Annotated in this window: 48 protein-coding genes (2 of these 48 running past the window's edge); 37 read left to right on the forward strand and 11 right to left on the reverse strand. The window is 45.0% G+C overall.

Annotated elements, in window-relative coordinates:
• Positions 1-1,602, forward strand: partial view of a methyl-accepting chemotaxis protein gene (locus tag ACE3K2_RS10340; protein ID WP_421889494.1) — the 3' portion only. 384 nt of this gene lie to the left of the window's left edge; the window shows 1,602 of its 1,986 coding nt (coding positions 385-1,986); its start codon lies beyond the left edge, outside the window; the stop codon is at positions 1,600-1,602.
• Between the two features lie 219 nt (positions 1,603-1,821).
• Positions 1,822-2,577 carry a gamma-glutamyl-gamma-aminobutyrate hydrolase family protein gene (locus ACE3K2_RS10345; RefSeq protein WP_421889496.1) on the forward strand — a complete coding sequence of 252 codons (756 nt, stop codon included), beginning with the start codon at positions 1,822-1,824 and terminating at the stop codon, positions 2,575-2,577.
• A 113-nt stretch (positions 2,578-2,690) separates the two neighbouring features.
• Here ACE3K2_RS10345 and ACE3K2_RS10350 read toward each other — a convergent pair whose 3' ends face one another.
• Entirely contained in the window at positions 2,691-5,015 is a 2,325-nt protein-coding gene (locus ACE3K2_RS10350; RefSeq protein WP_421889498.1) for an MMPL family transporter, read from the reverse strand.
• 20 nt (positions 5,016-5,035) lie between these two features.
• The gene (locus ACE3K2_RS10355) at positions 5,036-5,683 is read right to left on the reverse strand and encodes a TetR/AcrR family transcriptional regulator (protein ID WP_421889500.1); all 648 of its coding nucleotides are present in this window, start codon (positions 5,681-5,683) and stop codon (positions 5,036-5,038) included.
• A gap of 391 nt (positions 5,684-6,074) precedes the next feature.
• Here ACE3K2_RS10355 and ACE3K2_RS10360 point away from each other — a divergent pair, with 391 nt between their 5' ends.
• From ACE3K2_RS10360 to nspC, 3 genes are all read left to right on the forward strand, one after another.
• Positions 6,075-6,539 (forward strand): nucleoside deaminase, encoded by a 465-nt coding sequence (locus tag ACE3K2_RS10360; protein WP_421889502.1) that lies wholly within the window; start codon positions 6,075-6,077, stop codon positions 6,537-6,539.
• A 548-nt stretch (positions 6,540-7,087) separates the two neighbouring features.
• The gene (locus tag ACE3K2_RS10365; protein WP_421889504.1) at positions 7,088-8,326 is read left to right on the forward strand and encodes a saccharopine dehydrogenase family protein; all 1,239 of its coding nucleotides are present in this window, start codon (positions 7,088-7,090) and stop codon (positions 8,324-8,326) included.
• Between the two features lies 1 nt (position 8,327).
• The gene (nspC, locus tag ACE3K2_RS10370; RefSeq protein WP_133384741.1) at positions 8,328-9,455 is read left to right on the forward strand and encodes a carboxynorspermidine decarboxylase; all 1,128 of its coding nucleotides are present in this window, start codon (positions 8,328-8,330) and stop codon (positions 9,453-9,455) included.
• A 141-nt stretch (positions 9,456-9,596) separates the two neighbouring features.
• Here the strand turns inward: nspC and ACE3K2_RS10375 are convergent, their stop codons facing one another.
• Positions 9,597-10,370, reverse strand: a complete 774-nt coding sequence (locus ACE3K2_RS10375; RefSeq protein ID WP_421889506.1) for an SDR family NAD(P)-dependent oxidoreductase — start codon at positions 10,368-10,370, stop codon at positions 9,597-9,599.
• Positions 10,371-10,482: 112 nt separating this feature from the next.
• Here ACE3K2_RS10375 and ACE3K2_RS10380 point away from each other — a divergent pair, with 112 nt between their 5' ends.
• The 5 genes from ACE3K2_RS10380 to ACE3K2_RS10400 all read left to right on the forward strand — a co-directional run bounded on the left by ACE3K2_RS10380 (position 10,483) and on the right by ACE3K2_RS10400 (position 14,943).
• Entirely contained in the window at positions 10,483-10,839 is a 357-nt protein-coding gene (locus ACE3K2_RS10380) for a MerR family transcriptional regulator (RefSeq protein ID WP_421889508.1), read from the forward strand.
• Positions 10,840-10,929: 90 nt separating this feature from the next.
• The gene (locus tag ACE3K2_RS10385) at positions 10,930-11,802 is read left to right on the forward strand and encodes a YitT family protein (protein WP_253435530.1); all 873 of its coding nucleotides are present in this window, start codon (positions 10,930-10,932) and stop codon (positions 11,800-11,802) included.
• Between the two features lie 155 nt (positions 11,803-11,957).
• A complete protein-coding gene (locus ACE3K2_RS10390) occupies positions 11,958-12,152 on the forward strand; it encodes a hypothetical protein (protein WP_421889510.1) in 195 nt (64 codons plus the stop codon).
• 214 nt (positions 12,153-12,366) lie between these two features.
• Positions 12,367-13,500, forward strand: coding sequence for a serine hydrolase domain-containing protein (locus ACE3K2_RS10395; RefSeq protein WP_421889512.1), 1,134 nt, complete (start codon positions 12,367-12,369; stop codon positions 13,498-13,500).
• Positions 13,501-13,800: 300 nt separating this feature from the next.
• Positions 13,801-14,943 carry a DUF4309 domain-containing protein gene (locus ACE3K2_RS10400; RefSeq protein ID WP_421889514.1) on the forward strand — a complete coding sequence of 381 codons (1,143 nt, stop codon included), beginning with the start codon at positions 13,801-13,803 and terminating at the stop codon, positions 14,941-14,943.
• Positions 14,944-15,057: 114 nt separating this feature from the next.
• Here the strand turns inward: ACE3K2_RS10400 and ACE3K2_RS10405 are convergent, their stop codons facing one another.
• Positions 15,058-16,032: a DMT family transporter gene (locus ACE3K2_RS10405; RefSeq protein ID WP_421889516.1), complete on the reverse strand. Its 975-nt coding sequence runs from the start codon at positions 16,030-16,032 to the stop codon at positions 15,058-15,060.
• 295 nt (positions 16,033-16,327) lie between these two features.
• Between ACE3K2_RS10405 and ACE3K2_RS10410 the strand changes: the two genes are divergently transcribed.
• The 9 genes from ACE3K2_RS10410 (at position 16,328) to glyA (ending at position 25,576) form a co-directional block, all read left to right on the forward strand.
• Positions 16,328-17,317 carry a LacI family DNA-binding transcriptional regulator gene (locus tag ACE3K2_RS10410; RefSeq protein WP_421889518.1) on the forward strand — a complete coding sequence of 330 codons (990 nt, stop codon included), beginning with the start codon at positions 16,328-16,330 and terminating at the stop codon, positions 17,315-17,317.
• On the forward strand, positions 17,310-18,188 hold the full coding sequence (gene rbsK, locus ACE3K2_RS10415; protein ID WP_421889520.1) for a ribokinase: 879 nt from the start codon (positions 17,310-17,312) through the stop codon (positions 18,186-18,188). The genes ACE3K2_RS10410 and rbsK overlap by 8 nt, the downstream gene beginning before the upstream one ends.
• On the forward strand, positions 18,188-18,589 hold the full coding sequence (gene rbsD, locus ACE3K2_RS10420) for a D-ribose pyranase (RefSeq protein ID WP_421889522.1): 402 nt from the start codon (positions 18,188-18,190) through the stop codon (positions 18,587-18,589). The genes rbsK and rbsD overlap by 1 nt, the downstream gene beginning before the upstream one ends.
• 13 nt (positions 18,590-18,602) lie before the next feature.
• Positions 18,603-20,084: a sugar ABC transporter ATP-binding protein gene (locus tag ACE3K2_RS10425; protein ID WP_421889524.1), complete on the forward strand. Its 1,482-nt coding sequence runs from the start codon at positions 18,603-18,605 to the stop codon at positions 20,082-20,084.
• A gap of 10 nt (positions 20,085-20,094) precedes the next feature.
• Complete coding sequence (locus ACE3K2_RS10430) at positions 20,095-21,057, forward strand: ABC transporter permease subunit (protein WP_371129067.1); 963 nt, start codon at positions 20,095-20,097, stop codon at positions 21,055-21,057.
• A gap of 14 nt (positions 21,058-21,071) precedes the next feature.
• Positions 21,072-22,004 carry a ribose ABC transporter substrate-binding protein RbsB gene (gene rbsB / locus ACE3K2_RS10435; protein WP_421889526.1) on the forward strand — a complete coding sequence of 311 codons (933 nt, stop codon included), beginning with the start codon at positions 21,072-21,074 and terminating at the stop codon, positions 22,002-22,004.
• Between the two features lie 333 nt (positions 22,005-22,337).
• Positions 22,338-23,081 carry a YggS family pyridoxal phosphate-dependent enzyme gene (locus ACE3K2_RS10440; RefSeq protein WP_421889528.1) on the forward strand — a complete coding sequence of 248 codons (744 nt, stop codon included), beginning with the start codon at positions 22,338-22,340 and terminating at the stop codon, positions 23,079-23,081.
• A gap of 19 nt (positions 23,082-23,100) precedes the next feature.
• Complete coding sequence (locus ACE3K2_RS10445) at positions 23,101-24,306, forward strand: benzoate/H(+) symporter BenE family transporter (RefSeq protein WP_421889529.1); 1,206 nt, start codon at positions 23,101-23,103, stop codon at positions 24,304-24,306.
• A gap of 25 nt (positions 24,307-24,331) precedes the next feature.
• Positions 24,332-25,576 carry a serine hydroxymethyltransferase gene (gene glyA / locus ACE3K2_RS10450; protein WP_421889532.1) on the forward strand — a complete coding sequence of 415 codons (1,245 nt, stop codon included), beginning with the start codon at positions 24,332-24,334 and terminating at the stop codon, positions 25,574-25,576.
• Positions 25,577-25,713: 137 nt separating this feature from the next.
• Here glyA and ACE3K2_RS10455 read toward each other — a convergent pair whose 3' ends face one another.
• Positions 25,714-26,334, reverse strand: a complete 621-nt coding sequence (locus tag ACE3K2_RS10455; protein WP_421889534.1) for an NAD(P)-dependent oxidoreductase — start codon at positions 26,332-26,334, stop codon at positions 25,714-25,716.
• 45 nt (positions 26,335-26,379) lie between these two features.
• Positions 26,380-27,810 (reverse strand): PLP-dependent aminotransferase family protein, encoded by a 1,431-nt coding sequence (locus ACE3K2_RS10460; RefSeq protein ID WP_421889536.1) that lies wholly within the window; start codon positions 27,808-27,810, stop codon positions 26,380-26,382.
• A gap of 285 nt (positions 27,811-28,095) precedes the next feature.
• On the opposite strand from ACE3K2_RS10460, the gene ACE3K2_RS10465 reads away from it, so the two are divergent.
• The 4 genes from ACE3K2_RS10465 (at position 28,096) to ACE3K2_RS10480 (ending at position 33,207) form a co-directional block, all read left to right on the forward strand.
• Entirely contained in the window at positions 28,096-30,201 is a 2,106-nt protein-coding gene (locus ACE3K2_RS10465) for a serine hydrolase domain-containing protein (protein ID WP_421889538.1), read from the forward strand.
• A gap of 341 nt (positions 30,202-30,542) precedes the next feature.
• Entirely contained in the window at positions 30,543-31,991 is a 1,449-nt protein-coding gene (locus tag ACE3K2_RS10470) for an amino acid ABC transporter substrate-binding protein/permease (RefSeq protein ID WP_421889540.1), read from the forward strand.
• Positions 31,984-32,712, forward strand: a complete 729-nt coding sequence (locus tag ACE3K2_RS10475; protein WP_339302480.1) for an amino acid ABC transporter ATP-binding protein — start codon at positions 31,984-31,986, stop codon at positions 32,710-32,712. The genes ACE3K2_RS10470 and ACE3K2_RS10475 overlap by 8 nt, the downstream gene beginning before the upstream one ends.
• A 132-nt stretch (positions 32,713-32,844) precedes the next feature.
• Positions 32,845-33,207 (forward strand): hypothetical protein, encoded by a 363-nt coding sequence (locus ACE3K2_RS10480; RefSeq protein WP_421889542.1) that lies wholly within the window; start codon positions 32,845-32,847, stop codon positions 33,205-33,207.
• 97 nt (positions 33,208-33,304) lie between these two features.
• On the opposite strand, the gene ACE3K2_RS10485 is transcribed toward ACE3K2_RS10480, so the two are convergent.
• From ACE3K2_RS10485 to ACE3K2_RS10495, 3 genes are all read right to left on the reverse strand, one after another.
• Positions 33,305-34,585 carry a glycoside hydrolase family 27 protein gene (locus ACE3K2_RS10485; protein WP_421889544.1) on the reverse strand — a complete coding sequence of 427 codons (1,281 nt, stop codon included), beginning with the start codon at positions 34,583-34,585 and terminating at the stop codon, positions 33,305-33,307.
• A gap of 108 nt (positions 34,586-34,693) precedes the next feature.
• The gene (locus tag ACE3K2_RS10490) at positions 34,694-35,575 is read right to left on the reverse strand and encodes a helix-turn-helix domain-containing protein (protein ID WP_421889546.1); all 882 of its coding nucleotides are present in this window, start codon (positions 35,573-35,575) and stop codon (positions 34,694-34,696) included.
• A 125-nt stretch (positions 35,576-35,700) separates the two neighbouring features.
• Positions 35,701-35,916 carry a hypothetical protein gene (locus ACE3K2_RS10495; RefSeq protein ID WP_421889548.1) on the reverse strand — a complete coding sequence of 72 codons (216 nt, stop codon included), beginning with the start codon at positions 35,914-35,916 and terminating at the stop codon, positions 35,701-35,703.
• A 139-nt stretch (positions 35,917-36,055) separates the two neighbouring features.
• On the opposite strand from ACE3K2_RS10495, the gene ACE3K2_RS10500 reads away from it, so the two are divergent.
• The 4 genes from ACE3K2_RS10500 (at position 36,056) to ACE3K2_RS10515 (ending at position 39,676) form a co-directional block, all read left to right on the forward strand.
• Positions 36,056-36,817 carry an alpha/beta fold hydrolase gene (locus ACE3K2_RS10500; protein WP_421889550.1) on the forward strand — a complete coding sequence of 254 codons (762 nt, stop codon included), beginning with the start codon at positions 36,056-36,058 and terminating at the stop codon, positions 36,815-36,817.
• Positions 36,818-36,981: 164 nt separating this feature from the next.
• Complete coding sequence (locus tag ACE3K2_RS10505; RefSeq protein ID WP_421889552.1) at positions 36,982-37,416, forward strand: ribonuclease domain-containing protein; 435 nt, start codon at positions 36,982-36,984, stop codon at positions 37,414-37,416.
• 14 nt (positions 37,417-37,430) lie between these two features.
• A complete protein-coding gene (locus ACE3K2_RS10510; RefSeq protein WP_421889554.1) occupies positions 37,431-37,706 on the forward strand; it encodes a barstar family protein in 276 nt (91 codons plus the stop codon).
• Between the two features lie 275 nt (positions 37,707-37,981).
• Positions 37,982-39,676, forward strand: coding sequence for an ABC transporter substrate-binding protein (locus ACE3K2_RS10515; RefSeq protein WP_421889556.1), 1,695 nt, complete (start codon positions 37,982-37,984; stop codon positions 39,674-39,676).
• An 86-nt stretch (positions 39,677-39,762) separates the two neighbouring features.
• Here the strand turns inward: ACE3K2_RS10515 and ACE3K2_RS10520 are convergent, their stop codons facing one another.
• Positions 39,763-40,629 carry a helix-turn-helix domain-containing protein gene (locus tag ACE3K2_RS10520; protein WP_421889558.1) on the reverse strand — a complete coding sequence of 289 codons (867 nt, stop codon included), beginning with the start codon at positions 40,627-40,629 and terminating at the stop codon, positions 39,763-39,765.
• A 163-nt stretch (positions 40,630-40,792) separates the two neighbouring features.
• Here ACE3K2_RS10520 and ACE3K2_RS10525 point away from each other — a divergent pair, with 163 nt between their 5' ends.
• From ACE3K2_RS10525 to ACE3K2_RS10545, 5 genes are all read left to right on the forward strand, one after another.
• Entirely contained in the window at positions 40,793-42,310 is a 1,518-nt protein-coding gene (locus ACE3K2_RS10525; protein ID WP_421889560.1) for a glycoside hydrolase family 43 protein, read from the forward strand.
• Between the two features lie 7 nt (positions 42,311-42,317).
• Positions 42,318-43,868 carry a glycoside hydrolase 43 family protein gene (locus ACE3K2_RS10530; RefSeq protein ID WP_421889562.1) on the forward strand — a complete coding sequence of 517 codons (1,551 nt, stop codon included), beginning with the start codon at positions 42,318-42,320 and terminating at the stop codon, positions 43,866-43,868.
• A gap of 122 nt (positions 43,869-43,990) precedes the next feature.
• Entirely contained in the window at positions 43,991-45,670 is a 1,680-nt protein-coding gene (locus ACE3K2_RS10535) for an extracellular solute-binding protein (RefSeq protein ID WP_421889564.1), read from the forward strand.
• A gap of 57 nt (positions 45,671-45,727) precedes the next feature.
• The gene (locus ACE3K2_RS10540) at positions 45,728-47,485 is read left to right on the forward strand and encodes a sensor histidine kinase (RefSeq protein WP_421889566.1); all 1,758 of its coding nucleotides are present in this window, start codon (positions 45,728-45,730) and stop codon (positions 47,483-47,485) included.
• Complete coding sequence (locus tag ACE3K2_RS10545) at positions 47,470-49,095, forward strand: response regulator transcription factor (protein ID WP_421889568.1); 1,626 nt, start codon at positions 47,470-47,472, stop codon at positions 49,093-49,095. Before ACE3K2_RS10540 ends, ACE3K2_RS10545 begins: the two co-directional genes overlap by 16 nt.
• A gap of 113 nt (positions 49,096-49,208) precedes the next feature.
• On the opposite strand, the gene ACE3K2_RS10550 is transcribed toward ACE3K2_RS10545, so the two are convergent.
• Positions 49,209-49,976, reverse strand: a complete 768-nt coding sequence (locus ACE3K2_RS10550; RefSeq protein ID WP_421889570.1) for a helix-turn-helix domain-containing protein — start codon at positions 49,974-49,976, stop codon at positions 49,209-49,211.
• A gap of 274 nt (positions 49,977-50,250) precedes the next feature.
• Here ACE3K2_RS10550 and ACE3K2_RS10555 point away from each other — a divergent pair, with 274 nt between their 5' ends.
• From ACE3K2_RS10555 to ACE3K2_RS10575, 5 genes are all read left to right on the forward strand, one after another.
• Positions 50,251-51,606, forward strand: a complete 1,356-nt coding sequence (locus tag ACE3K2_RS10555; protein ID WP_421889572.1) for an extracellular solute-binding protein — start codon at positions 50,251-50,253, stop codon at positions 51,604-51,606.
• A gap of 105 nt (positions 51,607-51,711) precedes the next feature.
• Positions 51,712-54,609 carry an extracellular solute-binding protein gene (locus ACE3K2_RS10560; protein ID WP_421889574.1) on the forward strand — a complete coding sequence of 966 codons (2,898 nt, stop codon included), beginning with the start codon at positions 51,712-51,714 and terminating at the stop codon, positions 54,607-54,609.
• Positions 54,610-54,628: 19 nt separating this feature from the next.
• Positions 54,629-55,585 carry a carbohydrate ABC transporter permease gene (locus ACE3K2_RS10565; protein WP_421889576.1) on the forward strand — a complete coding sequence of 319 codons (957 nt, stop codon included), beginning with the start codon at positions 54,629-54,631 and terminating at the stop codon, positions 55,583-55,585.
• A gap of 2 nt (positions 55,586-55,587) precedes the next feature.
• Entirely contained in the window at positions 55,588-56,463 is an 876-nt protein-coding gene (locus ACE3K2_RS10570; protein WP_278295182.1) for a carbohydrate ABC transporter permease, read from the forward strand.
• Positions 56,464-56,478: 15 nt separating this feature from the next.
• Positions 56,479-57,671: the 5' portion of a hypothetical protein gene (locus ACE3K2_RS10575; RefSeq protein ID WP_421889578.1), read on the forward strand. The gene runs 271 nt beyond the window's last position; the window shows 1,193 of its 1,464 coding nt (coding positions 1-1,193); its start codon is at positions 56,479-56,481; its stop codon lies off the right edge, out of view.

Here is a 57,671-nt window from a genome sequence, read left to right on the forward strand (position 1 = left end):
GCTGAAAGTAAAAAAGGGTCACTCTATTTTTCGATTATTATGACAGATCCGGTATCCGGTAAGATTTATGTAGAAATTTCAAAGGCTCTTTCCAATCAACAAGGTGTAGCAAGGATTAAACTGGATCTGGAGCAATTAGCAAAAGAAATATCTGATGTGGATGTAGGAGGTAATGGGAGCCTGATTGTGGTTGACTCCAATCGAACCATCGCAGCTTGGTCCGGTGCCATTGTAAAAGGTGGGGGAGGAGAACTCGGCGGAGCGCTAATCGAGGGAATTCCGGTTCATCCAAATACGGCTTCAAGTTCCGATGAACCGATGGCATTTTCCCAATTTGTTAGAACGGATCTGGCGTATGATCTGGAGGTATATAACGGGGTTAATGCATTGACGGGGTGGAATGTTATTGCTTTGATGGGCCATGAAGACTTCATCGCCGCAGCGAAACCCATCATGGTATCAAGTCTGACCGTCATTGGTGTATCTGTATTCATTGCCGGAGTTATTATTTTCTTCATTCTGAGATCTTTTATTGTACCTATGCAAAAACTGCGAAAGGCCACTCGCAGCGTAAGCGAAGGGAATCTGTCCGAACGGGTTAATCTTAAAACCGAGAACGAATTTGGTATGTTGGCTAATGATTTTGACCAAATGACCATCTCCCTTCAATCGGTGGTTGCTGAACTTCATCAGACGTCATCGTTGTTAAGCCACTCTTCCCAAATGATTCAGGAAAGTACCGAACAAACCACCCAATCGGTTCAACATGTGGCGGAAACCATGCACCAGACAGCGGAATCAGCTATCGTTGGGGCGGAAAATTCGGAACAAACCGCGAATGCCGTAGAAGAGATGGCGAGAGGTATCAGTACAATTGCAGAATCTGCGAGTGCCATCGTTGATTCAGCTGAAGAGACGGAGCGCGCTGTTGCTAATGGTGGGAAAACCATAAACCAGGTTGGAGAACAAATGGAACATATTCTCGGAGCTGTTGAAGAAACCTCGGCATTGATTAATGAACTGTCCAGTCTGTCCGCCGAAGCCAATCGAATGAATGAAGCGATTGCGGATATCTCACGGCAAACCAACCTTCTGTCACTGAATGCCTCTATTGAAGCTTCAAGAGCAGGAGATCACGGTAAAGGGTTTGCTGTTGTTGCTGGTGAGGTGCGCACGTTATCCATGCAATCCAAACAGAGTGCGGACGACATAGGTGCTACCATTGGCAAAATGCTCGATCTGATTGCCAAATCCACCTCCCTTATGAATGATAAAGTTCGCAATCAAGTTGGTGAGGGAATGCGGATCAGTCAAGAAGCTTCTGCAACCATATCTAATATTGAACAATATACAGCTCATATCGTGGATCAAATTCAGGATATTTCCGCTGTCTCCGAACAGCTGTCAGCCAGTACGGAAGAAGTCTCGGCCACCGTTGCAGCCATGAGTCATATCTCTAAAGTGTCGGCTGATAGCGCTCAGACAACTTCAGCAGCAGCCCAAGAGCAAATGGCGGCAATGGAGGAGATATCTGCATCTTCTGCACAGCTATCCAAAACAGCTGAGAACATGCAAGAACTGGTTCGCCGGTTTAAGCTCTAGAGTGGAAAATTGATGTGTGAGGATTGATTTCGCCAGGGTCCAAAGTATTACAATTACCAAACAAAGTCGCTGTTCTAGCGGCTTTGTTTGGTTTTTTCGTTTTCCAGCATTTCAGATGAAACGGGTTCGTAGATCACAGAGGTAGGATAATGCAATAATTCAGTGAATTTGTATAGGAAGAGATCTGATAAAATGAATGAAAAGCTGGGAGGTAAAGCCATGAAAAAGCCGATGATTGGTGTACTGCCTTTAGTTGATACTGACAAAAAAAGTTACTGGATGCTTCCAGATTATATGAATGCCATAGAGGGAGCAGGCGGAATACCAATAATGCTGCCTTTGACAACAGATACCGAGAGCATAACAAGGTTGGCTAATGAGTTCGATGGGTTCCTGTTTACTGGGGGACATGATCTCAACCCTGAGCTATATGATGAACATGCTGAGGTTACCTGTGGAGAGTTATGTCTTGAACGCGATATGATGGAGTCAATATTATTACAGAAGGTAATTGAGCTTGATAAACCTGCCTTTGGCATATGCCGTGGACTACAATTATTTAACGTTATTTTGGGTGGTACGTTGTATCAAGACATTCCAACCAGCCTTCAACTTCCTGGGAACAAGATCGTTAATCATAAGCAAAGTCCGCCATATTCAAATCTTGTACATGATGTACATATTGAGAAAAATAATATTCTATACGATATTTTGCAAACCGATACAATAAAAGTGAACAGTTATCACCATCAGGGGATCAAGATGTTATCGGATAAGTTAACTGCCGTGGCAGCCGCTGAAGATGGACTCGTAGAGTCGGTTGTTATGCCGAACCAGACATTTGTTTTGGCGGTACAATGGCATCCAGAGTACAGTTACAAAGTAGATGACTATAGTCAAAAGTTATTTGACGCATTTGTTAATGCTTCTCAATCCGCACGATATAATATCCACATTGAAGACATCACCGTATAACATGTAGTGAAGAAAAAAGACCTCCTGTTTATAAAAACAGAGGAGGTCTTTGTATTGGTGAATGTAGTCGTGATAGTAACCGTGGTATTACCATTACCATTGTTGTGGCAGGATTATTTTAATCCAGACTTCGTGTTGGCGTGCTCTTCAGCATGGAGGGAAGCAATGAGCTTCTCGCCTTCAACGTCCAGGTTTGGCAGGATGCGATCCAGCCATTTTGGAAGTGCCCAAGCTTTGTCTCCGAAGATCGCCATGATGGCAGGGACCAAGCCCATACGGATGATGAAAGCATCGATCAGAATGCCTACCGCCAAGGTGAAACCAATCTGCTTGATCATGACATCATCAGTGAAGATAAATCCTGCAAATACAGAGACCATAATCACTGCTGCGGCAACGACTACGCGACTGACCTGGTTGTACCCATGAACGACGGATTCGGTCCCGCGATGACCGTGAACATAGGATTCCCGCATGGAGCTAACAAGGAAGACCTGATAGTCCATCGCGAGGCCATACAGGATACCTGTTACGATGATTGGCATAAAGCTAAGGAGCGGGCCGCCCGTATCGAAACCAAAGAGCGAATGCAGCCAGCCCCATTGGAATACCGCAGTCGTGATCCCGAATGTAGCCAGGATGCTAAGCAGGAAACCAATCGTTGCTTTGATGGGAACGATGATCGAACGGAATACGAGCAACAGGATGATCAGTGACAGCAGGATGATAATACCTACATAAATAGGGAACACCTGCGCCAATTTGGCAGACATATCAATGTTAACCGCCGTCAGACCAGTAACCCCAAGCTTCACATCATAAGTCTGTGCGATATTCGAATCAGCCGAGCGCAGATCACCGACCAGTGTTTTAGTAAGCGTATCGTTAGGACCCGTTTTTGGAATGAGACTAAAGATCGCCAAATCTTCTGTCATACCAAGCGGTGTAACCTGTGCAACGTTGTTTTGACCTTGAAGCTCCATCATCAGACCACCCAAAAGTTCAGGCGTGACTTTGGCAGAAGATTGATTAGGCTCTGCGACCAGAATAAGCGGTCCGTTGAATCCTTCTCCGAAGCCTTCCGAGATGGCATCATAGCTCTGTCTTGCGTCTGTGTCGAGATTGGCTGAGGAAGCGCCAGGAATACCCATTTCCATTTTCGTGATCGGTGTCGCTGCAAAACCAAGAATGACGATGATGGCGATAATGGTAGCCCAACGATTCTTGATAACGAATTTCACCCATCTGTCCGCCACTCCGTGGTTAGTGGCTTTAGGATGTTTCGAGCTTTTCTCACGAGCTTTGGCAGAACAGATCCGTTCGCCTACCAATCCCAGTAAAGCTGGCAACAGGGTTAAAGCAACGAATACGTTGATGAGCACGGTGGCAGCTGCGACCAAAGCCATCGTAGACAAGAATGTGAGACCGATGACAAGCATACCGCACAGTGCAATAATGACCGTTAATCCGGCAAAAAATACCGCGCTGCCTGATGTGCCGATGGCTCTTGCCGTTGCTTCTTTTGCGCTCAAGCCTTGATCAATAATCATTCGACGCTGGCGATTGACAATAAAGAGTGCATAGTCGATTCCGACAGCCAATCCAACCATAAGAGCCAGAACGGAAGTGACACTAGGCATTTCAATGAATTTGGAGATGGAGAATGCTCCACCAACTCCAATGGCAACACCGAGGAGTGCTGTGATCAGAGGCAGACCTGCTGCAACGACGGAGCCCAGGGTGATCAGCAATACAATGACAGCAATGACCAGTCCTACAATCTCAGCCGAACCGACCCCAATCGATACTGCTTTGAGCGTTTCGCCTGGTAACACCGTAATGTTGGTTCCTTGCTCTGCTGTCATAACGGACTGAATCACGGAATCAAATACATCCTGCGTGATGGCAGATTGCTCGATTGTAAATTGGAACTGAAACAGTGCAATACTGCCGTCTGAGGAGATCAGCATACCAGGTACAGGAACACCATCCACCATCAAAGGTCCATAGGAAGGAGGCGTGGTTGTTGCGGACTGCGCCATATCAGTAGCCTGAGCATTCTGAGCCATTTCTGCCGTAGCACCCGAATTAGCTGCTTCAGCTGCATAGTCCGCAGGATTAATGACTTTGTCCAATCCGTAAACTTCATTAACACCTTTCATTATGGCAGCCAAACGTTCAGGCGTATCCAGACGTTCGTTGTCCGGTGCCTTGAACACAACACTTCCTTGACCCCCGGAGGCGGCAGGCAGTTCTTTGGCCAATTGATCCAGAACCTTCTGTGACTCGGTGCCTTCAATTTTCATTTCAGAACTGATGTGAATGCCATTGATGCTGATCATGGAGATGACAATTCCCAGAATTAAAACCCAGCCAATGATGAAGTAGGCAGGTTTGCTAAAAGCGGTTTTCCCCACTCTGTATAATAATGTAGACATTTCTCTATTTTACACTCCCTCTATGATGAATGTGGATGGTTGGCATGTTCGAATCCTGCCCGCAAATGACTAAACGTGGTTTCCAAAAATTGATCGAAGGTAATAGCACCGGGCTTGGTATCTTCAGTCATGACTTGTCCGGGCAGCAGCACATTGAGTCTTCCATCAATTAATGGAAGTATCGTTCCATATAGTGCGTTAATCAGAAGATAAGTATAGATCTCGTCATATTTCCCGTTGGATAAGTCTAATAAGGTATCTTGTGCCTGTGTTTGCATCCGGTGCATGGCCCCAAGGTAATGTGGCTCAAGTACGGGATAGGTATGGGATAGCGAGAGTAGCTGATGAAGCCTTCCTATTAATTCTGTTGTAAGTTGCATCTGGATCAGGTTATACAGTACGTCAAGCAAGGAGGCATGTTCAGGCATTTCGGTAAGTAAATCTTCAAGTTCAGTTGTATTCTGAACAGATATGGCTCCTCTTGCTACGGCTTCTTCTTTACATGTGAAGTAGTTTGCAAATGTTCTACGTGAACATCCCACCTGATGCACGATATCTTCGACCGTAAAGCCATCAAGCCCATGTTCAAGAGTCAGTTCAAATGCTGCACCGGCAAGCGCTTTTTCCGTTGCTTCTTTCTTCAAATGTCGCAAGTTTCGTTTGATCATTATTTTCCGCTTATGCGTTCACCTCCAACACCAATGACAATGGTTTAATTATTCCTAAGAGCACACGTACTGAATATGCACTTTGTGAGGTTTATCATAACAACAAGTTGCTCATTGTGCAAATTTACTCATTGTGCAATTATTTTAGACTTGATTAAATGCGATTAAGGAGGGAGGTCGACTGAATGAAGATGAATTATTATCCATGATCATTAGGAAACAGCATCCAAATGTGTCTTGGCGCTTCACTGGATTATGGCGAATTTTCGTCATACTCTTGATTAGTAATAATGATAGAATGGAATGAACAAGAATCAGTTCAAGGGATTAAACTATCTTAAATAGGAAAGATAAAGTGGGATACATAATGTTTGTTATGGAGGTAAACCCTATGAATAAAGATGAGTTTTTTATGCATAAAGCCATTGAGATCGCTCTGCAAGCTCGGAAAGAAGGAAACGAACCATTCGGAGCCATTCTGGTGAAAAATGAAGAAGTGGTCATGATTGGTGAGAATAAAATCAACACTTTTTGTGACCCTACACATCATGCAGAAATTGGACTTATCCGAAAATATTGTTCCGAACATCATGTGTTTGACCTGAGCGAGTACACTCTGTATACCAGTTGTGAACCGTGTGTAATGTGTTCAGGTGCTATGGTTTGGTCAAATCTGGGAAGGCTGGTGTACAGCGTATCCCATGATCAATTAGCGGAAATTGCTGGTGGTAACATCATGATCGCGTGTGAAGACGTATTTGAGAAAAGTCCTCAAAAGCCTGAAGTAACAGGGGAATTACTTAACACCGAAGGGTTAAAAGTCTTCGAAGGATATCAATTTCATTCCAAGTCATAATCCGGTCAAAAAAATAATTTTTGATAATTGCTTGATTTTTTTTTCAACGTCTGATAGTGTAAGACCTGTGATTTTGGGAAGTTGATTTATCAATATGAATTAGAGCTTTCCAGCAGATAATTTTTGACCACTTCACCAGGAAGTTAAGGCCATACGGACAGCCGGGTCAAACGCCGATTGGCAACTTACGTTGCTTTATTGATTGAGTTCAAAGCTCAAATTTTATAAGTTGGTTACTTTACAACCAGTGCAATTGCACATCAACTTGTGAAACGGTCAATAAGAGTGGTAAAGGCGAATTATTTGCTATATAGACTCTGATCCAATATTGATATACATGAAGGAGCTTTACGCCAAAGGATTTCTTGTGAACTTTTTTGGTCATGGAGACTTCACGTCTTTTTTATGATGTATATCGATAAGCAAGTGTGATGATGCGCGATTGCGGGCATTTTTCACCTTGCTTTTTTTGTTGTCTTGTTGTTGTGACCGTATCAAACCAAATTAAACCAATTAAAAAAATACATATTGGGATAGGAGAATGTAAAATGGGAAAAGCACTAATCATCGGCGCCGGCGGCGTTGCTTCCGTGGCAGTACACAAATGCGTTCAAAACAGTGAAGTTTTTGAGGAAATCTGCATCGCGAGTCGTACAAAATCCAAATGTGATGAGCTCAAAGCCAAGCTGGACGGCGGAAAAACTAAAATTACGACAGCACAAGTCGATGCTGATAATGTTGACGAACTGATCGCTCTGATCAACGAAGTTAAACCGGATATCGTTATGAACCTGGCTTTGCCGTATCAAGATCTGACCATCATGGATGCTTGCCTTGCAACGAAAACAAATTACATGGACACAGCAAACTATGAGCCACATGATACAGCGAAGTTTGAATACAGCTGGCAATGGGATTACAAAGAGCGTTTTGAACAAGCGGGCATCACTGCTTTGCTCGGAAGTGGATTTGACCCAGGTGTGACTGGCGTATTCTCCGCTTATGCCCTGAAGCACTACTTTGATGAAATTGAGTACATCGACATCCTGGACTGCAATGGCGGCGACCACGGCTATCCGTTTGCAACCAACTTCAACCCTGAGATCAACATTCGCGAAGTTTCTGCGAACGGAAGATACTGGGAAAATGGCGAATGGATCGAAACAAAACCGATGGAAATCAAACGTGTCTACGACTTCAAAGAAGTTGGCGAGAAAGACATGTACCTGTTGTACCATGAGGAACTGGAATCTTTGGCAAAAAACATGCCAGGTCTGAAACGTATCCGTTTCTTCATGACATTTGGTCAAAGCTATCTGACTCACTTGAAAGCTCTTGAAAATGTGGGCATGACTTCAATCGAGCCTATTGAATATGAAGGTAAACAAATTATTCCATTGCAATTCCTGAAAGCAGTACTGCCTGATCCAGCGTCCCTTGGACCACGCACTGTAGGTAAAACAAACATCGGTTGTATTTTCAAAGGTAAAAAAGATGGTCAAGACAAAACATATTATGTTTACAATATCTGTGATCACCAAGAGTGCTACAAAGAAGTGGGTTCCCAAGCGATCTCTTACACAACTGGCGTTCCAGCTATGATTGGTGCAGCAATGGTCATGACTGGCAAATGGAACAAAAAAGGCGTATACAATGTAGAAGAGTTTAACCCGGATCCATTTATGGAAGAGTTGAACAAATGGGGTCTCCCATGGGTAGAAGACTTCAACCCGGTACTCGTTGATGAGCTGCCAGAAGAAGTTAAAGAATCGGAGCTTGTTCGTTAACATGCGGTTCGAGCAATTACCGACACCATGTTTTGTTGTTGACGAGGCGCTTATCGAGAGAAACCTGAAAATCCTGAACGGTGTTATGCAGCGTACAGGTGCCAAAATCGTACTTGCTCAAAAAGCATTCTCCATGACTGCGATGTATCCGCTGATTGGAGAATACCTAAGCGGCGCTACGGCGAGCGGGTTGTATGAAGCACGTCTGGGTCACGAGGAAATGGGCAAAGAGAACCATGTCTTTGCTCCGGCATACCGCGCAGAAGAGATCGATGAGATTCTCTCCATCTGCGATCACATTATTTTCAATTCTTTTTCACAGCTTGCCAAGTTCAAGGATAAGGCGCTTCAAGCTGGCCGTAAGGTTGGCTTGCGCGTCAATCCTGAATGCTCTACTCAAGAAGGGCACGAGATCTACGATCCGTGTTCTCCGGGTTCACGTTTTGGCGCAAAACAAGAGGATTTCCAAGCAGATCTGTTGGAAGGTGTCTCCGGTCTGCACTTCCACACACTGTGTCAGCAAAATTCCGATGATCTGGAGACTACGTTGAACGCAGTTGTGGAGAAGTTTGGACAATGGTTACCGCAAATGGAATGGATCAACTTCGGTGGTGGACACCATATCACACGTGAAGATTATGATATTCCAAGATTGGAAGCTTGCATCAAACGTATGCAGAATGATTATGGCCTGGAAGTATATCTGGAGCCGGGAGAAGCTGTTGCACTGAACGCGGGTTATCTGGTGACTTCCGTGCTGGACTTCCATAAAAACGGAATGGACATCGCCATTCTGGATACTTCAGCTACGTGTCATATGCCGGATGTGTTGGAAATGCCATATCGCCCGCCGCTGATCGGTTCGGGAGAAGTGGGAGAGAAGGCTCATCTGTATCGTCTTGGTGGACAAACCTGTCTGTCTGGTGACGTGATTGGGGATTACTCATTCGATCAGCCTTTGCAAGAAGGCGACCGTCTGGTATTTGAGGACATGGCGATCTACTCCATGGTGAAAACCAACACGTTTAACGGCATGCCACTTCCTGCGATTGCTGTTAAGAGAAAAGACGGCGATTGCGAAGTTGTCCGCGAATTCGGATATCAGGATTTCAAAATGAGGCTGGCATAATACCTCATTATAATAGTAAGTATTGAACAACGAAGGGAACCTGGAGACAGGTTCCCTTTTTTACGTTAACTGATGTTTATCAATCAGGCTAGATGATGATTCACGATATAGAGGCGACTTCGCTTTAATTTCAGTTTCGGGTTAACTTTGTGGTTTTGAGGCTGCTCTTGCTGCGTATGGAAAGATCGGTTCTCTGAGCTTAAAGTCATACGTCAACCCATCCACAATGCCAACTACACTCTCACTGTCATACAACTCAAGCAAAAACCCAGCCATTTGTTCCGCCGTATGGAATTTGGGAACTCTGCCCTCATATTCAAACTCATCTACATTAAAGGAATGTTTCGCAAATTCCGTCTCGGTTGCAGCCGGAGCGAGCACTTTGGCTTGCATCGCTGCGTTTTTACCTTTTAACTCTTGCGCAAGTCCTTCGGTAAAGGCACTTACATAGAATTTCGTTGCGCAGTAAGTTACTGCATCCGCTACAATTGTATATCCTCCACCAGAGGAAATATTAATGATCTGTGTGCCATCAATATCTGCATAATCACGTACATACAGGGAAGACAGAATCGTAAGAGCTTCTATATTTAGATGAAGCATTTGCTCAATTTTGGGCAGGTGTTGTTCGCCCACGGAAGCAAAATTCCCGAATCCGGCGTTATTAATCCACGTTTCAATGGAATAAGCATGAAGGCTCTCATAGAACTCATGCACATTAGCCGCTATGGACAGATCCACTGTACGAATGACAACATCCAGATCTGGATTGATTTCAGCTACTTTTGATTTTAACTTGTCCAATTCATCGGTTCTGCGTGCTGCCAGGATCATATTTTTGCCACGAGCTGCAAAAGCTAAAGCCGCTTCATATCCAATGCCTGAACTGGCACCGGTAATCACTGTGTATTTCATGGGAATTCCTCCTGGATCTGATTTCATTTTTTATTGTGATGTGACCTCGAGTTGATTATACTGATTAGAGCTTACTCTAAGTCAAGCGCGAATTATAGAGGGGAGGTTAACCATGCATACCATTGGTGAAGTGGCAGCTTTACTCCATATCAGTGCACATACGTTGCGTTATTATGAGAAAGAACAGATTGTAACACCTCTCCGAGATGCCAGTGGAGACAGGAGATACAACGAGTCCCACGTGAAATGGCTACAATTTGTGATCAAACTAAAAGAGACCCAGATGCCCATTGCCACCATTAAGAAATATGCGTCCTTATTTCAGGAAGGAGAGCATACAGCGGCAGATCGTTTGAAGCTGCTGGAGGAGCATAAAAAGTCGATTCAGAAACAAATGCACATCCTTAACACAGCCGATGAGATGCTTGAGCATAAAATTTCGTCGTATCGGACGTTCATTGGGCAATGAACTAACACCCACCAAAGCCGATCTATTGCCAAAACAGTGATTTTTATTATAGACTATTTTTTATCGGTTGTTCATCAAGGGGGAAATGCAATGCATCAAATCAGAAAACAAAAGTCAAACAAGTTAAAGATCCTCTCCAAAGTATTATTGATTATCATTGGGGGATTTATAACGGCATATGGCCTGGAAGCCATATTGATCCCGAATAATGTCTCAGATGGTGGTGTCACAGGTCTGAGTATCGTAGGATCCCAGCTATTTGGATTACCACTCGGAATGCTCATCGGGATTATTAATATTCCATTTGTGTGGCTAGGGTACAAGCAAATCGGTAAAAGCTTTGCGTTATATTCCATCATCGGTATTGCTTCACTGGCAATCAGCACCAGTCTGATGCACCATGTACCAACCATCATTGAAGGTGATACCTTGCTTGTTACGGTTGTTGGCGGGATTATCATCGGTTTTGGTATGGGACTTGCATTACGTAATGGCGGGGCATTGGATGGTATAGATATGCTGGCTGTACTTCTTTCGCGAAAAGTACCTTTTGGAACCAGTGATCTCATTCTGTTCCTCAACATGTTTGTCTTTATTGTCGTTTCTACCGTATTTGGTCTGCAAGGAGCGATCTTGTCAGGACTTGCATATTTTATTGCTTCCAAAGTAATACATATTGTTGAAGAGGGATTGAGCGGTTCCAAAACGTTCAAAATTATTACGAATCAACCCGAAATCATGGTTGAAACCATTCGTGACCGACTAGGTCGTGGTGCAACGTACACCGAGGCGTACGGTGGATATTCTAATGAACAATTCAAGGAAATCACTTGTGTCATTAACCGGATGGAAGAGAGTAAAATTAAAGATATCATTCATGAGATCGACCCATCTGCTTTTGTCGTTGTATACGATGTAGCTGAAGTAAGAGGCGGCAATTTCAAAAAGAAAGATATTCACTAACCCCAAATGCGTTGGTAAGAGGAAACTCTTATCAGCGCGTTTTTGTTTTACCTTGTTTTTTACTAATATTTGGCACCTATGCATAAGCACAGCCCTATTATGGAAAACTTCTGTAGTGTGAATAAATTGCATGATTTCTATGGGAGGTTTGCATAGTGACAAAGCAGGACCCGCAAGAGCTTTTGAAGCAAAAACACGAACTGGATCAGCAAAAAAGACAGTTCACTAATTTTTCCCGAAACATTTCAGGTCATGGTGAGGTTGAAGCTGGTCAAGAGTTCAGTGTTGACCGGGTACCAGATGATCAGAACCGTATGAAGTCGGTAGAGAACAGACGCGGCGAAGTCTAAAAAGTTACAATGATAAGCTGATCCTTTATTGGATCGGCTTATTCATATAAGCGTTGTGACAAATAGAAGACTATATTGCAGTCACACATAAGAGAGGATATCGATATGGTCAATAGTTGTAAAAGGTCGTATATTATTAATATGTGGATTGTGGAAGTGAACAACGACCACATTGCAAAATGATATACGATTATACATAAAAGGACGGGGAAATATGGACTTTAAACCGCTTGCTTCATTTATTGACCGCATGACATCGTGGCGCATTCCGTGGGCAGAGGTGCTGGTGATGCATCGAAATGATACCGTTTTCCAATACCGTAATGGCTACGCCAATCTGGAGGAGAAAATGCCCATTGGCGATGGAGCGATCTTCAATCTATACTCCATGACCAAAATCATGACCTGTGTTGCAGGCTTGCAACTGGTGGAGAGAGGTGAAATGCTGCTAAGCGATCCTCTGTCCGATTATCTGCCAGAGTATGCTGATATGACCTTGAAGAAAACGATGGCAAACGGAGAGATTCGACTGGAAAAGGCGACAAGAGCCATTACAGTGCGCGATTTGTTCACCATGACCGCCGGGTTCTCCTACGACGTGGGTAGCCCAAGCATTCAGGAAGCCGTCAAAAGAAGCGATGGAACATTGCCGACACGTGATTTTGCCAGAGCGCTTGCGAAAGAACCACTGCTGTTTGAACCAGGGACACACTGGAATTACAGCATGTGCCATGATGTGCTGGGAGCCTTGATTGAAGTGGTCAGTGGTAAAAGCTTTGGTACGTATCTCCGGGACGAAATCACCGGACCACTGGGCATGAACGATACAGCGTTTAATCTGAACGATGAGCAGCAGAAGCGCCTGATTCCGCAGTATGCTTATAATGATGAGCTTGAAAAGGCTGTACGTATGGATGGTAATGGATTCCGTGTGGGTACCGAGCTGGAGAGCGGTGGTGCAGGGTTGTTATCAACCGTTAGTGATTATGCACGTTTTCTGAACGCGCTTACCGGGCTTGGTACAAGTCCTGAAGGTGTACGCATTTTGTCACAAGCTTCTGTGGAACTGATGCGAACGGATCATCTGAACGAGATGACTCGCGGTGATTATTCGTGGGATCATATGTATGGATACGGCTATGGATTAGGTGTTCGTACACATATCTCCAAAGCAGGCAGTGGTTCACTGAGCCCACTTGGTGAATTTGGATGGAGTGGTGCTGCTGGTTGTATGGCTATTATTGATCCGGATTCAGAACTTACTGTCATGTATGCCCAGCATCTGCTCAACAGTCAGGAACCATATGTTCAACGACGCTTACGTAATGTGGTTTACTCCTGCCTATAAATCATATCATATTCGTAATTACTTGAAGAGCCGCTATATTAGCGGCTTTTTTATGTTATATGAATCGAAAACTATTGATTTAGATTGAAATATATTTCTTTATTAGATAGGGTATGTTATCATTTTTAGGAAAATAGTACTAGTAGGAGGATATGCTTATTGAACATTAACTTTAATTAATTACATAGTTTGATCAAGGTTAAACTCGAGCAATTAGCTGTTTGAATGTTGAGATTATGCACGATTCAAAATTAGAAATGAGCTTGTAGATGTTACTTTTTACTCAAAGGAGAGTCAACGATGATACACCCTAAACACAATGCAAAATGGGCTTCTCTGGCCTTACTTACTTTAATCGGCTATGTTCTGAGCGCATTGCTCCTGTTACCACCCAATGCCGCTGCCAAAGGAGAGCAAATCTCTGCCAAACAGCTTGCAAGTATGAGCCGACTTTCATTTACACTTCGTGATGCCAAGCAAACGGCTTACACCGTTTATATTTTCGCTAATAATGAACAGAAGAGTACGCTGACCGAAGAAAATGGTTGGACGAACAATAAAAAAGGTGACAAGAGTTATACTGGAACCTATCGTGCGGCCTTGGTGAAAAAAGGTGCAACATACGGAACAGTTCAAGCAGCTAAATTGGACCTGAATACGATTATTTTTCCTCAAACCTGGAACTTTGTTGTGAAAAGCAAAGGGACTGGTACACCAGACATGCTGATGATTACCGATTGGGGAACTTCCAATTTCAACGAGGTGAAGACCTATATTGTTCGTTCCGGGGAATTACGCCGTGTAACATATGTCGATAATAAGGGAAAAAAAATCGACGATTCCTACTCTGCAAGCAGAGAGGATGGAATCCGTACTCTTTCAGGTGCCCGAGTACAGTTCAAAAATTATAATAACCTTCAATTCGTCTATGGCGTTAACACGTTTAAATTGAATGTTAACCAATTGCAATTGCGGTTGGAAGATACACGTAACCTTCGTACAAAAGCTTGGCCGAACTCGGGCGTTGGCGATCGCGCTTACCTGAAAAGCCTGAAGGACGCTGCATTAAAGGGTATGATGCCAGGTAGAACGGACATCAAAATTGGCATGACGCTTCAAAATGCACAAAAAAAGCTGGGGAAACCTAATTCTCGTTCAAATGAGGAATGGGGAGCATTCTATTATTATTCTAAATTCGGTGTTGGATTCGATTCATACATGCACGAGCTGACCAATAAATCACGTATAGCCGTTTTTGATTTGTACAATGAGAAGCAGAATCTGTCACCATGGAATGTGAGAATATGGATGGGGAAACCTTCCTCAGAGTATTACAATGAAGTCGTGGGTGGGTATGAGATGGTATACCAATTGGGTAATCACGCCATTGTATTCAACTATGAAGAAGAAGAGTCCTTGATTGATTTTACAAGTATATATTAAGGTATAAGATCGTAAGAAACGAAAAGTATATCGTATGGGAATTTACACAAAAAGCCGCTGATTAGCGGCTTTTTTGCTGTCCATCAGATGGATTGTTGTCCATGAGAGTGTTGTCTATTTTATTAAAGTGTCATTAGAGCTTTGCACAGAACGCACACGATTGACTAAATAAATGCCAACCGACACGAACAGTAATGCGGCCAGGTTTTTCAGCTCGAAAATCGTTTCGCCTAAGAATAAAGCTGATAACAATGCGCCAAACACAGGAATTAGGAAATTGTACACAGACACTCTTCCGACCTTGTTGTATTTGAGAAGCAGATTCCATAGACAAAATGCAACGGATGAGAGCAAAGCCAGGTAGATCAAGTTACTGGTAGATTCCAGGGTGAAATGAGTGACCCGTCCGCCGAGTAATAGACCTAACAGTGTAAGCACCAATCCCCCAACGAACAGGCTGACCCCTGTGATAATCAGAACATCGATCGTAGCGGTGAGACGTTTTGCGTAAAGGGCCGTAACGGAAAAAACAAGTGCAGCTATAATAACGAACCCTTCACCTGTGAATGAGAAGGAAAAAGCAAGCAGATCGGTATGGAAGTTTACGATGATTACACCGACGAATCCAAGCAAGCAGCCAACGATTTTATTTCTGCTTAATTTGTCGTTTTTATAGATGAAATGGGCCAGAACAACACTGAAAAAGGTCGTCGTTGCATTCATAATGGAGCCTTTGACACCGGTCGTATTGGCTACACCAACGTAGAAAAACATATATTGCAAGCCGGTTTGAAACACGCCTAACATGATGAGACTTGTCCACTGAGCCTTGGACAATTGCAGCTTCTGTTTTCTGACGACACGTGAAAGAAGCAAGAGCAGCAAGCCCGCCAATGTAAATCGGTATCCGGCAAATACGTATTTGGACGCAATGTCTTCGGACAAAATGTTAAATGCGATATATCCAAGTTTAATGGATGGGTACGCACTTCCCCATAACAAGCAACACAGGCTTGCCACGAGCATAACAAAAATGGGGTCACTAAATTTACTCGGTTTTTGATTTTCAAGGGTATTTCTTTCTATCACTTTCAATCTTCTCCTCGCATTTATTGCACATATGTATGTACGAATCTTGTACGTCTCTTATATCCTCACTGACCATATCACATATCGCCAATGTTTGTAATGAAAATTAACTCTGTAACATAGCTGAGAAGACCGAATAAGACAGAATAAGACCGGAAGAAGCCAGGTTACAGATGAATTTCAATGTACTTTCATGTGTACTTGGAGAAATTTCCAGAATGAAAAAGCTTGTCAAATCAAAAATAATATGATAATTTAATGTCTGTAACCGGTTACACACAGAGGAGAGCAACTTATGACAACAATTAAAGATGTAGCTCAACGAGCTGGCGTATCTGTTGCCACCGTATCCAGAGTCATTAATGATAGAGGTTATGTGCATGCGGACACACGCAAGAAAGTGGAAGATGCTGTGAAGGCACTTAACTTCTCACCTAATGAAGTGGCCCGCTCATTATACAAGCGCAAGTCCAAACTGATCGGCCTGTTGTTGCCGGATATTGCGAACCCTTACTTCCCGCAGTTGGCCCGCGGTGTAGAGGACGGGATGCAGGAACAGGATTACAGACTGTTATTTGGAAATAGTGATGAGGATGAACAGAAGGAGCAGGATTACATCCAAACGTTTATCCAGAACAATGTGGTCGGTGTGATCTCTTCAACGAACTATCCTCATTCTTCAATATATGAAAAACTGAAGATTCCCGTTGTGTTTCTGGACAGAACCTCACTGGATCGTCCATCCGTGTATGCGGATGGCAGGGAAGGTGGAAGACTAGCTGCAAGGGAGATTATCACACGCGGCAGTCGCCGGATTACGGTTATGCAAGGACCGTCACAGATCAGACCCGCTCAGGATCGCTTTGAAGGAGCGATTGAAATCATCCGAGATGCCGGGCTAGACTATAATGTAATCCAGACGAACTCATTTTCAATTCATGAGGCAGGCGTGGGGGCTGAGGAATTATTCAGAAAGTATGCCGATACAGACGGGGTCATTGCCAGCAATGATATCGCAGCCATGGCAGTGCTGCATGAAGCATCACGAATCGGAAGAAAGGTTCCTGATGACGTACAAGTGATCGGTTTCGATGATATTCCCATGAGCAGCCTGTTATCGCCTGCATTGTCCACCATCCATCAGCCAGCATACGAGATGGGAAGAGAAGCGGCGGGATTACTTATCCAGCTTGTGGAACAAGTTGCAATAGAGAACAAAAACATACAGTTGCCCGTAAGTTTTATCGAACGGGGCACTACGAGAAAGGTGAGATCAGATGGCTAAAATATGTGTAATAGGAAGCAGTTCAATGGATCTGGTTGTTACTTCGTCAAGACGTCCGGGAGCGGGTGAAACCGTTCTTGGTGACAGCTTCAAAACGGTCCCTGGCGGTAAAGGAGCCAATCAGGCTGTTGCTGCTGCACGACTTGGTGCCGAGGTTGTGATGATCGGCCGAGTAGGTGACGATGCCTTTGGCAAAGATATTTTAGAGAACTTCAGAGCAAATGCTGTAAATACGCAAAATGTGAAACCGGTTACACATTTAGAAAGTGGAACGGCTCATATCATTCTGGCGGAAGGTGATAATAGTATTGTAGTGGTTGAAGCGGCGAATCGTGAAGTCACTCCTGCATATGTCGATGAAGCAGCGGAAGTGATCCGTAATGCAGATATTGTACTCATTCAGCAGGAAATTCCGGAGGAAACCGTTGTTCATGTAAGTACAATGTGTGCAGAGTTTGGAACCCCATTACTCCTTAATCCTGCTCCGGCAAGAGCATTGCCGCAAGAAGTTATCAACAACGCCGCATATATCACGCCGAACGAACATGAAGCGGAGATCTTGTTTCAGGGCATGAGTCCGGCAGAGGCACTACGTCAATATCCTAACAAATTGTTCATCACGGAAGGCAGTAAAGGTGTTCGTTATTTTGATGGCACAGAAGAAATTCTAGTTCCAACTTATAAGGTGGAGGCTGTCGATACCACCGGTGCAGGGGATACGTTCAACGCCGCATTTGCAGTTGCTTTGGCTGAAGAAAAACCGTTGCAAGAGAGCGTACGCTTCGCTAATCGGGCTGCGTCGTTGTCCGTCACCAAGTTCGGAGCCCAGGGTGGTATGCCAACACGGGATGAAGTAGAGGAGAGCTTGTAATGAAAAGAAATGGCATGTTGAATAGTCACATCTCCAAGATTCTGTCTGATCTGGGCCATACGGACATGATTGCGATTGCGGATGCAGGTCTGCCGGTACCTGACGGGGTAATCAAAATCGATCTGGCCCTGAAACTGGGCACACCAAGTTTTCGCGAAGTGGTAGAAGTTGTCGCAGAAGATATGGTCATTGAGAAAGTTATTGTGGCAGAAGAAATTCAAGAAGGCAATCCCACAGCTATGCAATTCATCACGGAGAAATTCGGTGAAGAAGCCATCGATGCTTCCGTCAGTCACGAACAATTCAAAGTATTAACCCGACAGGTGAAGGCGGTCATCCGAACAGGTGAAGCAACACCCTATGCCAATTGCATTTTACAATCGGGAGTCCATTTCGGTTAAAGGAGGTTGCGTAATGCACATTCAGATGCAAGACATTTATAAAGCGTTTGGTACGAATCAGGTGTTAAGTGGAGTGGATTTTGAACTAAAGGATGGTGAAGTTCATGCCCTGATGGGGGAGAATGGAGCCGGCAAATCCACCCTGATGAACATTCTGATTGGTCTTCATCAGCGAGATCAGGGAACCATCCGTATAGACGGAGAAGAGAACTATTTTGGGAGCCCGAAGGAAGCAGAAAGCCTGGGTATCACCTTTATACATCAGGAACTGAATGTATGGCCTGAAATGACGGTGCTGGATAATCTCTTTATTGGTAAGGAACTGACATCATCCTTAGGTTTGCTTAATACAAAACAAATGAAAGCGCTCGCTAAAGAACAGTTTGCCAAACTTTCCGTAGACATACCACTAGAACGTCCTGCGGGAGAGTGCTCTGTAGGGCAGCAACAGATGATCGAGATTGCCAAAGCACTAATGACAGATGCCAAGGTCATCATTATGGACGAGCCAACAGCCGCACTTACGGAGCGTGAGATCCAGAAGTTATTTGGTGTAATCAGATCGCTGAAAAAGGACGGCGTATCCATCGTGTATATTTCTCACCGAATGGAGGAGATATTCACGATCTGTGACCGGATTACGATTATGCGTGATGGTAGAACAGTAGATACTCAGCCTATTCCACAGACAAGTTTTGATGAAGTGGTGCGAAAAATGGTGGGTCGTGAACTTACCGAGCGTTACCCTGTCCGGAAGCCTTCCTATGGTGAAGTTGTTCTGGAGGTAAGGAATGCAAGCAGCAAAGGGTTGTTTGAGAATATTAACTTCACCGTGAGAGCTGGAGAAATCCTCGGTTTCTCAGGACTTATGGGTTCTGGACGAACAGAGATCATGAGAACCATCTTTGGGTTGGATACGTTGGACAGTGGTGAGATCTTCATCCGCGGTAAAAAAGCGAACATTCGTAAACCGGCAGATGCCGTGAAACATGGAATCGGGTTTATTACAGAAGACCGCAAGGATGAGGGGCTGGTGCTGGACTTCTCGATTCGCGAAAATATGGCGTTGACGAATCTGTTCAGTTTTTCAAACAAAGGTTTCATTTCGGCTTCGAAAGAACAAGACTTCGTAGATACATTGATCAAACGTCTACAGATTAAAACGCAATCCTCCGAGACGGCGGCAAGAAATCTATCCGGGGGTAACCAGCAGAAGGTGGTTATCGCAAAATGGGTTGGGATCGGTCCAAGCGTACTTATCCTGGATGAACCTACACGCGGAGTGGATGTCGGAGCGAAGCGCGAAATCTATGAATTGATGAATGAACTGACAGCCCGCGGAGTTGCAATCATCATGGTATCGTCCGAGTTACCTGAAGTGCTGGGCATGAGCGACCGGATCGCGGTTGTGCATGAAGGACACATCAGTGGTGAGGTCGCAAGGGAAGTAGCAACACAAGAACACATTATGACATTGGCCACAGGGGGACAGTGATATGACAACAATGCAGGAAAACAAAACGGCGAAAAGCGGCTTCCGTTTCTCAAGTGTGATACAAAAATTGGGACCGCTGCTCGGCTTAATCATTCTGATTCTCATCGTATCGGTGTTGAATCCAAGTTTCTTGGAACCGCTTAATATCTTGAATTTATTGCGTCAAGTCTCCATTAATGCGCTGATTGCTTTTGGTATGACGTTTGTAATCCTGACGGGTGGAATCGATCTGTCGGTCGGCTCGATCCTGGCTTTATCCAGTGCTTTTGTAGCAAATATGATGTTGTCCGGTCTGGACCCGATCTTGTCCATCATTATCGGTGTAGCACTTGGTGGTGTCATGGGTATGGTGAATGGACTGATGATTACCAAAGGCAGAATGGCTCCATTTATTGCTACATTGGCAACGATGACGATATTCAGAGGACTAACGTTGGTATATACGAACGGTAATCCAATTACAGGGCTTGGGGATAACCTGTTGTTCCAATTGTTCGGCCGTGGTTACCTGCTGGGCATTCCGGTACCTGCAATCACGATGCTGATTACCTTCATGATTCTGTGGATTGTTTTGCATAAAACAGCATTTGGCCGCAAAACGTACGCAATCGGCGGTAATGAGAAAGCTTCCATTATCTCGGGTATCAAAGTCAATCGCGTGAAAATTATGATCTACTCCCTGACAGGTATGCTCGCTGCTCTGGCAGGTGCAATTTTGACATCACGCTTGAATTCAGCGCAACCAACAGCAGGTACATCCTATGAGCTGGATGCCATCGCAGCCGTTGTATTGGGTGGTACAAGTCTTGCTGGAGGACGCGGGCGCATCGTGGGTACACTGATCGGTGTTCTGATTATCGGTGTACTGAATAATGGATTGAACTTGCTCGAAGTAAACTCTTTTTACCAAATGGTTGTGAAAGGTATCGTCATTGCCATTGCCGTCCTGCTGGACCGCAAGAAAACAGCATAAGGAGAGAAGCGAATATGAAAAAGTGGACAATAACACTCGTAAGTATGCTGATGATCATCGTTCTGGCCGGGTGCTCTCTGGAGCCACCGGAATGGGCCAAACCTGACCCTAACAAAAGTAACGGACAGAAGAAAATAGGTTTGTCGATATCTACACTAAACAATCCATTTTTTGTATCGCTGAAGGATGGGGTCATGGCCGAAGCCAAAAAACAGGGAGTACAGGTTATCGTGGTTGATGCGCAGAATGATTCGGCCAAACAAACCAATGATGTAGATGATCTCATTCAACAGGGCGTCAGTGCACTTCTGATTAACCCAGCTGACTCTGCTGCGATCTCGACAGCGGTTCAATCCGCCAATAGTGTAGGTATTCCCGTGATCACGCTGGATCGCTCCGCAGATAAAGGGGAAGTGGCAGCACTGGTGGCATCGGATAACGTTAAAGGCGGACGCATGGCAGCTGAATACTTCGTGGAACATCTCGGTGAAGGAGCCAAAGTCATTGAACTTGAAGGTGTGCCTGGTGCTTCCGCAACAAGAGAACGGGGAAAAGGCTTCCATGAAGTGGCTGACAAGCAACTCGATGTGGTTTCCAAACAATCTGCTGATTTCGATCGGTCCAAAGGATTAAATGTCATGGAGAACTTGTTGCAAGGTAATCCTGACGTGCAGGCGGTATTTGCCCATAATGATGAGATGGCACTTGGTGCGATTGAAGCGATTCAAAGCTCGGGGAAAGACATCCCGGTCATTGGATTCGATGGCAATGATGATGCAATCAAATCCATCAAAGATGGAAAATTGACGGCAACAGTCGCTCAGCAGCCAGTACTGATTGGCCAACTGGCGCTGCAAGCTGCTCTGGATGTGCTCAGTGGCAAACAAGTGGAGCCATCAATCCCGGCTGAATTGAAGCTGGTGACCAAGGAAAACGTGAACGAGTAAATCATCATATCCCATGTGTATCCGTTTGGGAAATGAACATAGAACTAAACCAAGCCGCTAATATAGCGGCTTTTTTACATTTTGAAAGTGTTGCTAACCCCATCCAACAGATTTTTGGCTTTTAAAAGCCTACAAAAGATGCTTCAACTGAATTGTAGTTTTTTCGGTATTTCTTCATTACTTTGGATTGCTCCAAAAGAGTATTTTTGGATATGTATAACCAATCCATCGATTGATATACTAGCATGACGTTCTACACAATCTTCACAATACATAGGGAGGAGCTAATCTCAATTATCCATTCCTGTACGGAATAGAAAGAAGGCAGTTGACATGAAACAACTAGTTGAAGAAAATCTCCAATCGGTAAGACGGCAAATCGCATTGGCTTGTCAGGCTTCAGGGCGTGACATAACGGAAATTACATTGCTGCTCGCCACCAAAACGGTTCCGTTAGAGAAATTACAAATGGCTATTCAAGCAGGTGAGGTGCTGTTCGGAGAGAACAAAGCTCAAGAACTTCGGGACAAATTTCCACTGATGGAACAAAACAAACAGGTAGAATGGCATTTTATCGGACATCTACAAACAAACAAAGTAAAGGACGTTGTTAAATATGTTACGCTCATTCATTCCGTAGATCGTCTGAAACTGGGTCAGGCGTTACATAACCAGCTTCTTAAAGAGAATAAGACTCTAGACATTCTGGTGCAAATTAACACGTCCTACGAGGAAAGTAAGTTTGGTGCCTCTCCAGAAACAGCTGTCGAGCTTGTAGAGCAGTTAACTCAATTCGAAACGTTGAATGTGAAAGGTTTAATGACCATTGGAAAACTGAATGCAACGAATGAAGAAACACGGCACTGTTTTCGTTTGTTAAACCGTATTCGCACTCAAATTAAAGAGAAAAACATTCCGCGTGTAGAAATGGATATTCTATCGATGGGCATGTCCGGTGACTTCCAGGTCGCTATTGAAGAAGGAGCTACAATGATACGTGTAGGAACAAGTGTATTTGGCCCTCGGTATGTACCAGACGAATATTACTGGAATGAAAACACACGCATCGATGATTAAGTGAGAGGTCGTGTTAAATATGAAGACAGCATCCCCTTCGTTACGTGGTCGCGATCTGATCTCACCGGTGATCGCGGCATTAATATCCGTCATTGTGAATTACGGGGGTACATTTATTCTTGTGTTTCAAGCGGCAAAAGTGGCTGGTTTAAGCCCGGAAATGACAGCATCCTGGATTTGGTCCATCTCGATTGGGGTCGGAATAACGGGGATTTGGCTCAGTTATCGATACAAGGAACCGATTATTACAGCCTGGTCTACACCGGGTGTGGCATTTCTTGTTTCGGCATTAGCGGTGACCCCTTATCCAGAAGCTATCGGCGCTTACATGATTTCAGCAGTCGGATTTATTATTTTAGGTATGTCAGGCATGTTTGAACGTTTTGTTCGACTTATTCCCCCAGGCATCGCTTCCGGATTGTTGGCAGGTATTTTGCTACAGTTTGGAATATCGGCCTTTGGAGGGGCGAAGCTTGATCCTTTGCTTGTTACTGTGCTGTTTGCAGCTTACATCGTGCTAAGGAGGTTTACTTCCCGTTACGCCATTGTTGGCATATTGGCAATTGGTTTGATTTATTTGATATGCATGGGAAAAACAGACTTCAGTACGATCCAATTGGCGGTCGCTTCGCCTGTATTGGTTGTTCCATCGTTTTCGTTAAATGCTTTACTTGGCGTTGCACTGCCGCTATTCATTATCACCCTGACAGGGCAGTATATGCCCGGAATGCTTGTTCTGCGTAATGATGGATTCAAGACAAGTGCCAATCCCATTTTGACGGTAACCGGTTTGGGCTCACTGCTTGCAGCTCCATTTGGCTCGCATGCTTTTAACGTGGCTGCGATTACCGCAGCGATATGTACAGGAAAAGATGCACATGAGGATGCAACAAAACGGTACATAGCAGGTATTGCTTGTGGGATCTTTTATATTTTTGTCGGTATTTTTGGCGTAACATTGGCTGCCCTGTTTTTGATTCTTCCTGCTACCTTTATTGCAACATTAGCCGGACTGGCGTTACTTGGAACCATTGGCGGCAGTCTTGCGAATGCATTAACGGAACCCAAAGGACGTGAAACCGCATTGATCACTTTTTTGGCGACCGCAGCCAACGTGACCTTGCTTGGTGTCGGTGGTGCATTTTGGGGACTAGTTGCAGGAATGATGGCCCATCTAGTGATGAATAGTGGAATTTCCAAAAAACAATTAGGAACGAATAGATAATTTCTATATGGAGAGGAAGATGTACATGAAACATTTGGAGAAGCAAGATCAAGTCATAGGAAATGCTGTCCAGCAAGAGCTTGCAAGGGAGAAGGATACGATAGAGCTGATTGCATCAGAGAATTTTGTAAGTCAAGCTGTGATGGAAGCAACGGGTTCCGTATTGACCAATAAATATGCGGAGGGGTATCCGGGCAGAAGATATTATGGCGGGTGTGAGCATGTCGATACCGTCGAAGAGATAGCGAATCGTCGCCTTAAAGCACTTTTTGGAGCTGAACATGCAAATGTGCAACCTCACTCCGGTTCTCAGGCCAACATGGCTGTATATTTTGCCTCGGTTGAGATTGGTGACACGATCCTTGGCATGAATTTATCCCAGGGTGGTCATCTAACACACGGAAGTCTCGTTAATTTTTCGGGGAGATTTTATAATTTTGTTTCATATGGTGTTGATGCACAAACAGGCCGAATTGACTTTGATGAAGTACGCAAACTGGCTTATAAGTATCGTCCACGCATGATTGTTGCAGGTGGAAGTGCCTACCCAAGAACCATCGAGTTTGAATTATTCGCCCAAATTGCCGCCGAAGTGGGAGCACTTTTCTTTGTAGATATGGCGCATATAGCCGGAATAGTCGCAGCAGGTTTACATCCTAATCCGATACCGCATGCTCATTTTGTCTCAACCACCACGCACAAGACTTTGCGAGGACCCCGAGGGGGAGCCATTTTGTGCCGAGAGTCGTGGGCACAGGCGATTGACAAAGCTGTATTCCCAGGAACCCAGGGCGGGCCATTCATGCATGTGATAGCAGGAAAGGCGGTGGCCTTAGGTGAGGCGTTGCAATCCGATTTCACCACATATATTGAACGAGTTCTGAATAACGCCAACGTACTGGCAGAAACTTTAAGCAATGAAGGACTCAACCTTGTATCGGGTGGGACAGATAATCATATCGTGTTGGTTGACTTACGAACTATGGGCCTCACAGGCAAAGGAGCCGAAGCTTTACTTGATGAAGTAGGGATTACGGCGAATAAAAATGCAATCCCTCACGATACGGCAAGTCCTTTGGTTACGAGTGGTATCCGTTTTGGAACACCGGCTATGACGACCAGAGGTCTTGGAGCCAGAGAAATGAAAGAGATTGCTCATCTTATCGGGCTTGCCTTCAAGAATCCAAAGAACTCGGATGTCAAAAAACAAATATTAGGCAGTGTTCGCGAAATCACTTCGCAATTCCCTTTATATGAAGGGCTTGAATAGTTTAAGAGCAGACACATATGTAGCCTGCAATTGATCCTGATGGATTACAATTGCAGGCTTTTAATGTTACTTGCTTAGATTGAAAACTTATTTTTTTGGAATAGAAGAGATATACCATTAGTGGTTTAAGACACGCCCTAGTAGGCTATCCCAACACGAGAGTGTACATACTCATCAGACATTACTTGCTGATAAGCACACTCCGCCGTATCAATTACAGAAATTGAAGTTCCACCGTCAGGCAAGTAGTCGCGCTCAACCCGATACTTACCAAGAGATTCTCCATCATATAAGTAGGTAGGGCACACGATCGTCCATTCTAGCTCTGAGGCCTTGAGAATGTTGTACATCTCCAGATGCTCTTCAGCTGCGCGTGTTGACTTACGTCTGGATTCGGAGGATTGAAAACGAAACAAGCCAGGATCAGTACGACTTTCCAATATGCCAGCTGTACCGATGGTAATGATTCTTTTGATATGCTCCTGAGCCATGGCCTCAACAATCAATCTCGTGGATTGCGATAATGTAGTTGTTCCATCTGTGCCCAGGGCACTAACAACGAGATCAGCACCCTGAATGGCATGATGAATATCTTCTTTCGCTAATGCGTTTCCTTGATGCAGAACGAAATTATCATCGTTGATTTGTACCTTTTCCGGGCTTCTAACCAGTGCAGTTACATGATGATTGGAACGCAGGGCATTAGAGACGAAATGACTTCCAACCCGTCCTGTGGCTCCTAACACTAAAATTTTCATTACAAAAAAACATCCTTTCAATACGATTGGAGAGCATGTTCTTCTTCATCGTACAATCTTTGCAAATCGATGTATGCCTTCCTCAATCTGATCCTCATCCACTTTGGCAAAACCTAATATCCATCCTTTTCGCTGACTCTCCAAGCAATATCTACTAAGCGGATACACACGCACACCTTGATCAAGAACAGCATTCGTCAGCGCTTCTTCGTCAAATGACGTTTCAGATTCCAGAAGCATATGTAATCCCGTCTCCACACCACTTAATGTAAATCGTGAGCCTAGCCCAGAAGCAACAATGGCTTTGGTCATGACTTCGTGTCTGCGTCGATAGATGTTCCGAACTCTTCTCATATGGCGCATAAAATGACCACGCTCAATAAAATAAGTTAGCGTTAATTGTTCCATAATCGGCAGATGGCGATAGGTTAATTCATGAACTTGGGTAAGGCGATCGATGGCTATTTTGGGGCCGATAATAGCGGATAGGCGAATGCCAGGTGCGACCATTTTGGAAAAACTCATCATATAAAGCGTATTCTGAGGTTGCTGACTGAATATGGTCGGCAGTGGATCTCCGCGGTACCTAAATTCGCTATCGTAGTCATCCTCAACAATCCAATATCGATGATGAGCTGCCATGTGCATTAATTGTTGCCTGCGTGGCTCTGACATAATAACACCAGCTGCACATTGATGAGAAGGTGTGACATATACGAGTTTCGTCTGTGGGTGAATTCGATCTACACATAATCCGTACTCATCGACTGGAACGGAGTCGACATGCATCCGGCGATACTTCATCGCCATCCAAGCGGCAGGGAAGCCGGGATCTTCTACGGTAACTCTATCTCCCTCACTCAAGAGTGCCTGGGCAATTAAATCAATACTATGTTGTGCACCTGAGGTTAACAAGATTTGATCTACATCGATATGAATGCCTCGTTCAAGTGACAAATAACGCTGAATCTGCTCTCTTAACGCCAGTAACCCTCTGGCATCACCGTAAGCCCAAAGATCCAGATTGGGTTCAGTGGAAGCTTGTAAAAAAGATTGTCTCCAGGATTTTGTGAAATGTTCATCCAGATAAGGCTCGTGGGGATTAAAATCAATCTCGATCTTGCGACGGTCTCTATTGCCGAACCAACTATGCAGATGACCAATCGATTCGGTTAGTGCAGGTAGTTCGGGAGGAATTGGTCCTTGGATCGTGGTTACTTCTGATGAACGAGGTGCATATGTCCAATCACTTACCCTTGTCCCGGCCCGACGTGAAGTTACCGTATACCCCCGGCTGAATAGTTCCTCGTACACAATCTGTATGGTTGACCGTGAAACACCGATTAATTGAGCGAGTTCACGTGATGGTAGCAGCAATTCACCTGGTTGCCATTTCCCGGATGTAATATTATGAATCGCTTGATCCAGAAGTTGCTGCCAGATCGGGCGAGGGTCATTTCGATTCACTTTTAGCATTGATTCATCTCCATTACTCATGCTGAATTATGGATTGTATCTACTTATGTAAGTTTGGGTGTTATTAGCAATCCACTGATTGATATACTATCACGGCAAAAGTCCAATCTGCAAACCATATCAAGCGAAATTAAAGCCTTTATTCCCGTGTGTCGAAACTATTTCGGTCGCTATTGTCTGGTTCATACTCGATTCATATTCAAGCCACAGATAGTTCATCTTCTTCGGTTACACTACGGGGGTACTACCACAGAGATTCCCAATTCATAGACTAGACAGGAGAAGATGAGATTGACAAGGAAGAAACGAACAACGATCGCGGCCATAACCTTGGTGTTTGCGATGATGTCCCCAATGTCGGCAATGGCTACACCCGCTACCAGTAACGTTAGTAATCCTACGTATGATCTGACGAAAAAGGCAGCAAGTGCAAAGGCCAAGGTACTTACTGAATCATACGCTACAACAAGTGTGCAGTTCGCACTGATGGATGAAGGGAAGATTGTGATCTCCGGTCAGGCAGGTAAAAATGATCTGAACAACAACATTCCGCTTTCTTCAGATACCATATATGGCATTGGTTCAACCAGCAAAATGATGCTCGCAACCGCCGTCATGAAGCTAGTGGACCAAGGCAAGATCGATCTCGATGAGCCTGTCGTGAAGTATATGCCGGACTTTACAATGAAAGACAAGCGTTACCAACAGATCACACCACGTATGTTACTGAATCATTCATCCGGGCTTCTCGGCACGTCGAGCAATAGCGCAATACTGTTTGGAGATAATGATACCTACGCACATGATACGTTACTTGAGCAATTGGCGACGCAACATCTGAAGGCAGACCCTGGCGCATACTCGGTGTATAGTAATGATGGGTTTACATTAGCTGAGATTCTGGTCGAGCGGGTCAGCGGCATGAGCTTCACCACTTTCTTGCACCGGTACATAACTGAACCCCTTGGTATGGAGCATACCAAAACACCGCAGGATATTGTGGATCTCAACCAGATGGCAGCAACATATTCTCCTTCGAATGAGGAGCAACTTCCATTAGAGACAACCAATATGATTGGATCAGGAGGCATCTATTCCACCGCTGAAGATTTGGTTCAATTCTCGAAAATCTTTACAGGTGAGGTCGAAACTGTTCTTTCACAGGAAGCTGTAGAGGCCATGCAGCAAGAAGAATACAAGAGAGGCATGTGGCCGGAAGAGGGCGATTCGTCCATTGGTTATGGCCTGGGGTGGGACAGCGTGAACCTGTTTCCTTTTAATGATTATGGTATCCAGGCTGTAAGCAAAGGCGGCAATACGATAACCTACCATTCCGCATTGATTGTGTTACCAGAATATAATATGGCTGCTGCCGTAACCTCTTCGGGCGGTCACAGCTCAACGGATCAATTGCTGGCAACGGAACTGTTGCTTGGTGCGCTAGAGGAGAAAAATATGATTCCAGAACGCAAGCCGGAGAAGTCTCATGGTACACCAGTGAAAGCAACCATGCCAAAGGAACTTTCACAACATACAGGTATGTATGGCGGTGGTGCAAACATGTTATTGAACTTGGAAGTGAAGAATGACGGACAATTGACAATATCTAATCTGTCATCTCCTAACAGCCCTGCTCAGACCTATACGTACACCGCAGATGGTTCATTTGTTAATGATGCGGGTACGGAAAAGTTGAAATTCGTTCGGGAAGTCAACGGAAACACATACTTGTGGTCCCGCTCGTATCAGTCGGTTCCTGGACTTGGTCAAGTTGCTTCTTCGGAATATAAGGCAGAAAAGCTTGAAACCAATGAATTGTCTGCTGAAGCAAAGGCCGCATGGCAAAAACGGGATGGCAAAGCATACGTGTTGGTTAATGAAAAATACACATCAACACTGTACAACACAGCGATGCCGATGATTCCCATTCATACTTTTAATGAGCTTCCTGGTTATATCTACACCAACAAAATTATCGGAGCTAACCAAGCCGTTAACCAATTGCAAATTCCTGGATTGGCGGGCCGTGACACGATGGAGTTCAATTTCTATGAGGAAAATGGCGTGGAATACGTTACTGCTGGAGGCAACGTATATGCTGCTCAAGAAATTATTAAACCGATCTATGCAGGAAGACAATCGAAGACAACGATTCAAGCGAATGGACATGCCACATGGTTTTCGATTCCGGCATCAGCCGCCGGCAAAATAATGTCAGTCAAGATGTCTTCAAACAGCGGGTTTGCTGTATACGACCAATCTGGCGTAGGCATAAATCATACGGTGGTCAGTGGACAAAATGAAATGGTATTGCCTGAGAATGGAAACATCGTATTTGCGGGTGAGGCTGGTTCGAAGTTCGAGATTGTATTGACAACCAAAGAAAATTAATAGATGATAAAAAACTGTACAACAAAAAGTCGCGGATATCGCGGCTTTTTTGATTTTTAAATTTTAAATAATACGTTTTAAAGTAAATGTACCTTTTTCAGATTCGCGATGTAATATTGGGTTTCGTAAAGCTTACCTAAAGGGTAAGTATGAAGAGGGCTTTTTACTGGTTGGAAAAAAATGATGGAGGAAAATGTTGCAAGTGGAAAGGCCAAGCATTGATTGTTAATATACAGTAAATAATAACAATCAAATGGGCAGAAGATCGACAAAAAGGTTAACAGCAATACCGATTCTACAGAAAATAATGATTATTCGGACAACCGAGACGGGGAGGACACATGAAAAAAACGAAGATCTCATTTTTTATACTTTCACTGATGCTGCTCCTGGTGAGCGGTCTAACAGGGTGGGTTGGGAACGCTGCTGCAGCATCCGATTCAGGTAAAACCTATATTATTGGAACTGATGTCACATTTGCTCCATTCGAATATGAAGATGAGAATGGTGATTTTGTTGGTATCGATATGGACTTGCTGGATGCCATCGCCAAAGACCAAAATTTCAAGTATCAAATTAAAGCTCTGGGGTTCAATGCAGCTGTACAGGCACTTGAAGCCAATCAGGTTGATGGTGTCATTGCAGGAATGAGTATTACGGATGAAAGAAAAGCAAAATTTGATTTTTCAGATACTTATTTTGAATCAGGGGTCGTTATGGGGGTTAGTGCCAACAATGACACAATCAAGAGTTATGAAGACCTTCGTGGACAAAAGGTAGCTGTAAAAACCGGAACAGAAGGGTATAGTTTTGCAGAGTCCATTGCTTCAGAGTACGGATTTACGATCGTTCCGTTTGATGAATCATACCAAATGTACGAAGATGTAAAAACTGGTAATTCTGTAGCCTGCTTCGAAGATTATCCCGTGCTGGCCTATGGGGTTAATCAGAACAACGGTTTGAAAATTGTGACTAAAAAAGAAGACGGGGCTCCCTACGGATTTGCAGTAAGTAAGGGGAAAAACCAGGAACTTCTGGAGATGTTTAATACAGGTCTCGCCAATATCAAAGCTAATGGTGAGTATAAGCGCATTACCGAAACATATCTTGGGGATAACGCTCCGACTGTTGCTAATCAAGGTCGCTGGGAGCTCATTCAGAAATCTCTTCCTGCCTTATTTAAAGGTCTGGGGAACACACTTATATATACGATTGTGTCACTGTTCTTCGCGTTTATCATTGGTTTGATATTCGGATTCATGAAGGTGGGACAGAACAAATTCCTACGTGGTGTTGCCACTGTATTTGTAGATATCTTCCGCGGTATTCCGCTGATTGTCCTGGCATTCTTTATCTATTTCGGGATTCCACAGGCGATGGGCTTCACGATGCCATTGTTCCTGGCGGCTATTCTGACACTTAGTTTGAACGCAGGAGCATATGTAACTGAGATTATCCGAGGCGGGATTCAATCGATTGATCGTGGTCAGATGGAAGCTGCCCGTTCATTGGGACTTCCTTATCGCAAAGCAATGATTAAGATTGTCATTCCGCAGGCAGTGCGGGTTATGATTCCGTCCTTTATTAACCAGATGGTGATCACGCTGAAGGATACGTCCATCTTATCCGTTATTGGTCTCGTAGAGTTGACACAATCGGGTAAAATTGTCATCGCAAGAACGTTCTCCTCTTTTGACATTTGGTTAACGGTTGCTGTTATGTATCTGATTGTTATCATCACATTGACCAAAGTTGCTGATTATCTGGAGGTGAAGGTTCGTCGTGGCTAAAATAAAAGTTGAAGGTTTGAAGAAAAGTTTCGGCTCGAATCAGGTTCTCAAGGGAATTGATGTAGCAGTCAACGAAGGAGAAGTCGTCTGTGTCATCGGACCTTCCGGCTCAGGAAAAAGTACCTTCTTGCGCTGCATCAATCAACTCGATGCGATTACGGCAGGCCGGGTTATCGTAGATGATCAGGATCTGAATGACCCTAAAACCAACCTGAACAAAGCTCGTGAGAATATTGGAATGGTATTTCAACATTTTAACTTGTTCCCTCATTTTAGTGTGCTTAAGAACATCATGTTTGCGCCGAGAGAACTCGGGATTTTAAATGCACAGCAGGCGCGTGATACAGCCCTCCAGTTACTTGAGCGCGTGGGCCTGTCTGATAAAGCAGACAGCTTCCCAACACAACTGTCAGGTGGACAAAAACAACGTGTAGCTATTGCTCGTGCACTTGCCATGAATCCGGATGTGATGTTATTTGATGAACCGACTTCGGCGCTTGACCCTGAGATGGTAGGCGAAGTTCTTGGTGTTATGAAGGACCTCGCGAGCGAAGGAATGACGATGATGATTGTTACACACGAGATGGGTTTTGCACGTGAAGTAGCTGATCGCGTCATCTTCATGGACGGTGGTTATATTGTCGAACAGGGTACCCCTGAACAGATATTTGGAAATCCGAAGAATGAACGGACGATCAGCTTTTTGGAAAAGGTACTCTAGAACTGATCAAGACTATACAGTTATCACATTGGAAGTCGCTAGTTTTAGCGGCTTTTTTTGTTATATTTAAGAGGTGATTTAATTTAATATATTTGAATACCAAATCCAGCAAGAAAGCGAGGTCTGTACTCCATGGAAAATGTGTCACAGGAAGACAAACTGGAATCCATCAAAGCCTTTCAATCAACCATCCACAAATCTGAAAATGCTTTATCGAATATGGCTCAGAAAAGTAATAACACAACATTGCTACAGAAACGTCTCCAAGCTTTTTACATTGGTCTAGCTTTGTTGGATAAACAGTGGAATCAAAAAGCTCATTCATACACCAAGGAAGATATAACAGAAGCCCAACTTGTTTTGATTGGATTGTTTCCATCCCTTGAGAGCATGTATGCCAAAGCCAAAGAAGGTAGCCCCCAAAAGACTCTTCTGGAAAGAAGGATTAGAGCATTTCATCTAGCTGTTCAAGCCATGGAGACATATCGTCTATAGAATGGGGACTGAATGTAATTCATCTTAACGATGAACAAGATATGAGAGAGAGGCCTGTCTATTTTAAATGACAGACCTCTCTTTTTCTTTTGCAAGCTTAAGAAAACCGATAAAGACGCACACCGTGTGTTGGCACAGTCGAAGTGAAGGAATTCTCTGTACATTCAGCAGCTTCCCCGCTCCACAATTCAGTACCTGCGGTAATACCGGACAGTCCGATCTTATCAAAAGACAGATCCACGGGAAGGGGGTTCTCTCCTGTGTTAAATACAGCAACGTAAGCGGAACCATCCGCATGTTGGGCAGTCCACACAATAAGATCTTCTTGGCGTAAGGCTTCTCTGGCTCCATAACTCTCGCGATGCATTCGCAGAACCTCACGATTGGTTAGCAGGGACAGTGTCCATTCGTCGTTATCTCGCAGTTCACCACCAAAAATGAGCGGGGAACGGAAGATACTCCACAGTGACATCATCGTTAATTGCTCGTCAGGTGTGAACCGAGTCCAGCGATCCGCTCCACCACCGTCTACAGAACGGATACCGATATGACCCAATGGCAACATATCACAGTCTGGCCAGCAGCCTGCTTTGGGAACGCCCTGCCACGTCCGGCAGCGGTCGAACATATCCAATAACAGCGGCCAAAGGTCCCAGAAATCGTCTGTGACACGCCACATGTTGGCATGATCAGCCAAGAATTCTGAGTATTCCACTGGTGCAGGTCCAGGAGAGAGACTCAGTACCATCGGTCGGCCGGAGCGCTCAATCGCTTTGGATATCATTTCGATCTCAGGCTGATGGGTATCATACAGCCGAGAAGCGGCAATATCGTCTACCTTCACCAAGTCAACGCCCCATTGTGCATATAATTCAAAGAGCGAATCGTAATAGGCCTGTGCGCCTTCTTTTGAGCTATCGACACCATACATATCCGTATTCCACGGACAGATGGAGTTCGGATGAGCAATATCGCGCGCAGTGGCGGTTGTGCCCAGGATCGAAGTCCCTGCATGTGCAGCCTGACGTGGAATACCCCGCATGATGTGAATGCCAAATTGCAAACCCAGACTATGAACGTAGTCGGCTAATGGCTTAAATGCCTGTCCACCTGCAGCAGAGGGAAACCGATTCTCAGCAGGCATAAGCCGTGAATATTCATCCATGATTAGTGGAACGAATGGACGATATTGCGAAGAATTGGCCAAAGGCTCGTACCATTGAATGTCGACCGTAATATAGCTCCAGCCGAAGTCTTTAAGATGTTCTGCCATGTACTCCGCGTTGCCACGAATTTCGTCTTCCGTAACAGCCGCACCGTAACAATCCCAACTGTTCCAGCCAAGAGGTGGAGTTGATGCTGCAAGCGTATGATTCATGGGAATACTCCTCTACTGATTAATTATTGCTCTCGCTAAATTCATCATAATAAAGGATTTTATTAATATCTACAGTAATGTTGAATGTCTAATAGCAAAATATTGCGGTTAGTCGAAGAATAATTTACGGTACACAAGGCTTTCACCACCGCTTCGAAATTCACCTGGCGTAACCCCGGTTATACTGCGAAAAGCTTTGATAAAATAACTTCCACTGGAATAACCAACTTGTTCGGCGATGACTTCAATGCTAAGAGTAGTTCCGCGCAGCAGTTCGAGAGCTTTCTCGGTACGTACACGGGTCAGGTAAGTACCTGGAGTCAAGCCAGTACTTGCGGAAAAGCGACGTATAAAATGATATTTAGAAAGGGAAACATACTCGGCAAGGTGATCGATACTGATCATCTTGGAGTAGTTGTTTTCTATGTATTCAACGGCTATTTGAATGTTTTCAGACCAATTCTCCCTGTTGCGCAATGTCGTTTTCTGTAATCGAGTCAATTCTGTCATGAACTGATATACGCTGGATGATGCGATCAGAGGATCAGTGATTCTGCCTGCCGCCGCATCAGTCACGATCATCCGCAACAGTCGGATGGGTGTGCAATCAGCGGGAAGATAGGGAACTTCTCCCGCTTCCCGAAGGAATTTTCGCCAGTGGGGCAGAATCAGAGTGGGCCTGAACAACAGGAACAGAAACTCCCAAGGTTCTTTTGACGCTGAATCATAGTAATAGCGATGTGCTCCTGGAATTTCTGCCAAAAAAGCTTGTCCTGCGGTAACTTGATGAATGCGATTATTCGACTCAAATACACCTTCACCCGAAATTGTATATTGGAATAACAGAAGAGGTCCGTCCGACCGTTCGAGTCCATCCCAATGATAGGAAGGATCGGTTACTGAGTCACTTCCAGCCGCGTAGAGTACACACAGTTGGAGATCCTTGTCTTCGGCGAATCGAAACCCATAGGTTCCTCTAGGGATATTCATGTCAGCTCTCCTTGTTGCCCTGAATTTTTACTGCACTCCGCGAATGAAAATGTCTACTAATCTCTGGCCTAGTGACAAATTGGAACCATATTTATGCAGGTTATCTTCCCGATTACCCATTAGCATCATCGTCGAGAGGTCTCTGCCAGAAAATACGGATCGTCCGTCCGCAGTCTGTCTTCATCCATTGCGCGTTGAAAATGAGTGGCTAACACTTCGTGAATATGATGTTCTGCTTCTCGGAGCATGGTTACAATCTCTGCATGTGGCTTGGCTCGTCGGGCCTCTTCGTAACCATGATTGGGTCTTCCGGGCAAAAGCTTGTGTGATTTTTCTGTCATTGGACTTCCTTCCATGAATATTTTATGACAAATAACGATAGTTAGCAAAACCAGCTTGTAATTATACTTACCGGTAAGTATAATTTATCAATAGTTAAAAAAGACAACACATTCTCCTCATAACAAGGTGGTTTTAGGGTTGAAAACAGCACAACGTACAAACAAATGGAAAAAGGTAATGATGTGGACGATCCTGTCCATCGTGATCATTGTAGCTGCGGTGTTCGTATATCGCAATTCGGTTACGTATAGTCCCTCTGAACGAGCTGAAGCGGCGATGACAAGTGACGCTCAGGTTAACGTCACCAAGATCAAGGACGGTTACCGGTTTGAACCCGTGAAAACAAAGGTAACCAAACCGAATATTATTTTTTATCCAGGAGGTCTGGTCGAACCTGAAAGTTATTCTCCGCTTGCCAGAGAAATGGCAGAAAAGGGGCACCGCGTATATATCGCGAACATGCCAATGAACTTGGCGATTTTCGGTCAAAATATGGCAGATTCCTTTATCGAGGAACATCCTGACGAAACGTTTGTTATTGGCGGGCATTCATTGGGAGGCTCATTTGCAGCGCGATATGCTGCGGAGCACAATGAAAAGCTGGAGGGCGTCTTTTTCTTGGCTTCCTATGCCGATGAAGGAGGTAGCTTAAAGAATACGAACTTGTCTATTTTACAGATTACAGGTTCGAATGATGGGGTGCTTAACAGGGAATCCTGGGAGAGCGCCAAAGCAAATCTTCCGGAAGACACGACTTATGTAAGTATTGAAGGTGGAAATCACGGTCAATTTGGCTCTTACGGTATGCAAAAAGGAGATAATCAGCCTGAAGTTACGGAAGAGAAGCAGGTGGAAGAGGTCGTCGTAGCATTGGATAACTGGATGGATGGATTCAAATAAGATTATAAATTAATGTGTTTAATGGTAATGATCCGTGGTACGATTAAAGTCGCTATTTTAGCGGCTTTTTTTCAGTTAAAGGAGTATATTGATTGAATTTCAGTTCAATGATAGGCTTAAAAATGAAGACAGCAAGAGCAAGAACATCAAAAGGAGAAAAGATTATGTTTTTCAGAAAATTTGCTTACACATTAGTGATTATCCTCGCTGCATTATTGTTCTCGGGTTGTACATCAGAGTCTGTACTTGATATCGAATCACCTCAAGTATCGGAGGATATGGGATTTGATGAGGTTGCCAATTATATCTCGGAGCATCATGAACTCCCACCCAATTACATTACCAAGAAAGAGGCCAGGGAATTGGGCTGGGAGCCAAGTGAAGGGAATTTACATGATGTCGCTCCAGGCAAAAGCATTGGCGGCGACGTGTTCGGTAACCGGGAAGGGCTGCTTCCGAACAAAAAAGGCCGGATATGGTATGAAGCCGATATCAATTACACCGGAGGACGGCGCGGAAGCGACCGAATTCTATACTCGAATGACGGTTTAATCTACCAGACGACAGATCATTACAAGTCATTTGAACAGTTAAAATAAACGGAGGTCATGATATGAGCAATATTCAGATTGACGGATATAACATTCACAGCAAGGAAGAATTGCATCAAGTGCTTCGAAACCAGCTTGAGTTAGACGAGAACTACGGAGGCAATTTGGACGCGCTGTGGGATGTCTTAACTGGGGCTGTCAGCATGCCGCTTACCGTTCAATGGCTTGGTTTCGAGAAAAGTAAAGAAATTCTTGGTGATTACGCTGACCAACTCATGGAATTGTTGCGGGAAGTTGAAGCGGAGATCCAAGGATTTACGTTGGAATTATATTACTGAAAAGAATGTTTGGTGTTATGAGGCGATGGGCAACCATCGCTTTTTTTGGTCTTCACATTTTACTGAGACCCATGTCTAGATCATGCTATTTTCATGGCTTAATAATCAAGGTTGGGGCTAGTAGACTTCCTTATACTTTAAGCATGGAATAGGTTAAGCAGGAGTGTAATCGTACACTAGCGTTTGATTATGTAAGCGTATACTACTCCAAAGCGAACCATCTTAATGTCTGGATTGGGTATTACAACTAACACCATTTAGGGGGCAGAAAAATAATGAGAGCCGTTTCAAAAATGCTAGGAGCATGTCTCGTAACAAGTGTTGTGCTGGTTTCCGCCGGTTGCGGTAACGCTACAGAGAATTCGGAATCGAATACCAGTGACCCTAACAGCCCGATCACTTTTACTTTCTTTGGCGCAGATGCAAGTCCCAACTGGAACAATATGCAGGATGCTGTAGGTAGGAAAATTACGGAAGAAACGGGTGTAACCATTAATGCAGAATTCGATATTTCAAGTGGAGGTGGGAACGACCGTATTTCCCTGATGGCTGCCAGCGGTGATTATCCGGATCTGATCTATCCAAAAGGCAACTTAAGCCGACTTGTTGATGCTGGTGCAATGCTTGATCTGACGGATCTGATCGAAGAACACGCACCCAATTTGAAAAAAATTTACGGTGAGCATTTTAATCGCTTGAAATATAGCAATGATGACCCATCCATATATTGGATTCCAACGAATGGTGCGATCGATCAAGAAAGCTTTGATGCGACAAATGGTGCTGCTATTCAGCATCGCGTAGTCAAAGAGCTGGGGTACCCTGAGATCAAAACCCTGGAAGATTATGAAAATGTCCTCCGAGAGTTTTATAGGAATAACCCAACGACAGATGATGGCCAACCAACAATCCCGCTAACACTCAGTGCAGATGGATGGCGCCGTATGATTACCGTAACTGATCCGGCAGTCATGGCTACAGGAGGACCTGGGGATGGTGAGTATTACATTAACCCTGACACATATGAAGCTGTTCTTCATTATAAACGTCCTGAGGAGAAGGACTATTTCCGTTGGTTGAACAAAATGTATAATGAAGGTTTGGTGGATAAAGACAGTTTTGTACAAAAGGATGATCAGTATAAGTCCAAAATCGCCAGTGGACGTGTTCTATCCGTGCTTGATCCACTTTGGGGATTTAGCGATGCGGAAAATGCTTTGAAAAGTGCAGGCAAGGACGATATGACTTACGGATTCTATCCAGTAACGCTGAATGATAACTTCCAGCGCAAAGATTTTCAGGATATCGGCTTTGATGGATATGGTATCGGCATAACCGTTGATGCTGAAGATCCTGTTCGGGCCATCAAATTCCTCGATTGGCTTTCTTCTGAGGAAGGTCAAGTGTTGAGAAATTGGGGTATTGAAGGAGAACATTACGTTGTAGAAGACGGCGTTCGCAAAATACCGGCAGATATTCAGGAGCGTAAAAATAAAGACAATAGCACATTCAGCAAAGAAACCGGTATAAACTTATATACTATTTTTGGCGCTCATTATGGAGATGGTGTCAAAGATTCAACGGACAACTATTATACAACCAACTATCCTGAGCAGATCCAGGAAGGTTATTCTGATATAGAAAAAGAAACGCTGAAAGGTTACGGTATTACAACCTGGAAGGAGCTATTCCCTAACGGAGATGAGTTCCCGGTGAAAGAGTGGGGTGCAGCTTATAATATGCCGATTCCTACGGATAGCGGAAACTATAACGTGGTGTATCAGAAGACACAGGATATTATTCAGAAACGGATTGCGGAAGCAATTACGTCCTCTCCGGGTGCCTTTGAAGGCATATATGACAATATGATTGCAGAACTTGATGCTGCGGGCGCTGTAGCCATGGAAGAGCAGTATACGGAGTGGATCAAAGAACGTGTAAGTCTGTGGTCAGGAAAAGAAATTAATTAACGGTTGGACATGAAGAAAAAGAAAAACATCGAGCCATCCTGCATGGCTTGATGTTTTTTTGCTTTCGGCGAATTATCTTGTCATTATCATGGTAATATTTCAATTGTGTTACGTCGTTGTCTGCTATATTTGCCCGGAGAGATGCCAACCATTTTAGTAAAACTGCGAATAAAATTGGCATAGTCACTGAAGCCAGATTGAAAGCAGGCATCCGTAATACTCATTCCTTCAGAAAGGTGGAATTTGGCCCGTTCAATCCGACGACCCAAAATGTAGGAACGGATCGTCAATCCGGTATGCTTTTTAAATTGTCTACTAATATAAGTGCTGTTCATATAGAATGCTTCAGCAAGTTTGTTAAGTGTAATATCTTGATTGAGATGTATTTCAATATAATCCATCGTTTCACGAACCAGCTCAGGCATGATGTCATTGGGAACAAAAGAATTGTTGTGAAACCAGACATTAATCATGACCAATAATTGGGCTACGGCTGCATTTATTCTGATATCCGTACCATAAGCATCAGAAGCAAGTAATCCTTCCAGTTCATTCGTACAATGCAGCATCTGCTTCAAGTTATAGTCGTCTAAATGTACGATATTGCCTGTTCCTTTGGGGCGATGATCAAAACATGACGATAGATTGGTTGATGGTGTGGAAAGCTGATAAAGGTAGTTTTTTTTGAGATTGATGGTAATGCGCTCATATTCAGATTCATCCAGAATAAAGGCTCGGTGCATCTCCTCGGGTGACATCACAAGTAAATCGCCAGGCTGAACATGGTAACATCGATTTTCTATATAGAAGTGAACGTTGCCACGAAGAAACAGGTAGATCTCATATGCATTATGTCGATGATAGATCGTTTCCAGCTTATACGTTGTTACGCGGTGCAGATATAAGAGCTCAGGCTGGATGGGATCATAAAAACATTCAGAGGATCCACTCATGAAGTACCTCCCGTCATTTCACGCAATAAATAGAGCGGTTAACGCAATGAAATTGTACTCAGCTTACCTTAAAATGTAATCATCCTATCATGATACCTTTTGTATTGCAAACGCTTTCTATTTATAAAGCACAACTAAAAACGATTATAGGGGGATTCTTTCGATGAATCATCATTCTACACCACATGCTGGTGAGCAAAATCAAGACCAAGCGGCCAATCTGGAGCGTATTCCAGGGGAGATTGGAAAGCTTCGTCCCAACGGTAACCCTCTGGTGGCCCACAAATTCGGAGCCGATCCCTATGCTTTGGTATACAACAATCGAGTTTACTTATATATGACTAGTGATAAGCTGGAATATGATCAGGACGGTCTTCCTCAGAAAAACAGTTACAGTTCAATCAACCGGATTACGGTCATTTCTTCGGATGATCTAATCAACTGGACCGATCATGGGGAGATCAGAGTTGCTGGACCTCAAGGCGCGGCAACATGGGCTTCGCAATCCTGGGCGCCGGCAGCTGCTCATCGAATCTTAGATGGAAAGGACTGTTTCTTTCTTTATTTCGCCAACAATGCCAGTGGAATTGGTGTATTGTCTGCACCAACACCTGTAGGTCCATGGGTAGACCCTATAGGCAAAGCACTTATTACAAGAGAAACTCCAGGAGTGGAGGAAGTAACCTGGTTGTTCGATCCGGCTGTCATTGTAGATGATGATCATCAAGCCTACATATACTTCGGCGGAGGTATTCCGCAGGGGAAAGCGGAAAGACCTGATACCGCAAGAGTGATGAGATTGGGAGACGATATGATCAGTGTTGTTGGCACAGCGAAGGTGATCCAGGCGCCTTATATGTTTGAAGATGCAGGGATACATAAATATAATAATAGTTATTACTATACGTATTGTTCCAATTTTGTCGAGGGTGATCGGCCAGAGGGCAGCCCGCCTCCCGGTGAGATTGCATATATGACCAGTGTTCAGCCAATGGGGCCATGGACATATCAGGGGACGCTACTCCAGAATCCAGGCCACTTTTTTGATGTTGGGGGCAATAACCATCATGCTATATTCCAACTGGCCGATCAGTGGTACATTGCCTATCATGCTCAGACATTAAGCCAGGCCATGAATATTCCCGATGGTTACCGTTCAACACATCTGAATCGTGTCGAGCATGATGAGGCTACCGGTAAGATCCAGAAGGTACATGCAGATTATCAGGGCGTAGATCAAATCAAGTTCTTCGATCCCTATGATCGGGTAAGCGGTTCGACGATTGGCTGGAGCAGTAAAGTAACAACAGAGCAATATCTTGACTCTGCTGAGAGTTCTGCATCAGATTCGAATACGATGTCTGCTAAGCTGCAGAATGACAGTTGGATAGCCATATCCAAGGTGGACTTTGAAAGTGAAGGACCCGCAACCTTCTCAGCCATTATTGCCAATCAAGGAAGCGAAGGTACGTTGGAACTTCGGGTTGATCATGCAGACGGACCGTTAATTGCCGAAATCAATGTTCCGCCTGCGACCGGATCTCTTCAATGGATGGAACTAACCACGAAGGTTACGGGTGCAAAAGGTGTGCAAGATTTGTATATTAAGCTTAAAAATTCAACAGACAGCTCCATCATCCTTTTAAGAGAATGGAATTTTAACAGAAAAAATGAGGTGTAATTGAAGCATGTATCCGAATCCGATTATTTGGGCTGATTACCCGGATCCAGACGTTATTCGTGTAGAGGACACATATTATATGGTGAGTACGACCATGCACATGATGCCAGGATGTGTCATCCTGCGTTCATATGACCTGATCCATTGGGAAGTAGCCACATATGTATACGAGACATTGGACGATACACCTGCCCAACGGCTGGTGGATGGTCAGCAGATTTATAGCAAGGGCATGTGGGCTGCATCCCTCCGCCATCATCAAGGGATGTTCTATGTGATCTTTGTGGCGAATGATACCCGAAAAACATACTTGTACACGTCACCCACCATGTCGGGAGTGTGGAAGAAACAAGTAGTTGAAGGGTTTTACCATGATTGCTCCTTATTTTTCGACGATGATGAACGAGCATATCTTGTATACGGGAATACCGAGATCTATCTGACCGAATTAAGCCCTGATCTGTCGGGGCCCAAACCTGGTGGAGTGCATCGCTTGATTGTAAAAGACGAGCAACCTCATCACCTTGGTTATGAAGGTGCACATTTCTACAAGATCAATGGGAAATATATTGTATTCCTGATTCATATAACGAAAGCTTCTGGACGGAGAACACAGGCGTGTTATACGGCCGACTCTCTGGAAGATGTCTTCACTGGTGGAGAAGTATTTAACGACGATATGGATTATTTTAATTCTGGTGTTGCTCAGGGTGGCATCGTGGATACGCCGGATGGGGACTGGTACGCTATGCTGTTTCAGGATCATGGGGCTGTAGGACGGATTCCTGTTTTGGTTCCGCTACACTTTGATCAAGATATACCTGTGTTTGCAAGCAAAGCTCCGAAACAGATTGATATCCCGAGTACTAGACCAGAGCACCGTTATAACCCGTTAGTAGGTAGCGACAGTTTTAATTATGAAGCCGAAGAAGATGGAAGAATAACCCTCCGTGATTTTTGGCAATGGAATCATACACCTAATCATGAATTCTGGTCCGTCACAGAGAAACCTGGAGTTTATCGTGTTCGAACGGGACAGATCAGCCCCAATCTGACGTTCGCCGTAAACACACTAACCCAGCGTTCAATGGGGCCCGCTTGCGAAGCCATGGTTACGCTTGATGGCAGTCGTCTGAATGATGGAGATTATGCCGGGTTGTGCTTTCTGATCGGTTCGTACGGTATGATCGCTCTTACGAAGCAGGATAACAAGTTTTACTTGGTCATGCATGCTAGAAACAGTGGTAACGCAACCATATTTGGCAACCTGGTTGACCAGGAGCCAGCCACTGAACATGAACGTATCCCGGTATCCGATCCAGTCGTTAAACTGAAAGCATTCGGAAATTTTGAGAACAATCTGGATGAGTGCTCTTTTGCCTATTTCGATGGGATGGAATGGAGAGATCTAGGGATTGTCCATAAAATGATATATAAATTGGATCATTTTATGGGTTGCCGAACGGGATTGTTTGTATATTCAACCCAGATAGTTGGAGGAACAGCTGACTTTTCGAATTTTGAATATCGTGTGATTCATCCTGATGAGAAACAATGAAATAGGTAAAAGCCGCCCAACGGCGGCTTTTCGTATTCAATAATTACAAGTTGTTGTACAATGATATGGATTCAAAGTTGACAGAGAGAGAGTTGTTCAAACCGAACTGGGGGCATGTCGTCATGTATAAGAGATGTCTGGACATAACAAAATGGACCTTCATTCTGTTCCTGGCTGTGTCGATACCAGCAGGTCATACCGAAGGGGATTTCAAACAACATCATCCACAGCCAGATGGGCAGCAGATGCAACTTCCCGCTACGTTAGAGAGGTATTCTCCTCCCATAGAGGTCTCTTTTGTCAGGGAAACCGGAGATGACCTCGAGCGCATGATTAGCCAGTTGCCTGGTGAGACGATGCTGGATAATCGCTGGACGCGTTTGTACGAGAAAGAGCTGGGTATTCAAATTCACTATGACTGGATTGCTAATGGAGATGTATACAATCAGAAGCTGGGTGTAACTCTCGCCGCAGGACGTTTCCCGGATGTGGTAAAAGTAAATCCATATCAACTTAGACAACTGAGCAACGCTGGATTGATCGAAGATTTAACCCATGTGTACCAAGAGCATGCTTCACCACTTACGAAGAGTATATTAGAGGCAGAGGGAAGAGGAGCATTTGACGCGGCGACCATTGACGGCAAACTCATGGCTATTCCTGAATCATCTTCCTCGATTGAGACTGCGCAGTACCTGTGGATTAGAACCGATTGGTTGAAGAATATGGGGCTACAGCCGCCCGAAACGATGGAAGAACTTCTTCAGATTTCGAAAGCGTTTACAGAAGGAGATCCTGACGGGAACGGAGAGCAGGATACGTACGGACTTGCGCTAACAAACCATCTATGGGATCCAGTTATGGGAGCTGCGGGATTGATGTCAGGCTACGGCGCCTACCCTAATATATGGGTTAAAGATGCAGAAGGAAATCTCACTTATGGAGGTATACAGCCTGAAGTTCGCGAGGCTCTGAAAGCCCTGCAGACATTGTATCGTGAGGGCCAACTTGATCCGGATTTCGGCTATAAAAATGGAAGCAAGGTGTCTCGTGTGGTTCAGGAAGGCAAAATAGGGATGCTCTACGGAGAACAGTGGACACCCTTTATGCTCCAGACCACCCGTGACACAGATGCAGATGTAGAATGGCAGGCATATCCCATTGTTGCCAAGTCGGACCGGAGTCTGTTTGTACCGCTGCGTTCCAATACCGGGCAATACTTTGCTGTAAAAAAGGGATTCTCTCATCCGGAGGTGGTTGTAAAGCTCATGAATCTGCATCTGGACATCAACTGGGGAGATCAGGCACAGTACGAAACCTACTATAATGACGACTCCCGAGCTGTATGGATGCTTTCACCAGTGACACCATTTCCCGGTAACAAAAATATAGATGCATACAAACAAATTCGTGATGCCAGAAGCACAGGAGACTTCTCGGCTCTGGAAAATGAAGCGCTCGCCATTCACAAACGCATTGTGGCCCATGAATTGGAACATGTTGAGAGCGGCTGGGGCTGGAAACAAACCTATGGGCCTTCGGGTGCGTTTAGCATTGCAGATGCGTACGAGAAGAATGGTCAACTTCTCTATGATGAGTTCACTGGCGGCATTACGGACACCATGGTTGACCGACAAATTATTCTTCGAGATCTTCAGCTTGAAGCCTATATGAACATTATTCTAGGCAGACCGATAGAAGAGTTTGATCAATTCGTAGAGAATTGGCGCAAGCTGGGGGGAGATCAGATCACATCGGAAGTTAACGCGTGGTTTCGCACCAGCAAGCCAAAGGAGCGCTAATGTTCACTTTATTCATACAAGGAACCCACTCAGCCTTTGGCATTGGAGGTGAATGCATTGATCAAGATCCCTGCTAAATCATGGTTTAACAGTATATTTGCGCGATTAATAATCACCTATCTGGTATTTGTGCTCCCCCTTATTCTTCTTGGAGTGTATCTGTATCATTGGAGTTATGACAATGCAAGCCAGGAAATATCGTTGTCAACAGAGAGACGGTTGAACCAATATGTCGTGGAATTGAACAGAGAGATGGAATGGATGGAATTACAGCAGTTTGATATCGTTGAGGATCGCAAATTGAATCGTCTGGCTATTCTCTGGGACATGATGGATCAGGTTGAGCGACGGGATACATTAAATTACCTGACTGAACGACTTGCTTCATTCAAGAATAGCACCGCTTATATCAAAAACGTTTATGTACATATCCCTTCTGTTGGCAAGAGTATATCCGCGATCCAAGGCATCGATGATTTCAATAAAAGTTCATATGTATACTTCAGTTCAGGCATGCAAGGAAAAGGTACACGTTTCACGGTGAAAGAGGACACCTTGAACCTCAGTGCCGTCAGGTTGACAGGTACGAGAGGAGAACCCCCGCTTTTTGTCATTCAAGTAGAGCTGGATACCGCCCATTTTCAAAATGAGCTTACAAGGCTTAATCTGTACCCAGAGAGTTCAACTTTTCTGATTGAGGACAAAACGGGGCATGCCATCACAGATAACCTACAATCTAGTGTTATTCTCGCGAATTACCGGGAGCACAGTGTAAAAGGTACACTTGATGGCTTTCGGATGAAGGTGGGGGACACCATGTATCATGTGAGTCAGTTGCATATGGATTCCCTGGGCTTATCCGTAGCTACATATCTACCCGAAGCCATTGTCACCAAACCGCTTAGCAAGTTCTATCACTGGGCTTGGCTGTTTGCAATTACATCATTTGTTGCCATCACGGCGTATCTCTATTCAAGCTACAAGTTGATTCATATTCCATTACTGTTATTGGTGAAAAGATTCAAAAAAATGGAGGGAGGCATGCTGGATGTTCCCATCGCGCATAATCGAAAGGACGAATTCGGCTTCCTCTACACCCGTTTCAACCTAATGATTGAAAATCTTCAATCCCTGATCGACCGGGATTTCAAGAAAACACTGATGATGCAGCGAGCCGAGTTGAAACAGCTCCAGTCCCAGATTAATCCTCATTTTCTGTACAATAGCTTCTTTATTCTGAATTCACTTGCAAGAACAGGGGAAACCGAACGTATTGAGCAATTCACTAACATGCTTGGAGAGTATTTCAGGTTCATTACCCGGAATGAAACAGATCATGTGAAGTTGAAAATGGAAGTTGAGCATTCACGAATCTATACAGAGATTCAACAATTACGATTCTCCAGACGAATCAAGGTCGATTTTGGGTCACTGCCTGCTGAGATGGAACATATTCACGTTCCCAGGCTCATTATTCAACCCATTATTGAGAATGCATATGAACACAGCCTTGAAAAGAATACCGACTCTGGTCTTCTAATTATCGGGTTTCATATGGAAGGTTCATATGCCGAGATTACCGTAGAGGATAATGGAAATGAGTTGGAGGAGCAACATATTCAAGCTCTTCAACAACGGTTGCATAAGGACGGAAGTACGGATGAAATGACGGGTTTAATCAATATTCATCGACGTCTGGTGCTGACGTATGGCGAAGGAAGTGGCCTTTTCCTATCCAGAAGTGAACTGCAAGGATTAAAAGTCACAATTCGAATCCAGTGGAAAGAGGGAGAGAACGAATGTATCGACTTTTGATTGTAGATGACGAGGAGATTATCACAGATAGTCTCTATGAAACGTTCGCCAGACACATACCTGATCAGCTTGATGTATGTAAAGCCTACTCTGCAACAGAAGCATTGTCCTGGATGCAACGTTCAAGAATTGATATTGTTCTAACGGACATCCGCATGCCGGGTATGAGTGGCTTGGAATTGACAGAGCGGATTCAAGCCAGTTGGCCGAATTGTCGCGTCATTTTTCTGACAGGACATAGCGATTTTGATTATGCCTACCAAGCTTTTCAGATGGCCAATGTGCGTTACTTGCTCAAAACGGAAGGCTATGACAAGGTGATGTCTGTTGTCGAAGATGTGATGGAAGAGATTCGGCGAAGTCACAGCATGCTTGAGTTGTTGGAACATTCTCATAAAGTCAACTCGCAGCTTGCACTGATTCAACAAAAAGAGTATTTGCGTAAGCTGCTTCAAGATTGTACAGCGGTTATGGCTTCTACTAGGGATATGCAGGACGAATTATTCAAAAGAGATATAAGTTTACAAATTAACTCACCTGTTTATCTCATACTGGGTCGGTTCAATCATCCGCCTGAAAAAGGTTCGGACCTGACACAAGTTCAGGAATCTGTTCGCATTATTGGCTCATCTCTAATGAATGAACGTACAGTGTGCGCAAGTGTAACAGACCATTACGGGGATACGATCTGGCTGCTTCAGCCGAAGCAGGAGGAAGAGATGACCAATGATAAACTTGTACGATTCCTGGAAGGCACACTTGAATTGGTACAGGAAGCTTGCATGGCATCACTTGGCGTATCCATTGCTTTTTCATTAGGTGGTCGAAGCTGTAATTGGTCTGAGCTAACCAAACAATATGAACGTCTGAGATTACTCCAATGGATGAAAATTGGGGATGGCGTATCCATGGTACTCACGGATCATCGTAATGATCTTTCATCGGATGTACCCAAAGAATCCATGCGGATCTCAAACCGGATCGAGATGATGTCGGGATATTTGGAAACGGGACGAATTCAGCCATTTTACGATAGTTTTGAGGAGCTAACGGGCGAATTACTGCAACAGGATATTACGATGGAACGTGCCATGGAGACATACTACAATCTGGCCTTATTATTGCATTCAACGATCAATCGTTGGGGACTTCAACAGAAGATCCCGGATCAACGAAGTTTGCTGCATTTAGGGGAGTATACTTGCATGAAGGATGCAGTACAATTTTTATATCGTGCTGCCGATGAATTAGTCCGGTACAAAAGATCAAATGAACAGGAACGCGCTAACGTTGTCATTCATTCCTTATGCAGTTACGTCAAGGAGAACCTTGAGAAAGATCTTTCTCTGGTGAGACTGGCAGAACTTCATCATTTTAATCCATCCTATCTGTCCCGATTCTTTAAGCAGGAAATGGGAATCAACCTGTCAGAGTTCATTGACGACTGCCGAATAAGAAGAGCCAAAGAATTGCTCCAGAACACAAATCTTATGGTACGTGAGGTTGCACTTCAAGTGGGGTACGAGGCTGCGCATTCGTTTACCCGACTTTTCAAGAAAATAACGGGAATGACTCCCCAAGAATATCGAGAATCCCTTTTGGTGCGTTAATAGTGTTTCTCTGGAATTGACCAGCCCAAACAACCATAAAAAAACGCAGGGAGAACAACTCCTGCGTTTTTTGTAGTTATGCACTGATAAACAAAGCGATCCGGTGATCCAGCCTAAGCCGTGTGGATTTTTTGCCGTCTATAAGCATTGGGACTTGATCCGGCATACGCTTTGAATTTTTTATAGAACCAATCAATATCTTTATAGCCTACCTCAATAGCAATCTCATATATTCGAAGATTCGTGGAAGACAACAACTGCTGTGCCTTTTCCATACGTTGCTGGAGCACATAATCATTGAAAGACATCTTTTCTTCCAGCTTAAACTTCTGTCCAAGGTATGCACAGTTAAAATGAAGCATGTCAGAGATGTTCTTCAGCGTGATTTCATCACTCAGATGATCCCGTACATAGGCTTTGACGATACGAATGACATGACTGGAGTGCATGGGCTTACCATTCATTTGAACGGGCGTTTTGAAGAACGATGATGCTTTGTGTGCCGGATCGGTTTCAAGGTGGGATCGAAGTCCATGCAGACTGTTAAGTAAAGAAGAGGGACTAACAGGATACGGGAGATAATCATTCACCTGATACGTCAAAGCTTTACGTACGAACCTGAAGTGATCTCTTCCACCCATCAGGAGGATGGGTATCTGACTTTTTTGTCGAATATCATTGCATAACCAGAGCCCCGCGGTATCAAACCTCTCTGTATGTACCATAACAAGGGAAAAGTCTCGTTCTGACAATGCGGTCAAAGCCTCGGCCGATGAGAATACACAATTTGCGATAGTATATTGAGCTTTGCTCCGTAGCAACATCTGTTGCAACTCTCCGCACAAACGACGGCTGAAATCCACAAGTAAAATATCATACATGAAGCAATACCTCACCTTCTGCTGAATTGTAATCCGCCAGATTAACTGAAAGTTGACTTAATTTCATTATGATAATAAAAGAAAGCGCATACAATGTGCATATTTTTGTAGAGAGTGCATTTCTTTACCAATTAAAACCTATAATGCACTTTGTCCAAGCAGAATTACGAAATTCTATATTCTGCCCGGGTAAACATCTGTATTCTGGCAGGTTGTTTACGCTTTCATTTGGACGATACACTGTGAGAGCAAAAGACAATCAGGGGGGAAGACGATGAGAAAAAACAAGTTCATGCTACTGAGCCTGGTATTTGCGGTCTTGTTGGTGATTGCTGCATGCAGTTCTGCACCTACTGCTCAACCCGAGCCGGAAAAGACCACACCACAGGAGGAACAAACACCCGTGGAAACCGAGGCAAAGAATGAAAATTCTACGCCAGAAATGGATTTTGACATGGGCGGCAGAACGATCAAAGTGGTTGCTTGGTGGGACATGGAAATACAGGGGAACAACCCGGACAACATTCAACGCCTAGAGAATCTCGAAGCGCTGAAGAAAAAACACAACTTTAATATTGAATACGTTTCCATCGATTTTGGCGAATATCAGGAAAAGGTAGTTGCTTCCCTGATGGCCGGTGAACCGCTTGGTGATCTTGTGAGACTGGGCAAAAACTATGCTATTCCGGCATTAACCAAACAGGATCTGTTATGGCCGGTGGATGATTATATTAAAAACGACAAGGTTTTTAACCAGAAAACAACCAAGGAATACATGCAGTATGAAGGCAAAGGTTACGGCTTTACCGAGGATCAGTCCTCGTTTATCAACGGGATTTTCTATAATCGCACACTCATGCAAGAGCTCGGCTTAAAGCCGCTTCAGGAGTATGTTGATGCCGATGAATGGAACTGGGATACGTTCATCAGCGTTGCCAAACAAGCGAACAAGGATCGGAACAATGATGGCAAGCTGGACACTTGGGGACTCGCTCAAACGGGCTTGCTGGAACCGATTCTGTATTCCAACGAGGCTTCTCTAACCAAAGAGGATAAGCAGAACCTGGAAGATCCAAAAACGAAAGAAGCGTTGAACTTCCTGTCCAAACTGGCTACCGAGAAGGTAGGAAGAGCTTCTGAGGGCGGCGACTGGACAGAGCCATCCACGTTCTTCCGTCAAGGTAACACTCTGATGTATTCAGGTGCAATGTACGAAGTTGAAGGCATCATGACGGATATGAAGGATTATGACATCGGTTTTGTACCGTTTCCCAAAGGTCCAAGTGCAACAGCGTATCACTCCGGTGAGTCACGTTACCAGGCTATAACGATTCCTAAAGCGGTAGAAAATCCGGAACAACTGATGTACATCTGGGAGAAAATTAACGAGATCGATTCGATCTATGAGTATCCGGGGCAATCCACACTGGAGACACATCTGACCGATGAAGCAGATATCAACAACGCCAGAGAGGTCGCGGAAGGTATGCTGGTTCTCGACCATAACACATTCCCGTCCTTGCCATTCTGGGACTTTGACGGGGAGCTCAAAGAAGGAGTATCCGTATCTACGCTGATCGAGAAATACAAGGCTCCTTTCCAGGCTGCGATTGATGAGGTATACAAATAAGCATCACGTTACACGGGCAGAACGCACCAGTGAAGGTGCGGTCTGTCCGGGTTAGTCAATCGTCCAGTTATCGCAACGTTTAGAGGAAAGGGGATACATTCAAACATGCGGTCACGTAAGAAAAAGGGACTAATCCTGGTGCTTGTCCTGGCCTTGGTGCTCTCCATATGGACACTATATCCATCGCGGGATCGTAATCCGGGAACGGTACATGCGCTTGAGGACTTTGAAGCGGTATCGGGAACCGAGGATTCATTCAGTTATGAGCATTATCTGACTGCTCATGACAATACGGCCAAACCCGATGAAACGGTACGCATCGAAGGTGAATCTTATGTTCAGGCAGAGAATGGGGAATTTGAGGTTGTGCAAGGGTACGCCGGATTAGACGGAAGTGCCGTAATTACACCGGAAACCGGAACCATTCGCTGGGATGTTCCCGTGCAAGTGAGCGGTTTGTACAACATTCGCATTCACTATTATCCCGTAGAAGGCAAAAGCTCCGGAATCGAACGCAGACTTGAGGTTAACGGTAAGGTTCCGTTCAGAGGGGCCGATATTCTTCTATTTGACAGGGTATGGGGGAATCGCGAAGATAACGTCCGACAGGATGATCGTGGCAATGACCTCAGACCAAGACAAGTGGAACAGCCCGAATGGCAGCTAACTTCCTTCAAGGACAGCGCAGGGTATTTTGAGGAACCATTTCAGTTTTATTTTGACAAAGGCAATCAGCAGTTATCGCTCACTTCATTAAGAGAGAGCATGGCGATCGATTACATCGAGTTGTACCAGGAAGGTGAAGTCCTGTCCTATGCAGAGCTGGAGCAGACCTATGCCTCACTCGGCTTGAAACAAGCCGCTCCTGTCATGCTGAAAGTACAGGGGGAGGAGGCTGTCAGCAAGTCATCTCCTACATTGGCACCGATCTCGGACCGCTCAAGCCCTTCACTGGAGCCTTATGATGTATCCAAAATTCGGATAAACGCCATCGGAGGCATTAACTGGAAGCTGCCGGGCGAATGGATTGAGTGGGAAATCAATGTTCCTGAAGACGGACTGTATCAAATCGCGCTTAAGGTGAAGCAGGATCAATTGCGTGGCATCTACGCCACCCGCAGTCTGACGATTAACGGCGAAGTTCCGTTTAAGGAAATGAAACGCATTCGATTTAACTACAGCCCAGCCTGGCAAACTCAGGTGTTGGGATCAGGGGAAGATCAGCCATATCAGTTTCATCTGGAAAAAGGAAAACACCGCATCCGAATGACGGTTACACTCGGCGACATCGCTCCGCTGCTTCGGACCGTGGAATCCAGCGTGCTGGAACTGAATGAGATGTATCGCAAAATATTAATGATCACCTCCAATAGTCCGGATCCACTGCGGGATTACCAGCTGGAACAACGTATTCCAGAGATGACGGAGGTGTTTGAGCGGCAGGCTGACACCTTGCGCTCCGTTGCAAATTATCTGGAAAAAGCCACAGGTGAGCAAAGTGACAAAGTGGCCATACTGCACGCCATGGTTTTGCAGCTGGAAGATATGGCGGCCAGACCGGAGACCGTTCCCAAACGGCTGGATACATTCAAAATTAACGTAGGCGGTCTCGGCACATGGATTCTATCGGTGCGTGAACAGCCGATTACGCTGGACTACCTTGTCGTATCTCCGCCGGGTGAATCGCTGCCAAAAGCGGAGGCGAGCACCATTCAGCAGGTCAAGCACGAACTTGGCGCATATGTTGCCTCGTACACCGAAGATTACGACAGCATTGGTAACGTGGAACAAAAGAAGGATGCCATCACCGTATGGATCACAACTGGACGGGATCAGGCCCAAGTACTGAAGGGCATGATTGACGATTCGTTTACTCCGGATACCGATATATCTGTGCAGTTGCGTCTCGTACCGCCCAACATTTTGCTGCCCGCTACACTCTCGGGGGAAGGTCCGGATGTAGCCATGCAGATGGGCGAAGACATTCCGGTGAACTATGCGATGAGGAATGCAACAGCGGATCTGAGCCAGTTCCCCGATTTTGAGGAAGTTTCCGGCAGGTTCCGCGAAAGCGGGTTGACGCCATACCGCTACAACGACGGGGTATATGCCCTTCCGGAGCAGCAGCATTTTCCAATGCTCTTTTACCGCAAAGATATTCTGAATGAGCTGGGCCTCGAACCGCCAAAAACGTGGCAGGACGTATATAACGCCATCGCCGTGCTGCAGAAGCATAACATGGAGTTTTATCTGCCGATCGAGGATACGCTGAACAATGCCAACCTGGTTCCGAATTCAACCTTTGCCATGTTGTTATATCAGAACGACGGCACGTTCTACACCGAAGACCAGAAGAAAAGTGCACTGGATTCGGAGATTTCAATGGATGCGTTTAAACGCTGGACTCAATTTTATACCAATTACAAGTTTCCGCTCAAAGCTGACTTTCCGAACCGTTTCCGAACCGGGGAAATGCCGATCGGGATTGCTGATTACACCACGTATAACATGCTGACGGTTATGGCTCCGGAGATCCGCAATCTCTGGGATTTTACGATCGTTCCGGGTACACAGCTTCCAGATGGGTCCATACGGCATGAAGTGGCCAGCGCAACGAGCGCGGTGATGATGCTCGAAAATGCCGACAACAAGGAAGCGGCGTGGAAGTTCATGAAATGGTGGACGGATGAGCAGACCCAGATTGAATACGGGAGAGAAATGGAAGGCCTTATGGGAGCGGCTGCCCGTTACCCGACGGCCAATATCGAAGCCTTGAAGCAATTACCTTGGCCTGTGAAGGATTATCAAAATCTCGAGAAACAATGGGAATGGGTACAGGGAATTCCGCAGCTACCCGGAGGTTATTTCACAGGACGACATCTGGACAATGCCTTCCGCAAGGTGGTCAATGCGAATGAAAATCCGCGTGAAGCCTTATCGGACTATGTGTTGTACATCGATGATGAAATTGAGTTGAAACGCAAAGAATTTAATCTGAAATAGAGGAAAGGGAGGGTAACGGTTGCAAGCTAAAACAACCAAGACAGCCGCCGCTCCTGCCGTTCATACCCGCCAGGTCGGCTGGTGGTCCCTATTGAAGCGGGATCTGTATCTCAGCAGGCATTATTATGTATTGATGGCACCGTTTATGCTGATTTTTTTCTTGTTTACGGTTATTCCGGTCGGCATTTCACTCGGGCTCAGCTTTTTTCACTTCAATATGCTGGAGCTGCCGCGATTTGTCGGTTGGCAGAACTATTCCCGGCTCTTCCTGAACGATGACGTATTTCTGATCGCGCTCAAAAACACGCTGCTTTTCGCGGTCATTACAGGCCCGCTCAGTTATATTGCCTGCTTTTTGTTTGCGTGGATCATTAATGAACTGTCTCCTAAAATTCGGGCGGTCATGACACTGGTTTTCTATGCCCCATCCATATCGGGTAACGTCTTTTTCATCTGGCTGATCATCTTCTCGGGTGACAGTTACGGGTATATGAACGGGTTCCTGATGCGACTTGGCGTCGTACTTGAACCGATCCAATGGCTTGCCGACGAGAAGTATGTACTGGCAATCGTCATTATTGTTCAGCTGTGGCTGAGTCTCGGAACCAGCTTCCTGGCTTTTATCGCAGGACTGCAAACCATTGATCGTTCTCTGGTGGAAGCCGGAACGGTGGATGGGATCAAAAACCGGTGGCAGGAGCTTTGGTATATCACACTGCCCTCAATGAGACCGCAACTGATGTTTGGTGCTGTAATGCAGATTACCGCTTCCTTCGCCGTAGCCGAGATCTCGATCGCGCTGGCAGGCTTCCCAAGCGTAAACTATGCGGCACACACCGTGGTCACACATCTGATGGACTTCGGAACGATTCGTTTCGAGATGGGGTACGCCTCGGCCATTGCAACAGTCCTGTTTGCCCTGATGCTGGGCACAAACGTTTTAACGCAAAAAATGCTTAGAAAGATAGGTGAATGACGATGACCAGCAAAGTACGTGCCGTGTTTGGCATGCCGAAGAGGCTTAATCGGTCATTTACCGTCAGCCTGATGTTGTTTGCATTGCTGGCTGTGTTCGGATCCTTTATGGTGCTTCCGCTCATCTATGCAGTCAACAATGCATTCAAGCCGCTGGATGAGCTGTTTATTTTCCCGCCGCGCTTCTGGGTGAACAATCCGACAACGGAGAATTTTGCCGATTTGATCAACCTCATGGGCAATTCGTGGGTGCCATTATCCCGCTATATTGCCAACACTTTGCTCATAACGATACTTGGCACAGCAGGACATATCCTTCTTGCATCTGCGGCGGCATATCCGCTGGCGAAATATCGTTTTCCGGGTTCCAAAGTGTTATTCACCATTGTCATTCTGTCCCTAATGTTCTCCCCACATGTTACGGCAATTCCAAACTACATGGTCATGTCCTGGCTTGGATGGATTAACACTCACGCATCGATTATTGTGCCATCACTCGCGTTCTCATTGGGACTTTTCCTCATGAAACAGTTCATGGAGCAGATTCCGGATGCATTGCTGGAGGCAGCCAAAATCGACGGAGCCAATGAATACCGGATATTCTGGAGCATCGTGATGCCCAATGTGAAGCCGGCATGGCTCACGCTAATGATCCTGCAGTTTCCAGCGTTATGGGGAACGGACGGCGGGAGCTTCATTTACAGTGAAAATCTCAAAACGCTGCATTATGCGCTCAGTCAGATTGTACAGGGAGGAATTGCAAGAGCCGGTGTAGGTGCGGCTGTTGCCTTGCTTCTGATGATCGTACCGATCACCCTGTTTATCATCTCTCAGAGCAGTGTTATGCAGACGATGGCCACTTCGGGCATGAAAGAGTAGAAAGGAGGCAGCGAGGTGCGGAGAAGCACATGGAACAAACGCAAATCGGTCATCATGGGCATGATCTGCCTCCTGTTGTTCGTTCAAGAGGCATCTTATGTGAGTGCAGACGGGAAAACGGATGCGTATCATTATTCCTTCTGGGGTGACGCAGTTCCGGCACCGGCGGCATATGAAGCAACAACGATTATCACCGGCAAGAAGCTGAACACGACACCCATGAAAGAGCCAAGTGACATGCATGTCACCGCCAATCAGCACGTTTTTGTGCTCGATTCGGGTAATGGCCGCATCATTGAGATGGATCGCAACTTCAAGCTGGTACGCACGATTGATTCGTTTGTGCAGGAAGGCAAGGAAGATCATTTTAAAAACCCACAGGGGTTGTATGTCACGGAAAAAGGCCATCTGCTGGTCGCTGATTCGGATAATCACCGGGTGGTGCATCTGGATGAACAAGGGAAGCTGGTCAAGATTGTGTCTGAACCGAAATCAGATCTGCTAAAAGCAGACTTCCAGTTTAAACCGATGCGGATTGTGATGGACAAAGGGGAACGCATCTATGTTATGGCCGAAGGCGTATTTGATGGATTCATGGAGTTCAGCGCCGATGGTACGTTCTCTTCCTTCATTGGAGCGAACAGAGTCCAGGTGGACCCGGTGGAATATCTGTGGAAACGATTTGCGACACGGGAGCAGCGCAGCCAGATGGTGATGTTCACTCCAACGGAATTTACCAATCTGGATATGGATGAAGAGGGTTTTATCTACGCCACCAGCGGCGATCGCGGCAAAGATCCGGTCAAGAAACTGAATGCCCAGGGTACAGACATTTTGCGCAGAGAAGGCTATCAGACGCCGCAGGGTGACTTGCTGTACACCCAGGAAGCCGGACCATCCCGACTGATTGATGTGGATGTGGGGGACAGTGACATGTTCTCCGTACTGGATTCCAGCAAGGGCCGAATCTTCACCTACAATGGTGACGGATACCTGCTCCACATTTTTGGCGGCATCGGGAATCGCTTGGGTCAGTTTAATACACCTGTTGCCCTGGAACGTGCGGGAGACCGGATGTTGGTGCTGGATAAAGCGCTTGGGGAAATCACCGTGTTTCAAACAACCGAATACGGACGTACGCTCCACGAAGCAGTACGCAGCTACTATAACGGTGATGAAGATCAATCTTCCGTGCTGTTTGCCCAAGC

Source organism: Paenibacillus sp. (genome assembly GCF_048976745.1).
In the GTDB taxonomy this organism is placed as follows: domain Bacteria; phylum Bacillota; class Bacilli; order Paenibacillales; family Paenibacillaceae; genus Paenibacillus.

Coding starts and splice junctions, on each gene's coding strand:
- ACE3K2_RS10395 (WP_421889512.1), top strand. CDS start 12,367: ATGGACTTTAAACCGCTTGCTTCATTTATTGACCGCATGACATCGTGG.
- ACE3K2_RS10480 (WP_421889542.1), top strand. CDS start 32,845: ATGGAAAATGTGTCACAGGAAGACAAACTGGAATCCATCAAAGCCTTT.
- ACE3K2_RS10440 (WP_421889528.1), top strand. CDS start 22,338: ATGAAACAACTAGTTGAAGAAAATCTCCAATCGGTAAGACGGCAAATC.
- ACE3K2_RS10550 (WP_421889570.1), bottom strand. CDS start 49,976: ATGTATGATATTTTACTTGTGGATTTCAGCCGTCGTTTGTGCGGAGAG.
- ACE3K2_RS10385 (WP_253435530.1), top strand. CDS start 10,930: ATGCATCAAATCAGAAAACAAAAGTCAAACAAGTTAAAGATCCTCTCC.
- rbsK (WP_421889520.1), top strand. CDS start 17,310: ATGGCTAAAATATGTGTAATAGGAAGCAGTTCAATGGATCTGGTTGTT.
- ACE3K2_RS10535 (WP_421889564.1), top strand. CDS start 43,991: ATGTATAAGAGATGTCTGGACATAACAAAATGGACCTTCATTCTGTTC.
- nspC (WP_133384741.1), top strand. CDS start 8,328: ATGCGGTTCGAGCAATTACCGACACCATGTTTTGTTGTTGACGAGGCG.
- ACE3K2_RS10355 (WP_421889500.1), bottom strand. CDS start 5,683: ATGATCAAACGAAACTTGCGACATTTGAAGAAAGAAGCAACGGAAAAA.
- rbsD (WP_421889522.1), top strand. CDS start 18,188: ATGAAAAGAAATGGCATGTTGAATAGTCACATCTCCAAGATTCTGTCT.
- ACE3K2_RS10490 (WP_421889546.1), bottom strand. CDS start 35,575: ATGAATATCCCTAGAGGAACCTATGGGTTTCGATTCGCCGAAGACAAG.
- ACE3K2_RS10495 (WP_421889548.1), bottom strand. CDS start 35,916: ATGACAGAAAAATCACACAAGCTTTTGCCCGGAAGACCCAATCATGGT.
- ACE3K2_RS10360 (WP_421889502.1), top strand. CDS start 6,075: ATGAATAAAGATGAGTTTTTTATGCATAAAGCCATTGAGATCGCTCTG.
- ACE3K2_RS10570 (WP_278295182.1), top strand. CDS start 55,588: ATGACCAGCAAAGTACGTGCCGTGTTTGGCATGCCGAAGAGGCTTAAT.
- ACE3K2_RS10345 (WP_421889496.1), top strand. CDS start 1,822: ATGAAAAAGCCGATGATTGGTGTACTGCCTTTAGTTGATACTGACAAA.
- ACE3K2_RS10525 (WP_421889560.1), top strand. CDS start 40,793: ATGAATCATCATTCTACACCACATGCTGGTGAGCAAAATCAAGACCAA.
- ACE3K2_RS10410 (WP_421889518.1), top strand. CDS start 16,328: ATGACAACAATTAAAGATGTAGCTCAACGAGCTGGCGTATCTGTTGCC.
- ACE3K2_RS10505 (WP_421889552.1), top strand. CDS start 36,982: ATGTTTTTCAGAAAATTTGCTTACACATTAGTGATTATCCTCGCTGCA.
- ACE3K2_RS10445 (WP_421889529.1), top strand. CDS start 23,101: ATGAAGACAGCATCCCCTTCGTTACGTGGTCGCGATCTGATCTCACCG.
- ACE3K2_RS10365 (WP_421889504.1), top strand. CDS start 7,088: ATGGGAAAAGCACTAATCATCGGCGCCGGCGGCGTTGCTTCCGTGGCA.
- ACE3K2_RS10470 (WP_421889540.1), top strand. CDS start 30,543: ATGAAAAAAACGAAGATCTCATTTTTTATACTTTCACTGATGCTGCTC.
- ACE3K2_RS10515 (WP_421889556.1), top strand. CDS start 37,982: ATGAGAGCCGTTTCAAAAATGCTAGGAGCATGTCTCGTAACAAGTGTT.
- ACE3K2_RS10455 (WP_421889534.1), bottom strand. CDS start 26,334: ATGAAAATTTTAGTGTTAGGAGCCACAGGACGGGTTGGAAGTCATTTC.
- ACE3K2_RS10425 (WP_421889524.1), top strand. CDS start 18,603: ATGCACATTCAGATGCAAGACATTTATAAAGCGTTTGGTACGAATCAG.
- ACE3K2_RS10530 (WP_421889562.1), top strand. CDS start 42,318: ATGTATCCGAATCCGATTATTTGGGCTGATTACCCGGATCCAGACGTT.
- ACE3K2_RS10520 (WP_421889558.1), bottom strand. CDS start 40,629: ATGAGTGGATCCTCTGAATGTTTTTATGATCCCATCCAGCCTGAGCTC.
- ACE3K2_RS10560 (WP_421889574.1), top strand. CDS start 51,712: ATGCGGTCACGTAAGAAAAAGGGACTAATCCTGGTGCTTGTCCTGGCC.
- ACE3K2_RS10350 (WP_421889498.1), bottom strand. CDS start 5,015: ATGTCTACATTATTATACAGAGTGGGGAAAACCGCTTTTAGCAAACCT.
- ACE3K2_RS10430 (WP_371129067.1), top strand. CDS start 20,095: ATGCAGGAAAACAAAACGGCGAAAAGCGGCTTCCGTTTCTCAAGTGTG.
- ACE3K2_RS10545 (WP_421889568.1), top strand. CDS start 47,470: ATGTATCGACTTTTGATTGTAGATGACGAGGAGATTATCACAGATAGT.
- ACE3K2_RS10380 (WP_421889508.1), top strand. CDS start 10,483: ATGCATACCATTGGTGAAGTGGCAGCTTTACTCCATATCAGTGCACAT.
- ACE3K2_RS10400 (WP_421889514.1), top strand. CDS start 13,801: ATGATACACCCTAAACACAATGCAAAATGGGCTTCTCTGGCCTTACTT.
- ACE3K2_RS10460 (WP_421889536.1), bottom strand. CDS start 27,810: ATGCTAAAAGTGAATCGAAATGACCCTCGCCCGATCTGGCAGCAACTT.
- ACE3K2_RS10510 (WP_421889554.1), top strand. CDS start 37,431: ATGAGCAATATTCAGATTGACGGATATAACATTCACAGCAAGGAAGAA.
- glyA (WP_421889532.1), top strand. CDS start 24,332: ATGAAACATTTGGAGAAGCAAGATCAAGTCATAGGAAATGCTGTCCAG.
- ACE3K2_RS10465 (WP_421889538.1), top strand. CDS start 28,096: ATGAGATTGACAAGGAAGAAACGAACAACGATCGCGGCCATAACCTTG.
- ACE3K2_RS10555 (WP_421889572.1), top strand. CDS start 50,251: ATGAGAAAAAACAAGTTCATGCTACTGAGCCTGGTATTTGCGGTCTTG.
- ACE3K2_RS10375 (WP_421889506.1), bottom strand. CDS start 10,370: ATGAAATACACAGTGATTACCGGTGCCAGTTCAGGCATTGGATATGAA.
- rbsB (WP_421889526.1), top strand. CDS start 21,072: ATGAAAAAGTGGACAATAACACTCGTAAGTATGCTGATGATCATCGTT.
- ACE3K2_RS10485 (WP_421889544.1), bottom strand. CDS start 34,585: ATGAATCATACGCTTGCAGCATCAACTCCACCTCTTGGCTGGAACAGT.